General features: G+C 58.9%; 47 protein-coding genes, 1 tRNA gene and 1 pseudogene. 12 read left to right on the top strand and 37 right to left on the bottom strand.

The features are described from left to right. Positions 1–147 precede the first annotated feature (147 nt). Together ompA and LRL22_RS02760 are read right to left on the bottom strand one after the other, a co-directional pair. Positions 148–1,167: a porin OmpA gene (gene ompA / locus LRL22_RS02765; RefSeq protein WP_266134073.1), complete on the bottom strand. Its 1,020-nt coding sequence runs from the start codon at positions 1,165–1,167 to the stop codon at positions 148–150. Positions 1,168–1,475: 308 nt separating this feature from the next. After that, the gene (locus LRL22_RS02760; RefSeq protein WP_270904669.1) at positions 1,476–2,072 is read right to left on the bottom strand and encodes a hypothetical protein; all 597 of its coding nucleotides are present in this window, start codon (positions 2,070–2,072) and stop codon (positions 1,476–1,478) included. Between the two features lie 258 nt (positions 2,073–2,330). Between LRL22_RS02760 and LRL22_RS02755 the strand changes: the two genes are divergently transcribed. Together LRL22_RS02755 and LRL22_RS02750 are read left to right on the top strand one after the other, a co-directional pair. Further along, on the top strand, positions 2,331–2,597 hold the full coding sequence (locus LRL22_RS02755; RefSeq protein ID WP_005338367.1) for a helix-turn-helix domain-containing protein: 267 nt from the start codon (positions 2,331–2,333) through the stop codon (positions 2,595–2,597). 200 nt (positions 2,598–2,797) lie between these two features. Further along, positions 2,798–4,138, top strand: coding sequence for an APC family permease (locus tag LRL22_RS02750; RefSeq protein ID WP_270904668.1), 1,341 nt, complete (start codon positions 2,798–2,800; stop codon positions 4,136–4,138). 72 nt (positions 4,139–4,210) lie between these two features. Here LRL22_RS02750 and LRL22_RS02745 read toward each other — a convergent pair whose 3' ends face one another. Both LRL22_RS02745 and LRL22_RS02740 read right to left on the bottom strand, forming a co-directional pair. Beyond that, positions 4,211–5,086, bottom strand: coding sequence for a patatin-like phospholipase family protein (locus LRL22_RS02745; protein WP_058057806.1), 876 nt, complete (start codon positions 5,084–5,086; stop codon positions 4,211–4,213). 45 nt (positions 5,087–5,131) lie between these two features. After that, a complete protein-coding gene (locus LRL22_RS02740) occupies positions 5,132–6,670 on the bottom strand; it encodes a sensor domain-containing diguanylate cyclase (RefSeq protein ID WP_270904667.1) in 1,539 nt (512 codons plus the stop codon). Between the two features lie 197 nt (positions 6,671–6,867). On the opposite strand from LRL22_RS02740, the gene LRL22_RS02735 reads away from it, so the two are divergent. The 3 genes from LRL22_RS02735 to LRL22_RS02725 all read left to right on the top strand — a co-directional run bounded on the left by LRL22_RS02735 (position 6,868) and on the right by LRL22_RS02725 (position 13,608). Then, positions 6,868–7,917, top strand: coding sequence for an efflux RND transporter periplasmic adaptor subunit (locus LRL22_RS02735; RefSeq protein WP_162895393.1), 1,050 nt, complete (start codon positions 6,868–6,870; stop codon positions 7,915–7,917). Further along, a complete protein-coding gene (locus LRL22_RS02730; protein ID WP_270904666.1) occupies positions 7,917–11,033 on the top strand; it encodes an efflux RND transporter permease subunit in 3,117 nt (1,038 codons plus the stop codon). Before LRL22_RS02735 ends, LRL22_RS02730 begins: the two co-directional genes overlap by 1 nt. Before the next feature lie 211 nt (positions 11,034–11,244). Then, the gene (locus LRL22_RS02725) at positions 11,245–13,608 is read left to right on the top strand and encodes a YgiQ family radical SAM protein (protein ID WP_270904665.1); all 2,364 of its coding nucleotides are present in this window, start codon (positions 11,245–11,247) and stop codon (positions 13,606–13,608) included. Positions 13,609–13,748: 140 nt separating this feature from the next. Here the strand turns inward: LRL22_RS02725 and LRL22_RS02720 are convergent, their stop codons facing one another. The 7 genes from LRL22_RS02720 to LRL22_RS02695 form a co-directional block, all read right to left on the bottom strand. After that, the gene (locus tag LRL22_RS02720) at positions 13,749–15,440 is read right to left on the bottom strand and encodes a DUF2326 domain-containing protein (RefSeq protein ID WP_270904664.1); all 1,692 of its coding nucleotides are present in this window, start codon (positions 15,438–15,440) and stop codon (positions 13,749–13,751) included. Further along, a complete protein-coding gene (locus tag LRL22_RS20430; protein ID WP_407704821.1) occupies positions 15,427–15,609 on the bottom strand; it encodes an ABC-three component system middle component 6 in 183 nt (60 codons plus the stop codon). The genes LRL22_RS02720 and LRL22_RS20430 overlap by 14 nt, the downstream gene beginning before the upstream one ends. A gap of 34 nt (positions 15,610–15,643) precedes the next feature. Further along, complete coding sequence (locus tag LRL22_RS02715) at positions 15,644–16,231, bottom strand: hypothetical protein (RefSeq protein ID WP_270904663.1); 588 nt, start codon at positions 16,229–16,231, stop codon at positions 15,644–15,646. Between the two features lie 10 nt (positions 16,232–16,241). Beyond that, entirely contained in the window at positions 16,242–16,481 is a 240-nt protein-coding gene (locus LRL22_RS02710; RefSeq protein ID WP_270904662.1) for a hypothetical protein, read from the bottom strand. A gap of 401 nt (positions 16,482–16,882) precedes the next feature. After that, positions 16,883–18,382 (bottom strand): histidine-type phosphatase, encoded by a 1,500-nt coding sequence (locus tag LRL22_RS02705; RefSeq protein ID WP_270904661.1) that lies wholly within the window; start codon positions 18,380–18,382, stop codon positions 16,883–16,885. A 285-nt stretch (positions 18,383–18,667) separates the two neighbouring features. After that, on the bottom strand, positions 18,668–19,312 hold the full coding sequence (locus tag LRL22_RS02700; RefSeq protein WP_270904660.1) for a hypothetical protein: 645 nt from the start codon (positions 19,310–19,312) through the stop codon (positions 18,668–18,670). Positions 19,313–19,667: 355 nt separating this feature from the next. Continuing rightward, entirely contained in the window at positions 19,668–20,276 is a 609-nt protein-coding gene (locus tag LRL22_RS02695; RefSeq protein WP_005347588.1) for a short chain dehydrogenase, read from the bottom strand. A gap of 105 nt (positions 20,277–20,381) precedes the next feature. On the opposite strand from LRL22_RS02695, the gene LRL22_RS02690 reads away from it, so the two are divergent. Both LRL22_RS02690 and LRL22_RS02685 read left to right on the top strand, forming a co-directional pair. Further along, complete coding sequence (locus tag LRL22_RS02690) at positions 20,382–21,263, top strand: LysR family transcriptional regulator (protein WP_270904659.1); 882 nt, start codon at positions 20,382–20,384, stop codon at positions 21,261–21,263. Positions 21,264–21,391: 128 nt separating this feature from the next. Beyond that, complete coding sequence (locus tag LRL22_RS02685; protein WP_270904658.1) at positions 21,392–22,306, top strand: Gfo/Idh/MocA family protein; 915 nt, start codon at positions 21,392–21,394, stop codon at positions 22,304–22,306. A gap of 99 nt (positions 22,307–22,405) precedes the next feature. Here LRL22_RS02685 and LRL22_RS02680 read toward each other — a convergent pair whose 3' ends face one another. The 3 genes from LRL22_RS02680 to LRL22_RS02670 form a co-directional block, all read right to left on the bottom strand. Further along, positions 22,406–22,756: a TusE/DsrC/DsvC family sulfur relay protein gene (locus LRL22_RS02680; protein WP_019446869.1), complete on the bottom strand. Its 351-nt coding sequence runs from the start codon at positions 22,754–22,756 to the stop codon at positions 22,406–22,408. Positions 22,757–22,780: 24 nt separating this feature from the next. Then, complete coding sequence (yccS, locus tag LRL22_RS02675) at positions 22,781–24,934, bottom strand: YccS family putative transporter (protein ID WP_270904657.1); 2,154 nt, start codon at positions 24,932–24,934, stop codon at positions 22,781–22,783. A gap of 164 nt (positions 24,935–25,098) precedes the next feature. Continuing rightward, entirely contained in the window at positions 25,099–25,755 is a 657-nt protein-coding gene (locus LRL22_RS02670; protein ID WP_005338308.1) for a Bax inhibitor-1/YccA family protein, read from the bottom strand. A gap of 208 nt (positions 25,756–25,963) precedes the next feature. On the opposite strand from LRL22_RS02670, the gene LRL22_RS02665 reads away from it, so the two are divergent. Next, positions 25,964–26,051: transfer RNA gene (locus LRL22_RS02665), tRNA-Ser, on the top strand. Positions 26,052–26,190: 139 nt separating this feature from the next. Here LRL22_RS02665 and exeN read toward each other — a convergent pair. From exeN to LRL22_RS02575, 18 genes and pseudogenes are all read right to left on the bottom strand, one after another. Further along, positions 26,191–26,958, bottom strand: a complete 768-nt coding sequence (exeN, locus tag LRL22_RS02660; RefSeq protein ID WP_270904656.1) for a GspN family type II secretion system protein ExeN — start codon at positions 26,956–26,958, stop codon at positions 26,191–26,193. Then, complete coding sequence (exeM, locus tag LRL22_RS02655) at positions 26,955–27,446, bottom strand: GspM family type II secretion system protein ExeM (protein ID WP_005350039.1); 492 nt, start codon at positions 27,444–27,446, stop codon at positions 26,955–26,957. The genes exeN and exeM overlap by 4 nt, the downstream gene beginning before the upstream one ends. After that, positions 27,443–28,627: a GspL family type II secretion system protein ExeL gene (exeL, locus tag LRL22_RS02650; RefSeq protein WP_270904655.1), complete on the bottom strand. Its 1,185-nt coding sequence runs from the start codon at positions 28,625–28,627 to the stop codon at positions 27,443–27,445. Before exeL ends, exeM begins: the two co-directional genes overlap by 4 nt. Before the next feature lie 122 nt (positions 28,628–28,749). Continuing rightward, positions 28,750–29,751 carry a GspK family T2SS minor pseudopilin variant ExeK gene (exeK, locus tag LRL22_RS02645; RefSeq protein ID WP_081376090.1) on the bottom strand — a complete coding sequence of 334 codons (1,002 nt, stop codon included), beginning with the start codon at positions 29,749–29,751 and terminating at the stop codon, positions 28,750–28,752. Between the two features lie 112 nt (positions 29,752–29,863). Continuing rightward, positions 29,864–30,511: pseudogene (gene gspJ / locus LRL22_RS02640) on the bottom strand (type II secretion system minor pseudopilin GspJ); the annotation flags it as partial. Beyond that, on the bottom strand, positions 30,508–30,867 hold the full coding sequence (gene exeI, locus LRL22_RS02635; protein WP_270904654.1) for a GspI family T2SS minor pseudopilin variant ExeI: 360 nt from the start codon (positions 30,865–30,867) through the stop codon (positions 30,508–30,510). The pseudogene gspJ and the gene exeI, both read right to left, overlap by 4 nt. Beyond that, the gene (exeH, locus tag LRL22_RS02630; protein ID WP_270904653.1) at positions 30,864–31,436 is read right to left on the bottom strand and encodes a GspH family T2SS minor pseudopilin variant ExeH; all 573 of its coding nucleotides are present in this window, start codon (positions 31,434–31,436) and stop codon (positions 30,864–30,866) included. The genes exeI and exeH overlap by 4 nt, the downstream gene beginning before the upstream one ends. A 38-nt stretch (positions 31,437–31,474) precedes the next feature. Continuing rightward, positions 31,475–31,906 (bottom strand): GspG family T2SS major pseudopilin variant ExeG, encoded by a 432-nt coding sequence (exeG, locus tag LRL22_RS02625; RefSeq protein ID WP_005338297.1) that lies wholly within the window; start codon positions 31,904–31,906, stop codon positions 31,475–31,477. Between the two features lie 97 nt (positions 31,907–32,003). Further along, positions 32,004–33,224: a GspF family T2SS innner membrane protein variant ExeF gene (exeF, locus tag LRL22_RS02620; RefSeq protein ID WP_100646469.1), complete on the bottom strand. Its 1,221-nt coding sequence runs from the start codon at positions 33,222–33,224 to the stop codon at positions 32,004–32,006. A gap of 1 nt (position 33,225) precedes the next feature. Next, a complete protein-coding gene (exeE, locus tag LRL22_RS02615) occupies positions 33,226–34,731 on the bottom strand; it encodes a GspE family T2SS ATPase variant ExeE (protein ID WP_270904652.1) in 1,506 nt (501 codons plus the stop codon). Next, positions 34,731–36,770: a GspD family T2SS secretin variant ExeD gene (gene exeD, locus LRL22_RS02610; RefSeq protein ID WP_270904651.1), complete on the bottom strand. Its 2,040-nt coding sequence runs from the start codon at positions 36,768–36,770 to the stop codon at positions 34,731–34,733. Before exeD ends, exeE begins: the two co-directional genes overlap by 1 nt. Positions 36,771–36,791: 21 nt before the next feature. Beyond that, positions 36,792–37,625 carry a GspC family type II secretion system variant ExeC gene (gene exeC / locus LRL22_RS02605; protein ID WP_272546736.1) on the bottom strand — a complete coding sequence of 278 codons (834 nt, stop codon included), beginning with the start codon at positions 37,623–37,625 and terminating at the stop codon, positions 36,792–36,794. Positions 37,626–37,852: 227 nt separating this feature from the next. Beyond that, on the bottom strand, positions 37,853–38,548 hold the full coding sequence (exeB, locus tag LRL22_RS02600; protein ID WP_270904649.1) for a GspB family T2SS assembly factor variant ExeB: 696 nt from the start codon (positions 38,546–38,548) through the stop codon (positions 37,853–37,855). Continuing rightward, a complete protein-coding gene (locus LRL22_RS02595; protein ID WP_270904648.1) occupies positions 38,548–40,116 on the bottom strand; it encodes an ExeA family protein in 1,569 nt (522 codons plus the stop codon). Before LRL22_RS02595 ends, exeB begins: the two co-directional genes overlap by 1 nt. Positions 40,117–40,443: 327 nt before the next feature. Continuing rightward, on the bottom strand, positions 40,444–41,889 hold the full coding sequence (locus tag LRL22_RS02590) for an HD domain-containing phosphohydrolase (RefSeq protein ID WP_270904647.1): 1,446 nt from the start codon (positions 41,887–41,889) through the stop codon (positions 40,444–40,446). Between the two features lie 49 nt (positions 41,890–41,938). After that, positions 41,939–43,060, bottom strand: a complete 1,122-nt coding sequence (locus LRL22_RS02585) for a beta-ketoacyl-ACP synthase III (RefSeq protein ID WP_270904646.1) — start codon at positions 43,058–43,060, stop codon at positions 41,939–41,941. A 54-nt stretch (positions 43,061–43,114) separates the two neighbouring features. Further along, the gene (locus LRL22_RS02580) at positions 43,115–44,278 is read right to left on the bottom strand and encodes a vWA domain-containing protein (RefSeq protein WP_270904645.1); all 1,164 of its coding nucleotides are present in this window, start codon (positions 44,276–44,278) and stop codon (positions 43,115–43,117) included. A 3-nt stretch (positions 44,279–44,281) separates the two neighbouring features. Then, positions 44,282–45,124, bottom strand: coding sequence for an AAA family ATPase (locus LRL22_RS02575; protein WP_270904644.1), 843 nt, complete (start codon positions 45,122–45,124; stop codon positions 44,282–44,284). Positions 45,125–45,283: 159 nt separating this feature from the next. Here LRL22_RS02575 and cysK point away from each other — a divergent pair, with 159 nt between their 5' ends. From cysK to crr, 4 genes are all read left to right on the top strand, one after another. After that, positions 45,284–46,252, top strand: a complete 969-nt coding sequence (gene cysK, locus LRL22_RS02570) for a cysteine synthase A (RefSeq protein WP_005338267.1) — start codon at positions 45,284–45,286, stop codon at positions 46,250–46,252. A 440-nt stretch (positions 46,253–46,692) separates the two neighbouring features. Next, positions 46,693–46,950 (top strand): HPr family phosphocarrier protein, encoded by a 258-nt coding sequence (locus tag LRL22_RS02565; RefSeq protein ID WP_005338266.1) that lies wholly within the window; start codon positions 46,693–46,695, stop codon positions 46,948–46,950. A 46-nt stretch (positions 46,951–46,996) separates the two neighbouring features. Next, on the top strand, positions 46,997–48,724 hold the full coding sequence (gene ptsI, locus LRL22_RS02560; protein ID WP_005350061.1) for a phosphoenolpyruvate-protein phosphotransferase PtsI: 1,728 nt from the start codon (positions 46,997–46,999) through the stop codon (positions 48,722–48,724). Positions 48,725–48,766: 42 nt separating this feature from the next. Then, positions 48,767–49,276: a PTS glucose transporter subunit IIA gene (gene crr / locus LRL22_RS02555; RefSeq protein WP_005338264.1), complete on the top strand. Its 510-nt coding sequence runs from the start codon at positions 48,767–48,769 to the stop codon at positions 49,274–49,276. Positions 49,277–49,375: 99 nt separating this feature from the next. On the opposite strand, the gene LRL22_RS02550 is transcribed toward crr, so the two are convergent. The 5 genes from LRL22_RS02550 to LRL22_RS02530 all read right to left on the bottom strand — a co-directional run. Then, entirely contained in the window at positions 49,376–50,308 is a 933-nt protein-coding gene (locus LRL22_RS02550; RefSeq protein ID WP_270904643.1) for a GGDEF domain-containing protein, read from the bottom strand. A 339-nt stretch (positions 50,309–50,647) separates the two neighbouring features. Further along, entirely contained in the window at positions 50,648–52,678 is a 2,031-nt protein-coding gene (locus LRL22_RS02545) for a M13 family metallopeptidase (protein ID WP_270904642.1), read from the bottom strand. A 54-nt stretch (positions 52,679–52,732) separates the two neighbouring features. Next, positions 52,733–53,137 carry a hypothetical protein gene (locus LRL22_RS02540; protein ID WP_019446789.1) on the bottom strand — a complete coding sequence of 135 codons (405 nt, stop codon included), beginning with the start codon at positions 53,135–53,137 and terminating at the stop codon, positions 52,733–52,735. Positions 53,138–53,542: 405 nt separating this feature from the next. Further along, complete coding sequence (gene mscK / locus LRL22_RS02535) at positions 53,543–56,872, bottom strand: mechanosensitive channel MscK (protein ID WP_270904641.1); 3,330 nt, start codon at positions 56,870–56,872, stop codon at positions 53,543–53,545. A 150-nt stretch (positions 56,873–57,022) separates the two neighbouring features. Next, the coding region (locus LRL22_RS02530; protein ID WP_270904640.1) for a pyruvate kinase at positions 57,023–57,671 on the bottom strand (649 nt) is incomplete at its 5' end.

Here is a 57,671-nt window from a genome sequence, read left to right as displayed (position 1 = left end):
ATACCTTACAGGCGCAACTACTTTATGCTTTCGAGACGGGGCAGGCAAGGGCAGGGAGGCGGGAATGAGGGATGCAAGCGAGAACGAGACAAACAAAAAGGGATGCCGCAGCATCCCTTTCTTTTGCATTATTTAAACGAGGTCAGATTATTGCTGAACTTCTTGTACGCCAGATACGCGAACTTCTACGCGACGATCCGGAGCCAGGCAGGAGATCAGCTGAGCTTTAGCGGTTACGCCGTTGCACTTGGTGCCGGTAACCGGGTTGGCTTCGCCACGACCTTCGATGGCAACCTTGCTGGCAGCCATACCTTTGCTCACCAGGAAGTTGGCAACGGTACGGGCACGGGCTTCAGACAGCTTCTGGTTGTACGCGTCGGAACCGATACGGTCGGTGTAACCAACAACAACAGCGTTGCCATCTTTCGGCTGGAACTCAACGATCTGCTGGTACAGCGCATTCAGGGCTGCAACGCCTTCCGGCTTCAGAGTCTCTTTGCCAAAGGCAAACAGCACGTCTGAGTTCAGTGCGAAGTTCTTCTCTACAACTTGCGGAGCAGGAGCCGGTGCTTCTTCAACAACCGGGGCAGCTACCGGAGCTACGTAGGAAGTGCGGAACGGGTGGTATACCGCTTCCAGAGTAGCGATGCTCTGGTTGGCCTTGTAACGCTCACCGTTGGCGTGCAGGTCAGCCACGTCCCACATGTAGCGGTAACGAGCTTGCAGATCCAGCGCGTCATTTACCTTGTAGGTCACACCGGCGCCAGCCAGCGGGGAAACTTTAGTGTCGCTGGTACCCAGACCATCGGTGTGACCCCAGTAGGCGCCGCCTTCAGCGAACAGGGAGAAGTCGTTGCCAACCGGCATACGGGCGATACCGGACAGGGTGGCGCCCTGGCTCTCGTAACGGTTGCCGTCGGTGTTGCCACGACCGGTGTACTGGTAGCCCAGTTCGGTACCGAAGTTCTCGGTGAAGTTGTAACCCATGAAGGCGTTGGCGGCAGCCGCGTCTTCCTGGCCTACATTGGTGCTTTCCAGCTTGTTCAGGCCGTTGAAGTGAGTAGCACCGACACCGGCACCGAAGTAGATGTCGTCAGCGGCGTGAGCAGCGGTAGCACCCAGAGCAGCCATGGCGATGGCGATCATGGAAGGAGCCATTTTCATCATAAAAAAATCCTCGTTGAGATCGCACGTTATTCACGTGCTTCACACTTTGTAATTTATGTAAGCTGCAGGCTCCGCCGTACGGCTGGCGTCGAGTCTGGCAGATGACCCGGTATAACCGGGTTGCACACTCTCCTGGTGTGTCGAGTGCGCTGGCATGGCACGCAATGCGTGAGAAACCACTGCCAGGCAACTGATGTCATTCCGATGACGAGGCGCACTCTATGCCGATTTTAAAACATGATCAAGCTCACAAATGAGCCTTGTGGCAAATTGTGTCGTGCCCTTAACTGGCTGTTTATCCAGATTAATTAGTGATCCAGATAGGCCCTGTGCAGTTTCTTCTCCAGCTTCATATAGGCCTGAACCCAGTCGCTATGCGGGTTGGCAGGATTCGCTCTGGCGGCAAAGACCGCAAGGTAATCTGCCTGGGTTGCGCTCTGCAGCAAGGGGGTAAATGTCATCAAGAAATGTCGGGCCAGATAGGGGTCAAGGGGCCAGATGTTGAGGATGGCTCGTGCCACAGGCTGAACCGCGGCTGAACAGATGAAATGGCGGTGTCCCGCCTCCAGCCAGTCGGCCATCTCGCACATGCCCGATTCAGCTACCAGACCACCATCACCCGGGGCGCTTGCCAGCGCAATAGACTGGCCATTTACCGTGGTGAGCTCTTCATTGTTATGCAGGGCACCATCGTGGCTGCGCAAGGGTAGGTTATGCGATTCCTGTTCAAGAAACAGGCTGCAGCTCTCCGGCAGGGCGGCCAGCAGTTCGCTGGCGTGGCTGGACATCAAGGCCGGAAGCCAGAATGCCTCGGCGCGATATTGTTCACCTTGCAGGCGCTGTTGTGCCAGTTCTTCTGTGCTGGATACGGGGTGCAGGCGAGAGATAATGCCGGGAAACGCCATACTTATTCCTCTTAATGGGTATCCGGCGGATTATACGAGTTATTGGGGGGGCCACAATAAAGGTTTCTTTTCGAGACTGTTTACCTGAGGCGGCTGAGCGATTACCATCCCCCCTTGAAGGCAAGGGTTGTCGCCGAAAGGCGCTCATAAGATAGAGGCTCGACCATAACGAGTCCGAACAAAACTGATACACTTGACTACGAGTCGTCGCGAAAAATAAAAGGCGGAGTAAATCCGCCAAACGGAGTATGGAACATTATGAATTCAAATATCGTCACTGTTGGCAAGAAGATCCGTCAGATCCGTGAAGCGGTCGGTTTGAGCCGTCCGAAGTTTGCAGATTTGCTGGGTGTTCCTCCCACCACGCTGAAAAACTACGAGCTGGGTTACCGTGAAGTTGGGGGCGCCTTCCTGGTTGCCCTGGCGCACCACCCGGATCTGCACAAGTTCACCCTCTGGCTGCTGGCAGACAAGAAAGTCGCCGAAATCGGCCAGATTGGTCCGGACGATCTCGCCAAGGCGTGATCATAGATGTGAATAGAAATGCCGCCTTCGGGCGGTATTTTTTTTGGGTCGCCGATCGATATTTTGATCTAACACGCTTTGAATTATCCATGCAGGCCAACGAGAATAAGCGGCCCCGAAAAGTGGGCCCCTGGTGGTATCTGGCCACCCGAACACTATTACATTCAGGATGATATGAGCAATCGGTATGGAGTATGGGTATGAGCAGTAACGAGTTGGATAAACGCTATGGCCTGATGACTGCCATTGCGATGGTAGTCGGCGTGGTGATCGGCTCCGGTGTCTTCTTCAAGGCCGATGATGTACTGCGTCTGACTGGCGGCAATCTGGCCATTGCGCTGCTGGCATGGGCGCTGGGGGCATTTTCGATGATCTTCGGCGCGCTGGTGTTTGCCGAGTTTGCCCAGCGGATCGAAAAGTCCAACGGTATCGTCGATTATGCCGAAGCGGCATACGGCAAAATGTTTGGTTATCTGGTGGGGTGGTTCAAAGGCGTACTCTATTACGCCCCTCTTTCCGCCATCCTTGCCTGGGTCGCCGCTCTGTACACCATGATCTTGCTCGGCAGTGATAATCCGACCAACTCTGGTGCGACCTGGATACTGGCGGCTGTCTATATGACGGTCACCTATCTGATCAACTTCTATACCCCGGCCCTGGCGGGCAAGCTGCAAGTGGGCTCTACCCTGATCAAGTTGATCCCGCTGATCCTGGTTGCCATTGTGGGCACCATTTCAGGCTTGCTCAATGGTGTCACCGTGACCAACTTTGTGCAGGCAATGGATGGGATAGGAAGCACCGGAGGCACGCTGGCCACAGCCGTGGTTGCCACCGCCTTCGCTTACGAGGGATGGATTGCCGCAGTGACCATCAACAGCGAAATTCGCGATTCCAAGAAGAATCTGCCCAGAGCGCTGGTGATTGGCACCCTGATAGTCTTTGTGGTCTATGTCACCTATTTTCTGGGGATCGCCAGCGTCTTGCCGACGGACGAGATAGTGGCGCAAGGGGATAACGCGGTAAATCTCGCGACAACCAGCCTGTTTGGCGGGACTGCCTCGACCATTTTGACCGTGTTCGTGATTATCTCCTGCCTCGGCACCCTCAATGGTCTGGTATTGGCGACCATGCGCATTCCCTACTCGCTGGCGATCCGCAATCAGGGGCCAGCCCCCAAGTGGATGAGCCGTATCGAACCGCATCACCACATGCCAATCAACTCGGCCCTCGCAGCAGCGCTGTTGTCGGTGATCTACTCAGTGCTGTGGTACTGCAGCATCAACGAGACATTCGGTCGTTACATCGCCCTGGACGAGATGCCGATCGTGCTGATTTATGGCCTCTATCTGTTCCTCTATGTCTGGTACATGCGCACCTTTACCGAGTTGGGCTGGATAAAGCGGTTTGTGATCCCGACCTGTGCCACCCTGGGCGCGCTCATCATTCTGTATGGCGGTATCACCAATCCCAGTCTGGGGCTCTATCTACTGGTCTCTGTGGGGGTGATTCTGCTCGGGTTGCTCTTCTACCGTAAGGAGTGACCGGGTAAGTGAGTTGAAAAAAAAAGCGCCGAATGGCGCTTTTTTCATATGTAAACCGCAGCATACCGACAACTAACTGCCCAGCAACCCGAGGCGGCCCAGTTCATCCTTGAGCTGATCGAGATTGCGCTCGACGCAGGCTTCCCCCTCGTTGATGGCATCGCTGGCGCGATGAAAATCCATGATGGAGAAGCTGCCAAGGCGCGGGCAGAGCTGGATCTCCGGCGGGTCACCGGCCATCCGGGCACGGGTGATCCGCTCCTGCATGATGTTGATGGAGCCACTCATCACGCTCCACAGACCCGGTGTGGCTGGCGCGGTTTCACCGCGATTGAGCCACTGGCTGAGCAGGCCGCCGCTGCCGGGTTGATCCGGCTCGTCGGTCCAAGGTTGGTGCATATCGGTGTTGAGGTTGACCGCAATCACCACCTCGGCCCCCATGGCGCGGGCCAGTGAGATGGGCACCGGATTGACCACGGCGCCATCGACCAGCCAGCGGTCGTTGATCCGGGTCGGGGTGAGGATCCCCGGCATGCCGCAGGAGGCGCGCACCGACTGGCGCAGCGGGCCCTGTTGCAGCCAGATTTCGCGGCCGGTATCGAGCTCGGTGGCGATGCAGGCGAAGGGAATGGGCAGATTCTCGAGATCGGGATCCCCCAGATGGCTGGCGGCAAGGCCAAATACCTTTTCGCCGCGAAACAGCCCGCCGGAGAGGGCCGGGTCGAGCAGGCTGACCACCTGCAGGCGGGTAAAGCCGCGCACCCAGGTTTCCAGCCGATCCAGTTCTCCTGCGGCATAGGCGGCACCGACAAAGCTGCCGATGGAGCAGCCAGCGATCAAATCCGGTTTGATGCCGAGACGTTCAAGGGCGCGGATGACGCCGATATGGGCCCATCCTCTGGCGGCGCCGCTCCCGAGAGCGAGCCCTACGCGGGGTTTACGTGGCACGACAGTCCTCCAAAAAGGGGTTGAGGGGTCAGCTTACTCCGAGAGTCAGGAGGCGTCACCCTGCCATCTTTCGCTGCGGTTGCGACCGTTGGCCTTGGCCTGATAGAGCGCCACATCGGCGCGGCGTACCGCTTCGTGCAGGGGAAGGTTCTCCTGGTGGGGGAGATAGCCGAGGCTGATGGTGACCTCCAGCTCGGGCTCGATGGCGGCCCAGTCGTGATCTGCCACCGCCTTTCTCAGCCGCTCCGCCAGTTCGCCGATCTGTGCGGCGTTACTGCGGCTAATCAGCAGCAGAAACTCTTCACCCCCCCAGCGGATCAGGCGATCAGTGGGCCTAAGCTGCTGCTGGCAGATCTGCACCAGCCGGATCAGCACGATATCGCCGACGGCATGGCCGAAGTTGTCATTGACCCGTTTGAAGTGATCCGCATCGAACATCAGGATCCCCGCTTGCAACCGGGACAGATCGCCCGCCTGTTCCAGCAGCACCAGATAGTGGCGGTTGAAGGCGCCGGTGAGGGCATCGTGGCAGGAGAGGTAATTGAGCCGCTGGTTGAGGCGATGGGATCTCAGGTTAGAGAGGGCGGCCAGCAGCATAAAGAGAATGGCGAGCAGGGTCGGCGTGGACTGGCAGAGCATGGCCCACACCAGCGGCAGCAGGGTGACGTTGTGCACCAGTCGCAACGGGGTATCGGGGATTGCCATGGTCAGCTGCAATGCCCCTTGTTGCCACTGGTATTCGTCGGTCGGCTCGGGGTCTTGTGGCACCACGGGTTGGTGTGCGCTGCTGGCCAGCACCTGATGGTACTGATTGAGCAGCAGATACTCACCCAGCGCTGGTGCCAGTTGATTGAGCTGAGATTGCAAGCGTGAGAGCAGGATGTCCATGCTGATCATCCCTACCAGCGAGCCGTCCTTGTAGAGAGGCTGGGACATGGTGACCATGGTGCCCAGTCCGGCAAAATCTTCGTAGGGGCGGGAGAGAATGGTGTCCCGGCTTGGGTTGGGTGACATCAGCGCATCCTGCCAGTAGTGCTTGTCATAGATGCTGCGGGCAAAGCGAAACTGGCTGGAGGGGATCCAGGGATAGAGGTAGATAAAGTTGTCCACCCCGGTGAAGTAGGCCCAGGCGATCTCGCTGCCCAGGCGCTGGCTTGCGGTGGACAGCAAGGGGGAGAGGCTCAGGGCCAAATGAAGTTGCGCCTCCCGCGCACTGCCGGGGGGCGGCAGCGGGCCGTCACCGGTGAGGTTGCCCGCCAGTCCGGCTGGTAAATCCCCGGGGAGCTTGTCGAGGGCCAGCCCCTCTGGCAGTACCTCGATATGGCGATAGAGCTGGCGGGTGAGCACCGACTGGGGATCGCTGCGCAGTCGCTCTTCGGCCTGCCCGCGCATCGCCTCCAGAAACACTTCGGTCTGCTTGAACCGATCCCGCAGGTAGATTGCGCTGTTGAGGGTATCGCTCTGGTAGAGGCGTTCTATCTGTTTCAGGCTTTGCCGCAAGGTCAGACCAATCAGCAGGATGACCACGGCAAACAGGAGCCAGGTCAGGCGTGTGAGAAAGCGGTGGTCAGACATTTTGGGCATAGGCAGTCAGTCGGGTTGCGAAGGAAATTGTCGTTAGTGTATGCGATGTGGCGTGAAAACAAACGGCGCGACCTGAAACAGAGTGAGCTTATCCCGCTCTTGTTACGTTTTGTCACATTTATACATAGTCACGGCATAGTCTGGGGCTAAAATGGCCCCAATCTGGATTTACCCTCTCACTCTTCATGGACTGTTCGATGAAAATGCGTATCTGGCTCGGCTTGGGCCTTCTTCTAATCGTGGTTGCCGGCGTCTGGGCGCTGCGTCACAGCGAACCCGCCGCCAAAGCACCGACCAGACAGGTCAATATCCGCACTCAAACCGTCAAGCAGAGTCTGGCCGAGCCGACCCTCAAGCTGGTGGGCAAGCTGGCAGCCAATCGCTCCGTCATCATCAGCCCCGAAGTGACCGGTCGCATCGTCAAGATTGCGGTGCAATCTGGCCAGAGTGTGGCGAAGGGGGAGACCCTTATCGCGCTGGATGCGGGCAAGCAGCAGGCGGAGCTGGCCGAGCAGAGCGCCAGTCTGCGCGACGAGAACCGCAAGCTGAGTGATATGCGCAAGCTGGTGGCCCGTGGCGCCGTGACCCAATCCGAGCTGGAGGGGCAGGAGGCCACCGTGGCCCAGGTGCAGGCACGCCTCGATGCCGCCCGCTACGAGCTCTCCCTGCGTACCCTGCAGGCGCCCTTTGCCGGTACCGTGAGTCTGATTGACTTGAGTGAAGGGGCGCTGGTCAACAGCGGCGATACCCTGCTGCATCTCGATGAACTGGACAAACTGCGCCTCGATCTGGCGGTGCCGGAGCGTTACCTCTCCCTGCTGCGCCCGGGCATGGCGGTCACCGCCACCAGTACCGCCTGGCCGGATCAGCAATTCAGCGGCACCCTGACCACCCTCGACAGCCGCGTCTCCAACGATACCCAGAACATCAAGGCGCGGGTGATGATCCCCAATGGCAACGGCCAGTTGCGCCCGGGCATGCTGCTCAATGTCGAGCTGGCGCTGCCTGCCCAGCAGCTCACCCTGATCCCCGCCCAATCGGTGGAGTATGCCGGTGAGCAGCGCTTTGTTTACCGTCTCGAGGCCGATGGTCGGGTCAAGCGGGTGCCTGTGGTGCTCGGCGAGACCGAAGGGGAGACCGTCTGGGTCACCGAGGGGCTGAAAGTCGGCGATCGCATCGTGGTCGAGGGGCTGGTCAATCTGCGTGATGGGGTACAGGTGCGCGATCTGGCCGAGGTGAACGGCTGATGTGGCTCTCCGATATCTCAGTTCGCCGCCCGCTGGTGGCGGTGGTGCTCAGCGCCCTGCTCACCGTGTTTGGTCTGGTCGCGTTCAGCAAGTTGACGGTGCGGGAGATGCCGGATGTGCAGATCCCGTCGGTCTCCATCACCACCACCTATGAGGGGGCGGCCCCCTCGGTGATGGAGAGTCAGGTCACCAAGCCCATCGAGGATCAGCTCTCCGGCATCAGCGGCATCAAGAACATCAACTCCATGACCCGCAAGGGGCGCTCGATGATCACCGTCGAGTTCAAGCTCGGCTGGAACATGGTGGAGGGGATCTCCGATGTGCGCGATGCTCTTTCTCGCGCGCGGCCCCGGCTGCCTGATGATGTGGACGAGCCGCTGGTGACCAAGGACAGCGGCAACGGCGATGTGGCGATCTGGCTCAACTTCAGCAGCAGCCAGATGGATCGCACCGCCATGACCGACTACGCCAACCGGGTGCTGGTCGACCCCCTGAGTCTGGTGGATGGCGTGAGCGAAGTGGCGCTCTCCGGCGATCTCACCCAGGTGATGTATGTGCGGCTGCGCCCGGCCGACATGGCGGCCCGTGGCATCACGGTGAGCGATGTGGAAGAGGCCCTCAAGCGCGAGAACATCGAGCTGCCGGGTGGCGAGATCCGCAACAACTCCATGACCATGGCGGTGCAGATCGCCCGTCTCTACCACACAGCGGAAGATTTCCGGCAGCTGCAAGTCACCACAGCCGCCAACGGCCAGAGCGTCTATCTGGCCGATATCGCCGACGTGGAGGTGGGAGCCAAGAACGAAGACAGTGCCTATCAGCGCAACGGTAAAGAGAGTCTGGGTATCGGCATCGTCGCCCAGTCCACCGCCAACCCGCTGGCGGTGGCGCAGGGGATCGAGAAGAAACTCGGCGAGATGCAGCGCTTCCTGCCGGAGGGGGCCAAGCTCGAGGTGGATTACGACTCCACCATCTTTATCAAGCAGGCCATCGACGAGGTGTACGAGACCCTGGCCATCTGCGCCGTGCTGGTGGTGGCGGTGCTCTATCTGTTCCTCGGGCAGGGGCGCACCACCCTGATCCCGGCCATTACGGTGCCGGTATCGCTCATCTCTGCCTTTATCGGCGCCTGGTATTTCGGCTTTTCCATCAACCTCATTACCTTGCTGGCGCTGATCCTTGCCATCGGCTTGGTGGTGGATGACGCCATCGTGGTGGTGGAGAACATCCACCACCATCTGCAGCGGGGTGAACCGCCGCTGCTGGCCGCCTGGCACGGCACTCGCGAGGTGGGCTTTGCGGTCATCGCTACCACCGCCGTGCTGGTGATGGTGTTCGTCCCCATCGCCTTTATGGATGGCATGGTGGGGCGGCTCTTTACCGAGTTTGCGATATTGCTCTCGCTGGCGGTGCTCTGCTCCTCGCTGGTGGCGCTGACCCTGACCCCGGCCATGGGCTCCTGGCTGATGCGCCCGCTGGATAAACCGAATCGACTGACCGCCGGGCTCGATCGCGGGCTCGGCTGGCTGGAGGGGCACTATCGCCACCTGCTGGCGTGGGTGCTGCGTCGCTCCCGCTGGACGCCGCTGGTGCTGCTGCTCTGTCTGGGCGGTATCGGTGCCCTCTTTACCCAACTGCCGACCAGCCTTACCCCGACCGAGGATCGCGGCGTCATCTATGTCTTCGTCAAGGGGGCAGAGGGGACCAGCATCGAGCGGATGAAGCGCAACATGCAGCAGGTGGAGTCCGCCATCATGCCGATGCTGGGCAAAGGGGTGGTGCAGGCGCTGAGCTTCAGCACTCCCGCCTTTGGCCGTGGCGGCGATCAGACCGGTATGGTGATCATCCAGCTCACCGACTGGGCCGAGCGCGACGTCACTGCCACCGAGTTCTCCCGCTCGCTGGGTGCCAAGCTCTCCGGCATTCCCGATGTGATGATCCGCACCTTCCAGCCCGGCTTCCGGGGTGGCTCCACCGCACCGGTGCAGTTTGTGCTGCAGGGTAACGACTATGGCGAGCTCTACCAGCAAGGGTTGGCGCTGCAACAGGCGGCGCAGGGCAGCGGCCTGATGCTGAGCCCGGATCTCGACTACGCCGAGAAGACCCCCGAGCTGCAGGTGACCATCAATCGCGACAGCGCCAGCCAGCTCGGCATTCCGGTCTCCACCGTGGCCAACAGCTTGCAGACCCTGCTGGGCGGGGCGAGCAAGACCACTTATGTAGACAGGGGCGAGGAGTATGACGTCTACCTGCGCGGCAACCAGACCGAGTTCAACGGCATCTCGGATCTCGGTCGCATCTACCTGAAGGCCGCCAACGGCGAGATGGTCAGTCTCTCGACCCTGGCGACCGTCAAGCAGGTGGCGACCGCCAACCGCCTCAACCACTACCAGCGGCAAAAAGCGATCACCCTGACCGCCGATGTGCACCCCGACCACACCCTGGGTGAGGCCCTCGATTTCCTCGATGGCTGGGCCAACGCCAACCTGCCCACCGGCATGACGGTGGATTACGCCGGTGATTCCAAGGATTACCGCGACAATCAGGGGGAGATGGTGTTGGTCTTTGGCCTCGCCCTGCTGGTGGTCTATCTGGTGCTGGTGGCCCAGTTCGAGAGCACCCTGACCCCGGCGGTGGTGATGGTGACTGTGCCACTCGGCATCTTCGGTGGCCTGCTTGGCCTCTGGCTGACGGGGCAGGAGATGAGCATCTACAGCCAGATCGGGATGATCATGCTGATCGGCATGGTGACCAAGAACGGCATCCTCATCGTCGAGTTCATCAACCAGCTGCGCCAGCGGGGGGAAGGGTTCGAGGAGGCGATCATCGCAGGCTCGGTGCGCCGTCTGCGCCCAATCCTGATGACCTCGCTCACCGCCATTATCGGCGCGGTGCCGCTGATGCTCTCCATGGGGGCGGGCTACGAGAGCCGGATGGCGGTGGGAACCGTGGTCTTCTTCGGACTGTCGCTGGCAACCCTGGTTACCCTGCTGGTGGTGCCCGCCATCTACCATCTGATCGCCCGTCACGCTGGCATGACAGGGGCGCGGGATCAGCAGGTAGACGAAGCACTGGCCGCCAGGGGGGCAGGGGAGTCGCACCCTCCGGCGCCCTGATCAGCGCCTTGGCCTCAATCCTGGCCTGAACCCTGACCTGCGCGCTCAAGCGGGGGCCGGTTATCAGCCTCATCATCACAAGGGCGCCTGCGGGCGCCCTTGCTATTGCGGGCGGCGGCCTATTCCGCGGGATCTATAGGGACAAAAAGCCATCGCTCCCCTTGGCCGCAACCGGTATAATGCGCGACCCGAATTTTTCCAGGTGTTCAAAATGCAGCCGGTTACCAACCTTTTCTCCTATCCCCGCTATTGGGCCGAGTGCTACGGCACGGCGCCCTTCCTGCCCATGTCCCGCAAAGAGATGGACAAGCTCGGTTGGGACAGCTGCGACGTCATTCTGGTGACGGGTGATGCCTATGTGGATCACCCGAGCTTCGGCATGGCGGTCATCGGCCGGATGCTGGAGGCGCAGGGCTTTCGGGTCGGCATCATCGCCCAGCCGGACTGGTCATCGAAGGATGACTTTATGCGTCTGGGCAAACCGAACCTCTTCTTCGGGGTGACCGCGGGCAACATGGACTCCATGATCAACCGCTACACCTCCGATAAAAAGCTGCGCCACGACGACGCCTATACCCCGGGGGATGTGGGCGGCAAGCGGCCGGATCGCGCCACCCTGGTCTATACCCAGCGCTGCAAGGAGGCCTTCAAAGAGGTGCCGGTGGTTATCGGCGGCATCGAAGCTTCCCTGCGCCGCATCGCCCACTACGACTACTGGTCCGAGACCATACGCCGCTCCATCCTGCTCGATGCCAAGGCCGATATCCTCATCTACGGCAACGCCGAGCGGCCGCTGGTGGAAGTGGCCCACCGCATCGCAGCGGGGGAGAGCATCGACACCATGCAGGATATTCGCGGCACCGCCGTTATCCGCAAGGAGCCGCTGCCGGGCTGGAAAGGGGTGGATTCGAGCAAGCTCGACCAGATTGGCCGCATCGATCCCATCATGAACCCCTATATGGAAGGGGCCCCATGCTCGGATGATGCCACCGACGCGGCTCCTGCCGCGCAGGAAGCCCAACCCGTGCTGGTGCAGCCGGCCAAGCCCAAGCCGTGGGAAAAAACCTATGTGAAGCTGCCGGCGTTCGAGCGGGTGAAAGAGGACAAGGTGCTCTACGCCCACGCCTCGCGCATTCTGCACCACGAGACCAACCCCGGCTGTGCCCGCGCCCTGTCGCAGGCTCACGGCGATCGCATCGTCTGGGTCAACCCGCCCGCCTTCCCGCTGGAAACCGAGGAGATGGACGGCGTCTTCGGCCTGCCCTACCAGCGGGTGCCGCACCCGGCCTATGGCAACGAGAAGATCCCCGCCTTCGAGATGATCAAGACCTCGGTCAACATCATGCGCGGCTGCTTTGGCGGCTGCTCCTTCTGCTCCATCACCGAGCACGAAGGGCGCATTATCCAGAGCCGCTCGGAAGAGTCGATCCTCAAAGAAATTGAAGATATCCGCGACAAGGTGCCGGGCTTTACCGGCGTCATCTCGGATCTCGGTGGCCCCACCGCCAACATGTACAAGCTGCGCTGCAAGAGCCCCAAGGCCGAGCAGACCTGCCGTCGCGCCTCCTGTGTCTGGCCCACCATCTGCCCGCACATGGACACCGACCACAGCCCGACCATCAACCTCTATCGCAAGGCGCGCGACCTCAAGGGGATCAAGAAGATCCTCATCGCCTCCGGCGTGCGTTACGACATCGCGGTGGAAGATCCCCGCTATATCAAGGAGCTGGCCAAGTACCACGTCGGCGGCTACCTCAAGATCGCGCCGGAACACACCGAGGAGGGGCCGCTCTCCAAGATGATGAAACCGGGCATGGGCAGTTACTACCAGTTCAAGGAGCTGTTCGACAAATACTCCAAAGAGGCGGGCAAGCAGCAGTACCTGATCCCCTACTTTATCTCCGCCCACCCGGGCACCACGGATGAAGACATGATCAATCTGGCGCTCTGGGTCAAAGAGAACCGCTTCAAGCTCGATCAGGTGCAGAACTTCTACCCATCGCCGCTCGCCAACGCCACCACCATGTATTACACGGAGAAAAACCCGTTAAACAAGGTGAGCCGCACCGGTGGCGATGTGTTTGTCGCCAAGGGCGAGCGCCGTCGCCGCCTGCACAAGGCGCTGCTGCGCTACCACGACCCCGCTGGCTGGCCGATGATCCGCGAAGCCCTGCTCGCCATGGGCAAGGGCCATCTGATTGGCAATGGCCCGGGTTGTCTGGTGCCGCCGGAAGGCCGCAACGAGCGTGCCGCCACTGGCAAGGGGATGAAACCGGCCCTGACCCGTCACAGCAACATCAGTCACCAGCGTGGCAATGGCACAGGCAACAAGCCGACCGGCGGCAAACCGGTGGGGTCCCAGCTGCACAAAGGCGCGGCTAATGGCAAAGCGGCCGCACAAGGCGAAGGCAAGAATGCTGGCCAGAATGCGGGTAAAAGCAAACCTGCCGGAAAACCCGCCCATAAGAGTAAAACCCCGACCCGCGCGGGCTCTGCCAAGCCGGGTGCCAAACCCGCCGCTCAAGGTGGCAAGCCTGCGGCTAAAGGAAATGGTGCCAAGCGACCGGCGCGGTAAGTTTTTCTGGTTGGAAAGCGATAGAAATAAAAAAGGCGACCAGATGGTCGCCTTTTTATTTATGAAAATATCTTCTGTAAAAATTATAACAAAAGCATCATGCAGATGATTTATTAATTATGATGTAACCAGTTATCAATTTACACACGGAAAAACTTTTCATCCTCATTTAGTGATAAAACTATCTTATCAGAATACATACTATAAACGTCGTCAGGTATTTTGTCTGATAGCATTGATAAAACTTGTTGGCCTGGAAGCTTATTTGCTTCTTCGAATATGTCTTTAATTTGTTTTATATCTATATCTTCGATGCTGTCATGAAAAACAAAAGTCGGTCTTTTAATTTTTAATTCATTTACTGCATGTATATAAGCAAAGTCAAAAGCAATAACCTCAGCCTTTTTTTTCCCCCCTTCAGGGTTTGTTGCTGAGTTGTTTAGTTTGATTGAGCAGATTCCAGTATCTCTATTGAAATCGAGTTCTATATCGTACTCTTCATCATGTAAATTCTTTGTTATTAATTTGAGGTGTTCATTAAATTTCTTTTCAAATAAATAAACAGTGTCGATTTCTCTAGAAATTGAATCAAGAATGTTTTGTAAGTTACTTTCTGATTCCAGTAGGTCAGACTTTGCTTTTGACTGTTGCTCAATCAGTCCTTCTAATTTACCTAGTTCGACCTTAAGTTCACCAAGTTTTTTAAGGTTTTTTGTCACATGATCCAGACTTTCTTTTGACCTCATATCAGAAAATACTTGTAATTTATCTTTTCTTAATAAGTTAAGCTCTGCTTGGAGTCCATCAAATTCCTCCTGTAATCTTGGTATATCAATAGTAAGGAATAATTTTTTCTTATCAACCAGGTTATTGTGAAAGAGAATTACGTCCTCTAACTCTCGTAATGCACCATCAATCGCTATACCTGAGAAGTTATATATAGCTTTAAGTTGACTTATTAAATACCCATTGTTATCCTTTGATAATAGTTCAATAGTATCATTAATATTGTCTATCTTTCTTTGTGTAGATAACAATTCCTCTGTAAATAAATCTTCTTTAGCTTGTAAGTCAGAGAGTCTTTCTATCGGATTGGAGTACTCTGATGAATATTCAAATTTTAGTAAGTTTTTTTCTAAATCTATAGCGTCAGCTTTGTATCGCTTTATCTTACTATCAGGTTTTTGTTCTTTTACTATTGCATTTATAGCCAAAGAATTTCTTTTACGACGTGCAACTAAGTTTGTGGCATCTCTTTTCTCTGTGAGAAGTGCAGTATTATTAAACCCAAAAAGATACAAAAAGAGTTCGCTATAGTCTTTGCTTCCTGCTCTTCTATCAAGAAACTTGGTTGTACTTAACATTCGATGACTATCGTTTCTGATGAATTTTGGTGCAATGGCACGAACAGATGGTCTTCGGGTGGAAATGTTGAAAAATTTACTCTGTAGGAAAATCTCATATTCTTTTTCATCAACAGAAGTACCATTAATCCAGTAGGCTGAATCTAAAATAGTATTGGTGCATAAATTACGTGATATTTGGTTTAATTTGTTTTCGTAATCGAAGAAATTAAGCGAAGCAATAACAATGTTATTTTTAAATAGTGACTCTATCTCTTTATTTGGCTTTCTGAACTCTTCATCTATATATATATTTGATAGGTTGCCTAACATTAAGAAATCTATCACGCGTGATAACGTGGATTTCCCAACACTATTACCAGTTCTACCAGAGTTTGGTTTGTTGGTTACAAGGTTTAATCCTGAGTGGAATTTGATTGACCTTATCAACTCATTGTTTATTTTTATATCAAGGCTATCTAGTCTCATTTATGAAAACCCCTACGCCATCAAAGTCAATCGCTTTAATTAAAAAAAGCCAATCTAACGTTAGTATTATATGGTCAGTTGATACGGATAACTCTGAAGAACCCTCAATTAAAATTTCATCCAGAGTTAGACTATTTCTCTTTAGTATCTCTAAAATTTTTGCACCCATACTTACAATGTTTATTTCTGGGTCACACCCACGTCTAGGAATCATAAGTAGGATTCTCCATAATTATACATTCAATAAAGGCATGAGCGACAACTACGTTAACGCCCAACTCAATATGCTCTTTATATTCTGGAGTGTTTTTTGATTCGAAAGCAGTATTTTTTAGATTTTGAATTATAAATTCCAAAATAAAATCTGAGTTTTCTCTTACCTTTACGATATCTATATCGCAAGATAAATAATCTATATTGACAGCATCTAAAGCTAGGTAATATAAATCATTCAAATTCTGAAGGATAGTATCTTTTCCAAAAGGAATTAAGGCATCAATGTCTACATATGCTTCTTCTATTTTTGATGAGTGATCTAGATACTGCTTTATAATATGACTTTTAGACTTCAGATTATTATAATCAATTTTTGTCATAGTTTCAGAAGATGGGCGTCTTCTAACAGGGCTGAAAGTAAAAGGCTTGTTAGCTAATGTTCTCAATAGCTCATTTATGGCAGAACCTATTTTATATTCTGGGGAATCACCAATGTGTAAGTTACCAGCTACTCTTTCAACATTAACGGTCTTGTGAGTAGTAGATGTGTGATTTCTTTCATTATCCATAGCCAATGTGCAATCCCTACATTTTTATATTCATGCCACCAGAATTATTTTGGGTGTATATGTTTGTTTGACCACTCTGATTGACAATGTCTTGACTATGATCTGTTACAGTGCTGACGGTCAAATTTTGAATTTCTGCTTTTAATTGTTTATTTTGTTTGCTTTTCATAATTGCAAATACTGTACTTCCTACAGTACATATCCATGAAATAACAACACCGACATCTGATTTAACGAATAAAATAAATTGTTCCATTATCTTTCCTTAAAAATTGCTGAAAAATTTGGTATATATTGTGAATATGTTATCGAATATGAGTTGAATAATAATTTTTTAACTATAAAGTTGTCTGAGCTTGACAAAAATACGCTACCGCCCGTGGATTACAGCTTCCAATATGCTCCCTTGACCCGCGCTGGCAGTAACCCATCGCAGTTCAACAGGTTCTGGATGGCTATGGTAAGCCAAACGAAACTGCCGAGGCGAGCCTTAAAATGACTTAACTATCAGAAATTAATCGTTTTTTGAACTGGATCAGCAAATGGAGCCGGAAGGCGGCTTTATAGCCATATCCCGCTTTGGCCAGCAGGGAAGGGAGTGAATTGGGGCGACCTGCTGGTCGCCCCTGGTGATTGCTATATCCGGCTCGCGAAGGGTTAGCCGTTATAGCCGTAGCAGCGTTTGAGCTCCTCGAAGTCGTAGTAGTGGCTGCCGCTCTGGTAGGGCTGGCAGCCGGTTTTAAAGGCGATCTCCTTTTCGTTATAGAGCATCTTGACCAGCACTTGCCGCTGCCCGTTCTGGTAGATATCCCACTGAATATTGGCGGTATAGGGGGAGACCCAGCCGCCGCGCCACTCGTTGTTCTGCTGGCTGAACAGCTGATCCGGGCTGGCTCCCTGACGGCTCCCTTCCAGCTTCATCAGGGCGGCGAGGGGGATAATGGCTTCGGCATGGGCAAAGCGCAGGGTGGCCCGTCGGCTCTGCTCGCCTTCCACTACCTGACGTTGCACCTCGCCAAACAGGCCGTCGAGCAGCGGCTGGGCAATGGCGTAGGGGGCGCTCTGGTTGGCAAAGCTCGGCCCCTTCTCGTAGAAATCTTCCGCATCGGAGAGGTAGGAGAACCAGGCAGACTCCTCCGGGGTCAGGAACTGCTCCAGCGCCCAGGGCTCGCTGCCCTGTGCCTGCGCTTCGCGGATCATGCCGGGGCCGATGATAAAGAGGTTGTAGAGCATCAGGGCCGCATCCACTTCGTCGCGCACATAGGTCATGCCGCCATCTTCCGGGTTGACGGCGACAAACTCGACGCCGCCCGCCAGATAGTCGACAAAGCCCTTGCTGTAGATACGCTCCAGCATGCTGCGGGCCATCTCTTTGGTCTTGTTCAGGTTTTTAAGCTGATCCAGTGCCCTGGCCAGCTCGGGGGCCGGGGCGATTGCGGCATCTTCGTCGCCGATAAAGCGCTGGTAGCTCTCATAGGCGGGCAGGTAGCGGGCGTAATCCCCCTCGGGCGTGGTCTTGTGGAAGTAGAGCTCGAACTTGTTGACCAGCTTTTTGTCGATCTTCGAGGGGTCATCCTGCGTGAGGTAGCACTGCGCCGAGTCGCTGACATAGCTCACGCCGCGCTTGAGGCTCTCCATAAAGTAGAAGGCGCTTTCGTTGGCCCTGTCTTTGCCCGAGGTGACCACCTTGATGCAGTGGGGCTCGCTGCTGTTGAGCAGGGTCGGCAGCCGCGCCGCCAGCCGGGTAGCGAGGTTGGCGTGCTCCTCCTTGCCCAGCGCCGAGAGCAGGCCATAGCCCAGTTTCTGGTTGGCGGCCGTCACCAGATCGACCTTGCCTCCCAGCCCCTGCCCGAGGGTGGTGAGCGCCCCCTGACGCTGCGCCTCTTCCCATACCAGCTTGGTCAGCACGTCATATTTCGGGCTGGAGAGGGAGCGCGAGCCGTGGCGCGCCACCATCTCGGTAAAGACCGGGCTGAACCCCTGAGGCGCTGGCTCGTAGCTCTCCGCCTGCTGCTGCGGGCTGTAGACCGCTTTGGTGCTGTATTGGTAGGCGGTTTTGCCCTGGCTGTCGGCAGATGATTCGTTCTCTGACTGGCAGCCGCCAAGCAAGACCAGCGAGACGGCCAAAGCCACATAAGAAGAGCGCGGGAAAGTCATGATGTTCCTTATCTATCCATATGAAAAATAAGTGAAAAACTCTATGGCTTGAAAATGACCGCGGGATGTCAGCCAGATGACAGGCTGATGACTTCTAATAAAGCAGTAAGCAAGGGGAGGGGTAGAGGATGACTATAGGGAGGGCAATAGAGGCTCAACCAACCACTGCGCCTGTCACGGCTGAGTGGTCAGTGAGCGCGTTTGGGATGGGGGCTTATTGTCTTACCTCCTGCCCCGCCATCTTGATCCAAGGGGGGCAATTAAAGGTTGCCAATTAAGGGTTGCTCAATACCACGCCAATAAGGCATCGAACATGCGGGTATGGGTCACTTGCAGGTTTGCCGCTTTGGTAGAAATGGCTGCGCTATAGAGCTGGACGCCGGGTTCGTTATGACTCTGCACCAGATAGTTTTTATGGCTACAGGTCCCGTAGAGGGAGAGGCTTTTTCTCGCGCAGTGGCCGAGAAATAGCGCGGCGCCAAGGCCGATCATCAGGCCACATATATCCAGCAGATTGATATCCATCAGATTGACGGCGTGCAGGGCAAATTGTGCCTCGGCTTGCTGCGCGAGTTCATAGAGTGACACGGCAAACATGGCGCCGCAGAGCAGCAGTTTGAGGCGGGCGAGGCTGGTGAGTTTGGTCTGCATCACGTCCGGCGAGACAAAGTAGAGGTTCTCCAGATGTCGTCTCTGCTCTTTGATAAGGATCCCGCGCACATTGACATCAACCTCGACCTGGGTTGATTCGCGATAGACCAGCCCCTGTTTTTCCCACTCGTCCGCCAGCATGGCAACCAGCACCGGATAGACGACAATGGCCAGGCCGCAATAGATCGGCAGCGCATGATATCCGCTCGATATCAGCCCAACTGACAATATTGCGAATATATAGGGCGACAAGGCTTTGAGTGCAATTGATGATTTCATCGTTATACATCCATAAATAACGCGTTTTATAAGTGCCGATAGCGCACAGGCAATAGTGGCCGCGCCAATAAGCTGCGGCCAAACAGGGCGTTGGTCAGCGGTAATTCATTTCGGCAAATGGCCTGAAATAGTCCCTTTGCTCGGTAACAGGGAGAAGAGCGCCATAGTAAGCCAAACGAGGCCACTCTGACAGTGACCCGGATGACATAAATCTGTGTGCCGCCGTCGAAATGAAATCATATTTTGTCGCTACTCCGGTTCCTCTATGCAAAAAGCCCCGAGAGCAGAACTTTCGGGGAAGAGGAAAAACATCGACAAGGAATTACAAAGGCATTGGGGTCACACCTGAAGCGGATCAGGCATCGACATAGAGCACCTGACCGCTAATAAAGCCATCGACGGAGCGCTCAAACGCCTTGCCGACCAGGGCGCCCGGCACCGGCTGGAAGCCTGGCATCATCTCGCCATATACGTCCCACGCCTCTTCCAGTACGGTCGGGTTGACCACATTGATGCGAATGCCGCGGGGCAGCTCGTGGGCCACGCACTGGACAAAGGTGTCGATGGCGCCGCTGGTGGTGGCATCGGCAATCGCCAGCGGGATCGGCTTGATATTGAGGATGCCGGAGATCAGGGTGAAGGAGCCCCCCTGATTGATGTAGTTGAGGCCGATATTGACCAGATTTATCTGCCCCATCAGCTTGCTCTGGATGGTGGTTTGCCACTGCTCGTCGCTCATCTCGCCAAAGGGGGCGTATTCGCAAAATCCAGCGGTATTGACCACCGCATCGAAGGAGCCCACGTTTTGGTAGAGCCGCTCGATGGACTCTCTGCTGGTGATATCCACCTGAAAATCACACCCCTCGCCGGAGCGGCTGGCGGTAATGACCTTGTGCTTGCCCAGACCACTGAGGGCGGCTTGCCCCATTTTCCCCTGAGCACCAATCAGAATGACAGTTTTCATCGTTAACCTCGCTTTGCTGGAAGAGCTGCAAGGTTAGAGAGCCACTGATACAATGTAAATCATGGGTAATTTGTATATGATACAACTGAAATTGGTGGGGTAAGGGTGGAGAGGATCGATATCAGGCAGATGCGGGTGCTGGTGCTGCTGGTGAGATACAAGAGTGTGTCGCGGGTGGCCGAGCTGCTGGAGATCTCCCAGCAGGGGGTGAGCAGCCATCTGAAAAAGCTGCGCGATCTCTTTCCCGCCGAGCTTTTTATCCGCCAGAGCGCCGGATTGCAGCCGACCGACTACGCCTGCGAGCTGGCCGACAAGTTCGAGCAGATCCTGGCCGATATCGACGGGGTCTTTGTGGCTGCTCCCTTCGATCCCGTCAGCAGCCAGCGCACCTTCAGGGTGATGGCGAACGAATATGCCCAGCTCGCCATTATCCCAAGGCTGTCGAGCGCCCTGCGCAGTCAGGCGCCCTCCATCCGGCTCGATGTGGTGGACTTTCAGACCGAAAATCATCTGGACGCGCTGGCCAGCGGCGAGGTCGATCTGGTGATTGGCTTTGATGCCTATCTCGACCCGGGGTTGCTGCGCGCCACCCTGCGCCGGGATCACTACTGCTGCGTGCTGCGCCGCGACTCCCGATATCTTCCGGACAAGGCCCCGCAGGATCTGGCGGCCATCCCCTTTGTGCAGTTTGCCAACAGCGTCGGCAATTTCGAAGGGCAGATGAGCCCGCAGCAGATTGCCAGCGCGGCGGTGGCGACGCTCCCCTGTTACACCTCGCTGCAAGCCTTTATGTCGGTCAATGACGTGGCGGCCTGCATTCCGTCGGCCATCGCTGCCCTCGGCGATTTTCGCGTGCTGGAGTTGGCCGGGGCGCCGCAGCCGTTCGAGGTGGTGGTCGGCAGACACCGCAAAAGCCAGGGCAATCTCGCCATCGAGTGGCTGGCCGAGGTGATCAAGTCGGTCTGCGATCTTGCCATGCCCGGATAACGCTACCGTTTGCAGAGAGCGGCCGCCACCAGCCAGCGCGCTAACGGCAGGCTGGATCTGCGGGACAAATCCTGCGATGGTGCGGGCAGTTATCCGCTTGTCCCTTTATCGAGTGAAAAGGAGTTGAGATGCGCATTGCCATGATTGGTCTGGGGGATATCGCCCAAAAAGCCTATCTGCCGCTGCTGACGAGCGACGAGCGGGTCACCCCGCTGCTCTGCACCCGGAGTCCATCGGTGCTGGAGAAGCTCGCCCGCCAGTATCGGGTCGCCGAGTGCTTTACCGATGTGGCGGCCATGCTGGCCAGCTGTCCCGATGCCGTGATGATCCACGCCGCCACCGCCGTTCACCGCGAGCTGGCCGAGCAGTGCCTGCGTGCGGGGATCCCCACCTTTGTCGACAAGCCCCTGTGCGACAATCTGGCTGAGGCAGAAGCGCTGGCCAACCTCGCCATCGCGCAAGATTGCGCCCTCTTTACCGGCTTTAACCGCCGCTATCTGCCCGCCATGGTCGAGGCGCGGGCCCAGCCGCTCACCGAGCTCAACTGGCAAAAGCACCGCTTCGCCCTGCCGGGCAAGGCGCGGGATTTTATGTTCGACGACTTTATCCATGTACTCGACAGCCTCTGCTTCTATGGCGGCGTGCCGGACGGCGACTTGCATGCGGTATTGCGACCGGATGCGAAGGACCACAGCCTGTTGGCCGGGGTAAGCGTCAGCTGGCAGAGCGGCGATCGTGCCATCAGCGGCAGCATGAACCGCAGTGCCGGGATCACCGAGGAGCGCATCGATGCCTACGGCGACAACCTCTCCCTGCACCTTGAGAACTGCACTCGCGGCAGCATTGCCCGTGACAAGCAGGCGCAGATGCTTAGCCCCAGCGACTGGCAGCCGGTGCTGGCCCAGCGCGGCTTTGCCGCCATGCTGGCGCACTGGTATCAACAGATTGAAATCGGCAAAGCGGATAGCGAGCTGATTACCTCCTACCTGCACGGCCACCGGATAGCGGAGCAGCTGGTGGCGCTGGCTGACAAGCGGGGATAAGGCTGGCTGGAAGTCTGAGAGATATGAATACGAGGTGCGCGAAGGTAGCGCACCAAACACAACGGGGGCCCCCGTTGTTATGGGATGAGATGCATGGGATCAGATGCACTTCACCGGTTTGGGCAGGCCGCCAATCTTGGTCGCCTGCTTGGCGGGCCCTTCCGGGAACAGCTTGTAGAGATAGCGGCTGTTGCCCTTCTCGGGGCCGTACTGCTTCTCCATCGCCTTGACCAGCGCGCGGATGGCGGGGGAGGTGTTGAACTCCAGATAGAAGGCGCGCACAAAGCGCACCACTTCCCAGTGCGGCTCCTCAAGCGTGATCCCCTCCTGCGCAGCCAGCACCAGTGCCAGCTCCTCGCTCCAGTCGTTGCTGTTGAGCAGGTAGCCCTTGGCATCGGTCTCGATGAGTTGGCCGTTGAATTCCAGCTGATGTTTTTCGGACGCAGACATGGGGGCTCCTCGCTAATGGGGCTATCAGGATTGGGCGGGCATGGTAGCGCCTTGATCCCCGGTGAGCAACCGGCTCTCGTTGGCCAGATGCAGCAGCTGATCCGCCAGCTCGCTGATCAGGTTGAGCTGCTGGGTCAGCATCAGCTGCTCCTCGCTGCTATCTGCGCTAATGATGGGGCACTGACCCCCGATGGAGCTGGAGGGGTTGCCCGCCAGATGACCGGCGGCCTGCTCCAGGGTGTGGCAGATGTGGTGGCGTACCTCATCCAGCCCGCTGATGGCCTCCAGCTTGTCGCGATGGGCTCCCAGCGCCGAGATGTAGGAGAGCAGGGCGTGGTTGCGCCAGGTGAGGGTAAAGCAGAGATCGAGGAAGCGGCGGCGCTTTTGCGGCTCCACCAGCATGCTCTGCCAGGCGGTGGCCAGTTCGCTGTCCGCCAGATGGGCGCTCTTGCGCGCCACCCGATAGTCGATGGACTCGTCGCGCTGCTGCTTGAGGCTCGCCAGCACCGCCGAGAGGTAGCGGGCGTTGGCCGAGAGTGAATTGGCGATCAGCGTCGGCAGCCGTTTGTACTGCCAGTCAGGCCAGAGCCAGGCCACCAGCCCGTAGGAGATCAGGCAGCCGAGCAGGGTATCGAGCAGCCGCGGCCCCAGAATGGCAAAGCCGATGCCATCGAGCAGGTTGAACGCCATCAGCACGTAGAGGGTGATAAAGCAGACCGCGGCGCTGTAGTTGTTGCGCACCTGGGTAAAGAAGAGGAAGGCGGCCAGCCCCATCACTACCAGCTGAACGTGCAGCTCGGGGAAGATCCAGAGCACCGGAATGCCCACCAGAATACCCGCGAAGGTGCCGAGCATCCGTTGCACCAGTCGGCGGCGGGTGGCGCTGTAGCTGGGCTGGCAGACAAACAGTACGGTCAGCAAAATCCAGTAGCCCTTTTCCAGATCGAAGGCTTGCAGTATGCCGTAGCCGATCACCAGCCCCAAGGATAGGCGCAGCGCGTGGCGAAACACCATGGAGTGCAAGGTGAGGTGCTGCTTGAGCTGGGCCAGCAGCGGCAGGCGGGGCGGCCGCGCCAGCGCGGGCAGCTCCTGCTCTGGCTGCTCGGGGTTTTGCAGCACTTCGGCGCTGCCGAGCAGCTGGTTGATGCTGGCCAGATTGCGGCGCAGGAACTTCATCGGCGTCAGCAGGGTTTTCGGGTAGTGCTGCTTGAGATTGGTGAACTCCAGCTGATCGCCGAGGGCCTCCAGCGTCCAGTGGATGCGCTTGTTATGGGCGTAGGGCTTGTGGACCAGAATGGCGTAACCGAGCCGCTGGCACGCTTCGGAGAGTTGCAGGAACACCTCCTGAAATCCTTCCAGTACGATGCCCTGCTTGAGCTCAGCTTCCAGTCGGCTATAGGGGTAGTGGCTGGAGGTGGCGCGCTCGTGTATTTCCAGCGCCAGCAGGTAGAGGCGCAGCAGGCTGGCCAGCTCGGGGCTCGCCGGATGGCGGCGGCTCAGGCGGGCGTTGAGGGCCGATTTGGTGAGGGTCAGCGCGCTCACCAGATTGATGTTGAGCTGGGCCAGATTGTGGCGAATGGCCTGGGCGCCGTGCTCGTCCGCCGGGAAGAAGCGGGATTTTTCCAGCAGGTAGCGGCCAAGGGCGAAGTAGCTCTGGGCCAGCTGCTCGTGCAGGGTCTTGTAGGGCAGCAGCCAGAGCCAGATAAACGAGACCAGCCCGTACCAGAGGGCGCCAGCGCCGAGGGCCAGCGGCTGGTAGAAGAGATCCGGCGCCTTGGCGGCCCCCAGCATGGTGTAGATGGCGATCAGCAGCGAGCCGAAGCTGATGGTGGCGTAGCGGGCGCCGAGCGCCCCCACCATCACGAAGATAAAGGTGGAGCTGGCGAGCCCAATGGCAAACAGCCAGGGGGTGGGGTAGAGATACTGCACGCACAGGGACGCAAACATGAAGCAGATGAGCGTCATGGCGAGGTTTTTAAGGCGTCCCCACAGGCTGTCGTCGGTTTCGGCGATGGCGCCCGCCACTACCCCTAGGGAGAGCAGCACGGTGAGCTGGATATTGCCGGTGGCCAGGGTGAAGGCGAGCAGACCGAGAATGGCCAGCAGCACCTTGAGTGCGAAGTAGATGTGACTATCGGTCAGCAGTCGGCGCAGCAGGCCAGAGAGATCCATCGGCATGAAACAGGAACAACCCTTGAACGAAACGAGGGCAGGATGTTACCCCGCCAAGCGCGAAGTGGCCCTGATCCAAATCAGGGCCACTTCGCTTCATATCCTTGATTTACAACTTATCCTGACAGAAACAGGAGCCAATAAAAACCCCGCCGAAGCGGGGTTTTTGATTAGTTGCGGTTGCCGCCAAGCAGGCTCAGCAGGCTCAGGAAGATGTTGTAGATGGAGACATACAGGGTGACGGTGGCAGAGATGTAGTTGGTCTCGCCGCCGCGCACGATCTGCTGGGTAGTCAGCAGGATGGCACCGGAGGAGAAGAGCATGAACATGGCGGACAGAGCCAGGCTCAGGGCGCTCATCTGCAGGAAGATGTTGGCAATCATGGCCACCAGCAGTACCCAGAAACCGACGAACAGCATGCCGCCGATGAAAGAGAGGTCACGCTTGGTGGTCAGGGCATAGGCCGACAGACCGAAGAAGGTGAGCGCGGTGCCGCCAAGGGCGGTCATCACGATCTCGCCACCACCATTGTTCATGTACATGTTGATGATGGGGCCCAGGCTATAGCCCAGCAGACCGGTCAGGGCGAAGGTGAAGACCAGCCCCATGCCGTTGTTGCGATTCTTCTCGGTCAGGAACATCAGACCGTAGACGCCGATCAGGAACACGGCCCAGTGCAGCGGCGGCATGTTCATCACGGTAGCGACCCCCGCCACCACGGCAGAGAAGCCCAGAGTGAGGGAGAGCAGCATATAGGTGTTACGCAGCACCTTGTTGGTATCGCGTACGGCACTTTGGGTGCCAGTGTAGATAGAACGGGTATCCATCTTGGGTGTCCTCTTGATGTCCGGGTGAGACGGCGAGCAGCCGCCTCGTGATCGCTGTTTGTTACTGCATGTTTACGCATTGTATGTAGAACAAATAGGGATGACGAGGAACAATTTCAAGCCACCTGCCATTTTGCTCCCGCACACTATCCCACAGGAAATATGTATTGCATATGAACAAGGGCTTAGCGTAGTATGCACGCCGTTCGGAGGGGTGGCAGAGCGGCTGAATGCACCGGTCTTGAAAACCGGCGATGGGCGACCATCCGTGGGTTCAAATCCCACCTCCTCCGCCATATTCAAAGAGAAAGCCCAAGCGGTCACCCGCTTGGGCTTTTTTTGTATCTGCGGTATCTGGTATTTCAACTGACTCGTCACATGGACGATAAAAATGGCTCGGGTTGTCCCTGAGCCATTTTCACCTTGAATGATGGCTTAGATCCGCCCCTGATAGCGAAGGGGGAAGCGGCCCTGACTGTCGGGCTGGCCGAGGAAGGGGAGTCCTTGCTGCATCTGCGGTGGCAGTTCTGGGCCCGGCTTCAGGGTGCCCTGGAACAGGTATTGGCCGTTGGGTTGCAGCTCGAGGCGACCCATGGTCTGTACCGCATCCGAGCCCTGCTTGAGTTCGGCCACCAGTTTGGAGTCGAGGCAGGTGAGTTTCAGCTCGGGGTCGGCCAGATCCAGCTTGCCCGCAGGGGTATCGGCGCTGGCGTTGTACCAGTCGAGGTTGCCGTAGAGGTTGTCACACCAGGGGTTGCCCTGGGCAAATTGCTCCACTTTGAGCTGTAGCTGGCCGCTGACGGTGATCGGGATCGGCAGGCGCATCGGCAACCGGCTCAGCAACCAGGAGGCGGGGGCGTTGAGGGTCAGATCCCGGCCGAAGGCGGCGCCATTCCAGCCGACAACGCCCTGACCATTGAGGCCGTTGCGATCGCCAAAGCGTATGGCCACTTCGGGGGCTAAGCGCAGCAGCGACCAGCCGTTGAGATCCCAGCGCAGCTGGTTCACCGATTCGCTGGCATATTGCAGTCGGGCAATCTGGCCACTCCAGAGGGTGCCGCTCACCCCTTCCAGTTTCAGCAGATTGGCAACGTTGGCAGGCAGCGGCAGATGGCGAGCCACCAGTGCCGCGGGCAGGGTGGCCAGCAGGAAGAGCAGATAGGCGGCCAGAAACAGGCTGGCAATCAGGATGCGTTTTTTCATTGTGGACGACTCAACTGCAAACGTCTGACCTTGACCAGACCCGGGGCCAGATCCTCGCGGGCGATCTCGATGATTTGAACCTGAATTCCGTGCTGCTCCACCAGCGTGGAGAGCCAGAGCAGCAAGTCATCGAACTGGACAGTGTCGATCCACACTTGCAGCTCCTGCGCCTGGGGTTGCAGCCTGGCAATCTTGATCTTGTGGTTGAAGGCGGTGCGGTTGACCACCCCTTCCAGGGTGCCGCTGGTATCGATCTGGCGACCCGAGCCCCCCTGCATAGCCAGCACCTCTTCACCCTTCTCCTTGAGCCAGGCGAGGGTCTGCTGCTGGTTCTGCACCTGCCGCTCCCGCTCCGCGATGCGGTTGGCGATGGGCTGCCAGACGCTCCAGTAGAAGAGGCCGACCAGCAACAGAACGCCGCCTGCGGCCACCAGCCGCTGTTCCCGTGCGGTGATGCCGTGCCACCAGCTCTGCAATTTTTCCATCATGATGATTTACCCTTGAGCACCAGTGCGCCCTCTACCTTGCCCTCGGTGCTGCGCACCTCGCCTTGCTGTACCTCGAATTGCTTGCCGGCCAGCTCGCGGAACCGCTCGATCTCGGCAAAGCCGGGGGCGGTCACCTGCAGCCGCAGCTCGCGGCGACTGGCATCAAAGCGCATCACCTGCGGTTTCAGACCGGGGACTTCGGCAAAGGTGGGGGCCAGCTCGGTGAGCATCAGCAGCACGCCGTTTTGCGGGGCTTGTCCCATCTGTTGCAGATGCTGGTTCATTTGGCTGCGCACGTTCACGATGCGGCTCTCACCCGGGAAGATACGGGTATAGACGGCGCGGATCTCCGCTTTCAGCGCCTTGTCCTGCTCGGTGAGCTGATAGAGCTGCACCCCGCGCTGGCCGAGGGCCACCAGCAGCAACAAGCCTGCGGTGATGGCTACCTTGCGCCACTGCAACCAATAGCGGGCATATTCGGTCTGCGGCCGGTAGGGGCCGGTCAGCAGGTTGGCCCGGCAGGTGAGTGCCCCTTTGGCCAGCAGCAGCATGGGCAGCTCGGGCTCCGCCGCCTGCCAGTTGGCGGCGGCAATGGCGGGCACCGGGGTGTGGGTGTGGATGGTGACCGGCTCGACTTCGGTTGCCAGCAAGATGGCCAGCAGTGGTTCGTCGGCGACGATCCCCTGACAGGGGCCCTGGCGTACCAGCCACTCGCTGCCGAGTTGCAGCGCAGACCAGCCATCAGCGGCCTGTGGCAGCGCCAGCACATCGGGCAGCAGTTGCAGGCTTTTGAGGCCAGCGGCATCGAGCCAGCCGAGCCACTCGCCCATCTTCTGCCGATCCACCGCCATCAGGTCGACCTGTTGCCCTTCGTGGGCCAGCACCACCAGATGGAGCTCGTCCACATCGGAGGCGATCTGCTCCTCCAGCAGGTAGGGGAGGGCCGCCGCCGACTGGCGGTTGTAGCGACCCGGCAGGGTGACGCGCCGGAAGATCAGATCGCTGCCCGGCACTAGCGTGACTACGGGGCGGCCACCGGCCCGCTCCTGCAGCTCGCCCAGGGCATCGGCCGAAGGTAGGGTGCCGGAGGCGATGATCTCCTGCTCCTGACCGGACCAGACCAGCCAGGCCACGGGTTGTTGTTTATTGGTCCCCAGTCGGATGACCAGACTTTCGCTCACGCATCTCTCTCCTGCGATACCGGTTTGCAAAGGGCGTTGTGCGCCCTGGCAACCGGTGCGCAGCCCGCAGGCTGCATCCAACATCTCTCGTACCCGCGGGCGAGGGCCCGCAGATGCGCTGTTTATTCGGCGCCACTACTGAGGCGGCGCAACATCACCAGTTTATTGTCCTTGCCCCGCTGGAACAGGGTTTCGAGCCAGGCCCGGTTGTCGCCGACCTCGGCCACGACTCGGGCTTCGAAGAAGTCGCTCTTGACCACCAGCGCCTCTTTCAGCCCTTTCACCGCATCGACCGGAGCGAGCATGTCTGTCATCAGCTTGCTCTCTTTCCACCCCTTCTGTGGCCGCTCGTTCAGTACTCGCTTGGCGTCATCCAGCCCGATAGTACCCAGATAGAGGGCGACCAGCAGCTCGGGGCGCTGGGGGGCAAGGGTATTAATATTGATCTTCAACTTGTCGTTGGGCAGGGTGCAGACATAGGGGGCCAGTTTGGCATAGACCCGGGCAGTCACCCCGCGCACCGCCCTCAGCTCATCCTTGCCCAGCATCCACTGGTTGGCGGTCAGATAGGGTGGCTTGAGCCCCTCGTAATAGGCGTCCTCGGCGCCAAGGCTGGAGACCAGCACCGTATCCTTGTCAGTCCAGTCACGGATGGCATCGGTGAGCTGGGCCGCCTCGTAATCATCCATCGCCAGCTGTTTGAGCAGTTCGCGAAACACCTGCACCGGATAGGGCTGCTGCGCCAGCTCCTCGCCGCTCCCCGCCTTGGAGGCCACGCTCAGGCTGTTGAGGTTGAAGCAGGATTGCAGGTCGGTCACCTCGCCCTTGAGCTGGCCATCATCCACCGGAAACACAGTGTTCTTGCGGGCCCAGTTCTGGCTGAGGTTGACCACCTCGGGGTTGTCCTTGAAATCCTGTGTCAGCACCTTGCTCACCAGCGCTTCCGCCGAGAGGGCATACCACCACGCCTGTTTGCCGGTGGTGATATTGGCGGTGCGGCGCAGCTCAAGCTGCAGGCGGCCGCTCATATTGCTGGCGATGATCACCATCACCGAGAGGATCAGCAGCACCACCAGCAGCGCCATGCCGCGCTGGTGACCGGGGGCGGCGAGATTAGCCCGCATTGGCGCCCCCTCCGTTCTGGCTGTCACCATTACCGCCATTGGTATTGCCGTTGCCGCCGTTGTTCCCGTTATTGCTGTTGTTGCCGCCCCCCTGGTCGGGGTTGCTGCTCTGGCTGTTCTCTTCGGCGCGTTGGCCGCCGGCGCCAATCAGGAACTGACGGCGAATGGTGCCGTAATCTTCCAGATCCAGCTCCACTGCCAGCCCGTGGGGCAGCACGCTGCGCTGGGTCCACTCCTCTTTCCAGTTGCCCTTGTCGAAGAAGTAGAGGCGAAACGCCGTGACCCCCGCCAGCACCGGCTGGATGCGCGGCTCGGTGCCGATCACCGGATCCGGATAGAGGTAGCTCAGGCGCTCCAGTTTCTGATCCTTGAGGCGCCAGCCGACCCGCTGCAGATGGGAGCGGGGCAGCATGCCGTCCGGGTTGAGCCAGCCGCTGCGCATAAAGGCCATGCCCCAGTCATCGCTCTGCTGGCCGAACCGGGAAGCCGCCAGCAGCACCTTGTTGTTCTCCCCCTCGATGCGACCGCTGCGCGGCACCATCTGGGTGATATCTCGCTCCAGCAGGGTGAAGGCGAGCTGCAATTCGTTGAGGCGAGCCTCCTTGCGTTTGGCCACCTCGTCGCTGGTGAGCACCCCCTGCAGCACCTGATAGGCGCCCATGCTGAGAGTGGCGAAGATGGCGATCGCCACCAGCATTTCGAGCAGGGTGAAACCGGCGTGACGGACGGGGCGAGGCGTGCGGGCGGATAGCTGGGTCATCGGCTGATATAGGTCCGCATCATGGCGACCGGGCTCTCGGCCTTGGCCTCGGTACGCACTTCCATATCGAGCGCCCTGAAGTTGTTGTCGGCGGTGGCGACGCCGCGATAGCGCCAGTACCAGGTGCTGCCCGCCATCTGCTCATCCCCTTCCACCCAACTGTCGCCGGGCCACTTGTTCTCGAGCTTCTGTTGCACCAGCTGGTTCTCTACCACCCAGGTGGCGAGTGTCTTCTGCTCCAGATAGTTGAGGGCCGAGAGGTGTTCGCTGGCGGTTTTCATTACCGCCAGACCCGCGATGGCAAAGACGGCCAGTGCGACCATGACTTCGAGTAGTGTCATGCCGCGGGCGTTCATTCGCTCACCTCTTCATCTTCATCGCCGGTGAGCAGGGTGAGGCGGCCGAACTCGTCTCCTTTGACGATACGGGTGTAGCGGGCATCCTCATCCTGCTGGGTGAAGGTGAGCACGAACGGGCTCAGCTCGCCGCCCGGGAAAATAAGCAACTGTGGCGTGCGCTCCTTCTCGTCGCGCTTCTGTTCGGTTTTCTCGTCGGGATCCGGCTGCCAGCCAAAGCCTTCCAGCTCCAGTGCCAGCGTCATGTTCTCGGCCAGTTGCACCGGCCCAAGTTGCTTGTCGCCAGTCAGGGCCAGCCACTTGCGATCCTTGGCCTGACGCTGCATAAACTGCCAGCCGTTATCCTCGATGCGAATGCCTACCAGCCGACCATCCATCACCGCATACTCCTGCGCCAGCTGCAGCGTCGCCATCAGACGACGCGCCTGCTTGTCCAGGTCCCGATCTCCTCTGGCGCCTCCCATGCTGAGAGTGACGGCGGTGGCCACCAGCCCCATCAGCATGGCGACCAACAACACTTCCAGCAGAGTAAAGCCGGATTGGCGATGAAAGGAGAGAGACCGCTTCATGCAGTCAGCTCACAAGGAGTGCGGTGGCGGCACATCACTTATTGGAAATCCTTAAGGTTCCAGTTGCCGATGTCGTCATCGGTACCGGCTTCGCCATCCAGACCCATGGAGAAGATGTCGATCTTGCCGAACTGGCCCGGGCTCAGCAGCTGGTACGGGTTGCCCCAGGGATCTTGCGGCAGGCGCTTGATGTAGCCGCCATCGCGGTAGCTGCGCGGTGCCGGATCGATAGAAGGCTTGGTCACCAGCGCGTCCAGACCCTGTTCGGTGGTCGGGTAGCGGTTGTTGTCCAGCTTGTACATGTCGAGGGCGTTTTCCAGCGCCACGATATCTGAGACCGCTTTCTGCTGGTCAGCTTTCTCCTTGTTGCCCATCAGGTTGGGCACCACCAGACTGGCCAGAATGCCGAGGATCACGATGACCACCATGACTTCCAGCAGGGTAAAACCGGATTGACGACGTTTGTTCATGAGTTGCTCCGTAACGAATGAGATGGGATGGCCCATCAGAGAGTGATCACTGGGTGGGTTCGGCGGGCCGCCAGCGGCGCCACCGAACACCGGAAACTTACATATTCACCATGTTGTTGAGCTCGAGGATCGGCTGCAGGATCGACATCACGATAAACAGCACCACCCCGGCCATGGAGACCACCAGCATGGGTTCGAACACCCCGAGGGCGATATTGACTTGGGATTCAAACTCCCGATCCTGGTTGTCCGCCGCCCGCTCCAGCATGCTGTCGAGCTCGCCGCTCTGCTCGCCGGAGGCGATCATGTGCAGCATCATGGGCGGGAAAATCTTGGTCTCGGTCAGCGACTTGCGCAGACTGGTCCCCTCGCGCACCCGCTCGGCAGCCTCGAGAATGCGCATTCTGGCAAAGTCGTTGGAGAGCACTTCGCCGGAGATCTTCATCCCCTCCAGCAGGGGCACCGCACTGGCGTTGAGGATGCTTAAAGTACGGGCGAAACGGGCGGTGTTGAGGCCGCGGCTGACCCGGCCAATCACCGGCAGGCCGAGCAGCACCTGATGCCAGCGTCGGCGACGTTTTTCATCGGTGAGCCACCAGCGCCAGACAAAGCTGGCGATAAAGAGCAGCAGCAGAAACCAGAGGCCGTAGGCCTGCATCAGTTCGCTGGTACCGATGAGAAAGCGGGTGGTGCCCGGCAACTGCTGGCCCATGTGTTCAAACTGGGCCACCACCTTGGGCACCACGGCGGTGAGCAGGATCGAGATAACCCCGATGGCGACACAGGTGAGCACGATGGGGTAGATCATCGCCTGCAGCAGCTTGGTGCGCATATGCTGGCGCTGCTCGGTGTAGTCGGCGAGGCGGTTGAGCACTTTTTCCAGATGGCCCGATTTTTCACCGGCCGCCACCATGGAGCGAAACAGCTGGTCGAATACATGGGGAAAGGCCCCCAGCGAGTCGGCCAGCGAATAACCTTCCACCACCTTGCTGCGCACGGTCGCCACCAGAGAGCGCAAGTGGGCTTTTTCGCACTGCTCGGCTACCGCTTTGAGCGCCTCTTCGATGGTGAGACCGGCGCCCACCAGAGTGGCCAGCTGGCGAGTGATCAGAGCCAGCTCGGCAGTGCTGGCACCGCGCCGAAACAGGGCGAAGCGGGTCGCTTCCCGTTTCGCCTTCTCGGTGGTCTCGTTCACCTCGAGGGGAGTGAGCCCCTGCTCGCGCAGCAACTGGCGTACCTGACGGGCGGAATCCCCCTCCATCACGCCGCTCTTGCTGCGCCCCTTGTTGTCGAGGGCCTTGTATTCGAATGCCGCCATCTCAATCTTCCCGGGTCACGCGCAGCACCTCTTCGAGACTGGTCTGCCCCTTGAGGACCTTGTCGATGCCGTCACGGCGGATGCTGGGGGTGTGGCCGCGGATCAGCCGCTCGATGGCGAGCTCGCCGCTGGCACTGTGAATGGCTTCACGCACCGCTTCATCGATCACCACCAGCTCGTGGATGCCGGTCCGGCCACGGTAGCCGGTGTGGTTGCACAACTCGCAGCCGACCGGGCGCCACACCTGCTGATCGGGGGCAAGCTCGATGCCCATGGCGAGGCGCTCTTGCTCGGTAATGGGGCGCGGGGCGCGGCAATCGGGGCAGAGGGTGCGCACCAGTCGCTGGGCCAGTACCGCCAAGAGCGACGAGGAGAGCAGGAAGGGCTCGATCCCCATGTCCCGCATCCGGGTGATGGCGCCGATGGCGGTGTTGGTGTGCAGGGTCGACATCACCAGGTGACCGGTCAGCGATGCCTGCACCGCAATCTGGGCGGTCTCGAGGTCACGAATTTCCCCCACCATCACCACATCCGGATCCTGACGCAGGATGGCGCGCAGGCCGCGGGCGAAGGTCATGTCCACCTTGGTGTTGACCTGGGTCTGGCCCACCCCTTCGAGGTCGTATTCGATAGGGTCTTCCACCGTCAGGATGTTTCGATCCCGCGAGTTGATTTCTGACAGCGCCGCATAGAGGGTGGTGGATTTACCGGAACCGGTCGGGCCGGTGACCAGAATAATGCCGTGGGGCTTGCGAATAAGCTCGCTGATGATGGTGCGGTTGGCCGCGGTCATCCCCAGCTGCTTGAGCTCGAGGCGCACGTTGTTCTTGTCCAAGAGACGCAATACCACCCGCTCGCCGTAGCTGGACGGCATGGTGGAGACCCGCACGTCGACGGCGCGACCGCCGATACGCAACGAGATACGGCCATCCTGCGGTACCCGCTTCTCGGCGATATCCATTCGCGACATCACCTTGATCCGGGAGACCAGAAGTGATGCCAGCTTGCGATGGGGGCGAAGTATCTCCCGCAGTACCCCATCGATGCGGAAGCGGATAACCAGTGCCCGCTCGAAGGTCTCGATATGGATATCGGAGGCCTCTTCCTTGATCGCCTCACTCAGCATGGCGTTGATGAGGCGAATGATGGGGGCGTCGTCGTCGGCATCCAGCAGATCTTCGCTCTGGGGCAGCTCTTCGGCCAGGGCGAAGAAGTCCATCTCGTTGCCGAGATCTTCCATCAGCTGGCGCGCTTCGGAGGAGTCGCGCTGATAGTGGGCCATCAGCAGCTCTTCGAAGGCCTCGTTGTCGAGCTGCTCCACCGCGAAGCTGCAACCCGCGACCCGCCGCACCTCCAGCAGGGCGTGCGGGGTGACGCCGGGGCGGCACTGCAGCACGGGGGCGCCGTCCCGCTCAATCAGGATCACACCGAAGTTGCGGGCAAAGACAAAGGGGAGCTCGGGCAGTGGCGCAGGCCCGACGCTTCCATCCAGATGGTAGGCACTCATCAGGGCTTACTCTGCACAAACGGGGTGGTGGTCTCGATAGTGTTCTGCTGTCTGCTCCGCATCTCGTTGATCTGCTTCTGGATCTCTTTTTGCAGCTCGGGCGACACCATCACATCCTGGCCATAGGCAGGCAATACCTGACGTTTGGGCGAGGTGAGATAGCCCTCCTGGGCAGCCGCATCCAGCTGTTCGGCGCGGAACAGGGAGTATTTGTTGCTGGAGACACCGGTATAGACGTCCGCATCGCGCAAGATGGTCGGCCGGATAAAGACCATCAGGTTGCGCTTGGAGGTGGTGTTGGAGGTGGAGCGGAACAGATAGCCCAGCACCGGGATATCGCCCAGCAAGGGCACCTTGGAGACCTGCTCCTTGGTCTCCTCATTCATCAAACCGCCCAGCACCACGGTTTCGCCGCTTTTGACCAACACCGCGTTCTTGACGGTACGGGTATCGAAAGTGGGGCCAAGGTTGGCGGTACCGGTCGCCTGGGTCTGGGCGACGCTGGAGACCTCCTGCTCGATATTGAGCAGCACCGAATCCCCTTCGTTGATCTGCGGGGTCACCACCAGCTTGGTGCCCACCGTCTTGCGCTCGATGGTGTTGAACACCTGATCGCTGGTGGTGGAGCTTTGCGAACCGCTCTGGACCGGGACCTCCTGACCGACGTTGAAGGAGGCCTCCTTGTTATCCATGGTGACGATACTCGGGGTGGAGAGAATATCGTTCTTGGTATTGGAGGCCAGCGCCGTGGCCAGCATGGCCCAGTCGCCGTGATAGAAACCGGCGGCCATGCCGTTGAACTCTTTCAGCAGACCGGCAGCGGTGTCGGTCTTGCCATTCTGGTAATCCTTGCCCGCCGCAATGGCGCTGCCGAGGGGCAGACCTGAGTTGGTGAACTGGGTGCCGCCGCCGTTGGCATTGCCCCACTGGACGCCGAGGCTGAGGCCGTCGCCATCCTGCATCTCGACGATGATCGCCTCCACCAGCACCTGGGCGCGGCGGATATCGAGCTTGGCCACCACCTGCTCCAGTTCGGACATCACGTCCGGCTGGGCGGTGATGACCAGCGCATTGGTGGTCTCGTCGGCGGAGATGGCCAGCTTGCCTCCGCCGATGCTGGCGCCACCTGTGGTTGCGCCGCCGCCCTTCTTGTCGGCCTCGATGCTGGAGCTGACGCCTTTGAGCACCTCGACCATGTCTTTGGCCTTGCCATATTTGAGGTAGAAGACCCGGGTGTTGCCCTGGCTTTGTAGGTCGCGGTCGAGCTGGCGCACCATCTGGATGATGCGGGCGCGCGCTTTCGGCTCACCACTCACCACCACAGAGTTGGTGCGCTCGTCGGCCACCACCTTGGGGGAGAGCAGCAGGGAAGCGGTGCCACCCTGGGGGTTGCCATCCTTGTTGAGGTTGGTCACCAGCCGCACCATTTCACCTGCCGAGGCGAACTTGAGCTTGATGATGTCTACATCCTGATCGCCTGCGCGGTCGACCCGGTTCACCACCTCCACCAAGCGGTTGACCACAGCGGCGCGCCCGGTGATCAGCAGCACGTTGGAGGGCTCGTAGTGCACCACGTTGCCACCGCCGGCGTTGTCGTTGAGCTGGCGCAGCAGTGGTGCCAGTTCACGGACCGAGACGTTGCGCACCGGCACGACCCGGGTCACCATCTCGTCGCCCATGCCCGGGTTGCTGCCATCCACCACCGGAATGGCGGAGGTCTTGGCATCCCGCGAGCGCAGCACCTTGAGTACCCCGTTGTCCATCGGCACCACGGCAAAGCCGTAGACGTCGAGCACGCTCAGGAAGAACTGGTAGTACTGCTCCTCATTGAGCAGGTCGTAGCTGCGAACGTTGATCTTGCCGCGCACCGAGGGCTCGATGATGATGGTCTTGTTGAGGTTCTTGCCCACCGTGTTGATGAACTCTTCGATATCGGCGTTCTTGAAACTGGCAGAGTATTCGGTGGCCCAGGCTGAGCCCGCCATCATCAGTGCCGCTGCGATAGTGGCCAGACGCCAGCTTTTCCCTTTAGTGGTCATTATTGGTACGACTCCAAATCATTATTCTGACAAGCGCACATAGATGTCGAACTGTTCGCCCTGTCGCTCGACGGTCACTGTCATTTCCGTTGCGCCAGCCATCTGCTGCATCGCCTGCATGGCTTGCATGTTGTCCCGTAAATCCAGCCCGTTGATGCTGATGGCCAGGTCATTGGCCTGCAGCCCGCTCTGGTTGAAAAACTCAGGATTGCTGCCCGGATTGAGGCGATAGCCGGTCATGCGGCCATCCACCTGAACCGGTGAAATATTGAGGTAATCGGTGATCTTGCCCGGATCGGCCATCAGCTCGCTGCGCAGGGAGCCAAGGGGGGCGGTGTTGGTCTGCGGCAGTGGCTTGCCATACTCCTCGCCATCCAGCATCAGGGTCTCGTCGCGGCCATCCCGCTCGATGATCACCCGATCCGGATAGACCTGCCGGATCCGCGCCTGGGTGCCGTCAATCATGTCACCGACCCCGTAGGAGTTCTGGATGCCGGACATGGCGATGATGGCGATGGATTTGGCGGGATCCGAGCTGGCCAGCACCCCGTTGAGCTGGGCATTGAGCTGGGTACGCGGCGCATTAGCGGCCACGGCGGCTTTGGCTTGCGCCTTGGGGATCGCCTTGCCAAAAAGTGCCAGTCGGCTCACCTCGCCCAGTTCAAGGCGCGGGTTGCTCAGGCCGTTGGCCGCCACGGCGGAGGGTTGCCACGGTTGGCTGGTTTGCGGGCTTGCCAGGGTGAGCAGACGCCAGGTGAGGGCGGCGCTCTGCTGGGCCAGCATGATCAGCAGTGCCAGAAAGGCCACCTGGGTGACTCTGGTCATGGGAAGCCGCCGGCACTGGGCCAGCAGCATGGTCAAGATGTCATCCCTGAATCGTAGCGTCATATTAATCAACAAATTCCAGGCTCTGGGGCGGCTGCGTATTGTGTACGGCGGAGTGCTGTGACACAACGGGTCGGGGCGCGCCAAACCGTAAAAATGGACATTTCATCACACCGTAAAGCTTTGAATGCTCACAAAAGTGTCACTCAGGTGAGGTGCATCCTGCTTGCCAGCAAACATCAGGGTACGGTGCGTACTCATCCTCGCCAATCCTGCAGCGCCTTGAGGGTCACGCTCTGTCCGGCGACCTGCAGCACTATGTATTGCTGGTCGATGGTAGCGAGCACGACCCCCGGGGCGATTTCGCTCCCCTCCCGGTATTCCCGGCCATTGAGCACTACGGCGCGCTTGGCGGGGTTGGAGGAGAACACATGAGAGCCATAGCTCAGCTGAGGTACCTGCTGGCGCACCGATTGGGGTGCCGAGCCCAGCGCCATCAACTGGGCCGGTTGCACGTTGTTCTGGCCGGTGGTGTGTGACGTCTCCTGCAATGGGGTTTCATTGAGGGCTTTCATCAGCTGCTCGGCCAGACTCAGCGTGGGGGTATTCCCCTGACTGGTTCCTTCGTTTTTGGCCACTGCTCTGGGTTGGACCACCGGCTCCGGCAGGGGTGGGGGTAGTGGACGGGTCACCATCGCCTTGGGTTCGACCCGCACGAAGGGCGGGGTGATCACCTCTTTCACCTCCACCTTCTCCTCGATGGGGCGCAGGTGGATCAGATGCCAGCCATAGTTGGCGCCCGCCCCCAGCAACAGGGCCAGGGGGGCCAGCAGCCAGCCGATGCGGCGTGGGCTGCGCTCCTCTTCCCGGGGCATGGGCAAGCCCATGGCCGGAATATGGGCGGAGAGTTGTGGTTGCTGCGCACGGCGCAGCGCCTTGAGCAGGGTAGACATCAGGAGGCCTCCTCCAGTCTGGGCATGGGTTCACCGGAGAGGGCGTTGAGACGCAGCAGGGTGTTGCTGCCCGCGATGCCATCAGGGGTGAGCCCCTGATCCCGCTGGAACTGCTGCAGCTTGTTCTTGAGCTCGCCATCGAAACGGCGCACCTTGCGCTCGGGTTGTTGCAGCGCACGGCTCAGGGCATTGTCGAGCCACTGGATCTGGGTCTGACCGGCATTGCTGGCGATCAGGCTGACGCCCCCTTTCGGCATGCGCCAGAGCAGGGTGTAGCTGCCGCCCCAGTTGTCGCTGAGCCACTGGCGATCCACCTGCCAGCTCTGGTCACCTATCATCAGGCTGGCCTTGTTCGGCCCCAGATTGACCAGGGTCGCATAGTAGAGGCCGCCAGTCTGGTCAGTGAGAGTGATCATGGCTGGGTACTGCAGGGCGCGCAGCTCGTCAAGGCTTGCCTCTCCCTCCTGACAGCGCAGACCGGCACGGGGCGCGTTGTCGCAGGTTGCTTCGAACGGTTCCGGTTCATACCCCCAGACCCGATAGAGATTCTGCATGGCGCTGTCGGGGGCGATGGCCTGATTGATCGCCTCGGTCAGCTGCTCCTGCTGCTCGGCAGTCTCGTCGATGGTGACCGGCACCTCGACCTTGACTACCGGACGGGTGGGGAACACGCCGAAAAATTGCCAGCCCCACCAGCCTGCGGCCACCAGCAGGGCGCCCGCCAGCGTCACCATCAGACCGGAGGCCCAGCTCCCTTCGTCCCGAACGCCATTGACCTCGAAGGCGGCCTGGCTGATATCGCTGTGGACAATCTTGTAGCTGCCACGGGCGAAAGCGGCGATCAGGGCGCGGTCACAGATGAGGTTGATGAAACGGGGGATGCCGCCACTCAGGCGATGAAGCGTCTTGATGGCGCGCGGGGTGAAGATGGGTTGTACGCAGCCTGCAACTTGCAGCCGGAAGCGGACGTAGGCATCCACATCGCTGTGAGAGAGCGGCAGCAGGTGATAGCGGGCGGTAATGCGTTGGGCCAGCTGACGCAGCAGGGGCTGGCGCAGCATCTGTTGCAGCTCGGGCTGACCGATCAGCACTACTTGCAGCAGTTTTCGTTCGTCGGTTTCGAGGTTGGTGAGCAGACGCAGCTGCTCCAGTACGCCGGGCAGCAGGTGCTGCGCCTCATCCACCAGTACCACGCTGCGCTTGCCTGCCGCCAGGTTGGCCAGCAGGTGATCGCGAATAAGGTCGAACAGCCGCTTGATCCCGGCATCTTCGGGATAGGGGAGTTGAAACTCGTCGCAGATGGCGGCCAGCAGATCCCGTTCGGTCAGGGAGGGGTTGAGGATATAGGCGATCTCGGTCTCGGCGGGGAGCTGTTGCAGCAGGCAGCGGGAGACGGTGGTTTTGCCGGTGCCCACTTCGCCGGTCAGCAGCACAAAGCCGCCGCCATCCTGCAATCCATAGTTGAGATGAGCAAGGGCTTCGCCGTGGCGCTCGCTCATATAGAGGTACTTGGGATTGGGCGAGATGGAAAACGGGTGTTCCGAGAGGCCGAAGAACTGTGTGTACATGAGGGTATTCTTTTGTAGCCGGCGACAGATGAAAAATGTCTCCGGATGATAGCAAACCTCGCTTTCATTGGAAGCCATCATTGGCGCCGGAGGGCAAATTGCGGCCTTTTCCTGCCATCTTGTGATCCCGGTTGCGTCATTGGCACGACTCCGGATCACAAAATGACAAAAAACAGCTGTAAATAAAGGGAAATATCAATATGTGCGCGGCGTGGCAAAGGCCGTCAGCATGGCGCTGAGTCGGCCATGGTCAGACCTGTTTGTGTACAATTTATGACGCCGGTTGCCCTGTCAGCCATCAGAGCAAGCTGGTCAGCATGTACTTGCTCAGTGGTGATCCTGAAACTGCGCGGCAATCTCCCTGAACTGCGCTTCGCAGGCGAGAAACGCCGCGACAATGTCGGGATCAAAATGGCTGCCGCTCCCCTTCACGATGATCTCCTTCGCTTCCTCATGGCTGAAAGCAGGTTTGTAGACTCGTTTCGAGATGAGTGCATCGTAGACATCTGCTACCGCCATCAAACGCCCGGAGAGGGGAATGTCCTCACCCGCCAGCCCTGCCGGATAGCCGCTGCCATCCCACTTTTCGTGATGGGTGAGGGAGATCTCCCGGGCCAGCCGCAGGAAGGAGTTCGAGCCCAGCTGCGCCTCGGCACTCGCCAGCGCGTCGGCTCCGATCTGCGGGTGGCGCTTCATGATGGCGAACTCCTCGTCGGTTAGCTTGCCCGGCTTGAGCAGGATTGCGTCGGGAATGCCCACCTTGCCCACATCGTGCAGCGGGGCCGATTTGAACAGCAGATCGATGGTGGCGTCATCGAGCGGATAGCGATCCCAGTCGCTGCGACTGAGGTATTGCGCCAGCGCCTTGACGTAGTGCTGGGTGCGAATGATATGGGCGCCGGTCTCGTTGTCCCGGGTCTCCGCCAGCGAGGCTAGGCCGAGGATAGCCACGTCGCGGGTCAGGTTGAGCTCGTCGCTGCGGGATTTCAGCTCGCCGATCATCTGATTGGTGCTGGCGGCGATAAGGCCAAACTCGTCATCCCGGGTGACCGGCACCCGGGCGTCGAAGTCACCGCACTGCACTCTGGCCATGGTGCTGGTCTGCTGGCGCAGGGATAGGCCGAGATTGCGACCATAACCGTGGATGATGAGGGCGAGATAACAGAAGGTCACCGTCATTACGAAGGCGATCTCCCACAGGATGTAGTGCTGGGCATCGACCCTCGGCAGGCTGCGCTCCACCGTCACCAGCCACTCCAGATCCTTGTTGAACAGCAAGAAGAAGACGCCCCCCAGCAGGGTGAGGGTCGCCAGGGTAAAGAGGGTGAACTTGCGTGGCATCGGCATGGCCAGCGGGTGGCTCAGTGTCAGGCTCTGCTCGGCTTGCCGTGTTCTGGCCCGATGCCAGTCTCGCTCCAGAGTCAGGTCGGCCGCTACCAAAAAGCCGAGGGTGGTCATCCCCAGCAGCACCTTGAGGTGACTCTCCAGCGGAAAGTCGTGGGCCAGCGCGTTGTAGCCCGACAGCAGCAGTGCTCCCAGCAGGTAGAAACCGACCTCCAGTCCAAACCCGTCCAGCCCGTTGCGCGGCAGGGGCCGCCTTGAGAGCAGCCAATTGCGCACGGCGAACATGATGGCGAAGGTCACCAGGGTTGGCCCCAGCAACTGGGGCAGGGTGAGACTCTCGAGAAACGGGCAAACCTGCCAGCCATAGAGACAAAAGAGTGACAGGGTTACCCCGTAGTGCAGGGCGCAGCGCCCCGTGATCCTCTGCATATTCCCACCCATGTTGCTGGTTATTGTTATGTCGGCGGGAGGCCCGCCATTACAAGCGCCGCAGCAGCAGGCTACCGATGGAGTAGCCTGCGCCAAAGGAGCACAGTACGCCGCGAGCCCCCGCAGGAAGGTCGCGATTGTACAGATGAAACGCGATGATGGAACCCGCCGAGCTGGTATTACCATAGCTATCAAGAATGACCGGCGCCTCCTGCTGGCTGGCATCGTGGCCCAGCAGCTTGCGACCGATGAACTGGTTCATGGTGAGGTTGGCCTGATGGAGCCAGAGCCGGTTCAGGCTCTCGGCGGGCCAGCCCTGCTCATCGAGCTGGTTGGCTATCTGGTGGCACACCAGCGGTAACACCTCCTTGAACACCTTGCGCCCCTGCTGGCGAAACAGCTTGTCGTCGCTGTAGCGGGTGCGCGGGCTCAGCCGGTTCAGAAAGCCGAAGTTGTTGCGGATGTTGTTGGAGTACTGGGTCACCAGCTTGCTGGCCACCAGTTGCCACGGATTGGCCACCTTGCAATCGGCCTCCCGCTCCAGCAGCACCGCGGTGCAGGCATCACCGAAGATAAAGTGGCTATCGCGATCGCGAAAATTGAGGTGCCCCGAGCAGATCTCCGGATTGACCACCAACGCCACGTTGGCTGTGCCTGCCGCCAGCATGTCGGCGGCTGTCTTGATGCCGAAGGTGGCAGACGAGCAGGCCACGTTCATATCAAAGGCCATGCCGCTCGCCCCCAGATAGTGCTGCAGCTCGATGGCCAGCGCTGGGTAGGGGCGCGGCATGTTGGAGGCGGCGACGATCACCAGATCGATCTCGCCGGGCTCGCGACCGGCGGCGATCAGCGCCTGCTCGGCGGCGGCCACCGCCATCTCCACCATGATGGAGGGTATCTCATCGGGCCGCTCCGCCAGCAGCGGCTGCATGATATCGGGGTTGAGCACCCCCTCGCGGCTCACCAGATAACGGCTCTTGATGCCGGAGGCCTTCTCGATGAACTCGCAGCTGGAGTGCTGCTTGGCGGGGAGCTGGCCGGCGTCGATGGCAGAGGCGTTCTCCTCGTTGTAGAGATCCACATACTGGTTGAAGGCAGCCACCAGCTCTTCATTGCTGACGGCAAAGGGTGGGGTATAGAGGCCTGAGCCACTGATCACGATAGAGGTCATCTTTGCTCCTCGCCGGGTGCGTTCCCGGCTTGTCGGTTTATAGGGTAGAGAGGGTTACAGCTGGTCGATCGCCGCAGCGAGACCCGCCAGGGTCAGCGGGTGCATTCGCCCGCCAACCACGTCATTCATCAGCTTGATGGAGGGATGCCAGAGCCACTCCCGGCGCGGGGTGGGGTTGATCCACACCAGTTTGGGAAAGTGCTGCTGCAAGCGGGTAAGCCACACCTGACCCGACTCTTCGTTCCACTGCTCGACACTGCCGCCTGGCCAGGTGATCTCGTAGGGGCCCATGGTGGCATCCCCCACCAGGATCACCCGGTAGTCGCTGCCGTAGGTGCGCAGCAGGCGCAGGGTATCGAACCGCTCCTCAAAGCGGCGCTCGTTATCCTTCCAGACGAAGTCGTAGAGGCAGTTGTGAAAATAGAAGTACTCCAGATGCTTGAACTCGTGGCGCAGGGCGGAGAAGAGGCGCTGCACCTCGGCCACGTGGGCATCCATGGAGCCTCCCACATCGAAGAAAACCAACAGCTTCACCCCGTTGTGGCGCTCGGGTCGCAGCTTCACATCGAGCCAGCCCTGGCGGGCAGAACTTTTTATGGTGTCGTCGAGATCCAGCTCGTCGGGATTGCCTCTGCGCACCCAACGCCTGAGTTTGCGCAGCGCCAGCTGGATGGCGCGCTGGCCAAGCGGTGAGTCATCGCTGAAGTTGCGATAGTGACGGGCCTCCCACACCTTGGCCGCCTTGCCGTGCTGCCCCTCTCCACCCATGCGCACCCCCTCGGGGTGAAAACCGCCGTGGCCAAACGGGCTGCTGCCACCAGTCCCCACCCACTTGTTGCCGCCGGCGTGGCGCTCTTTCTGCTCGCGTAATCGCTGGTTAAGGGTTTCAATCAGCTTGTCGAGTCCGCCAAGGGATTTGAGCAGCGCCTTCTCCTCTGGGCTCAACAGCCGTTCGAACTCCTTGCGCAGCCACTCCTCGGGCAGGCTCTCCGGCAGCAGGGGAATCGCTTCCAGCCCCTCATAGTATTCGGCGAAGGCGCGATCGAAGCGATCGTAGTGGGCCTCGTCTTTTACCAGCAGGCAGCGGGAGAGCTGGTAGAGCTCGTCCATATCGACAGCGACCAGCCGGGCAGCCAGTGCGGCGTGCAAGTCCAGCAGCTCACGCAGGCTGCACGGCAGCTTGTGGCGGCGCAGGTGGGTAAAAAAGTCGATCAGCATGGGTCAGCTGCCGCGCCGGGCCAGAAAGGCGAGCTTCTCGAAGAGATGCAGATCCTGCTCGGTCTTGAGCAGGGCGCCATATAGCGCGGGCACCAGCTTGCCGGGCTCGCGGGCACGCATCGCCTCGGGGGCGATATCGTCGGCCAAGAGCAGGCGGATCCAGTCCAGCAGCTCCGAGGTGGAGGGTTTCTTGCGCAGCCCTTCTACCTCGCGCAGCTCGAAGAAGAGATCCATTGCCTCGCCAAGCAGGCTCTCCTTGAGGTCGGGGTAGTGGAGTTTGACGATGGCCTGCATCTCGGCCTTGTCGGGGAAGCGGATGTAGTGGAAGAAACAGCGGCGCAGGAAGGCATCCGGCAGATCTTTTTCGTTGTTGGAGGTGATGATGACCACCGGCCGCTGGCGCGCCTTGACTCGCTCGCCGGTCTCGTAGACGTCGAACTCCATCCGATCCAGCTCCAGCAGCAGATCGTTGGGGAATTCGATGTCGGCCTTGTCGATCTCGTCGATCAGCAGCACAGGTCGCTGCTCGGCGCTAAAAGCCTGCCACAGCTTGCCTTGACGAATGTAGTGGCTGATATCGGCCACTCTGGGATCGCCGAGCTGTGAGTCGCGCAGCCGGGCCACCGCATCATATTCGTAGAGTCCCTGCTGGGCCTTGGTGGTGGACTTGATATGCCAGGCAATGAGATCGGTGCCGAGATGGTCGGCGACCGCTTCTGCCAGCACCGTTTTGCCGGTGCCTGGCTCCCCTTTTATCAGCAGCGGTTTTTCGAGGGTGATGGCGGCATTGACCGCCATCTTCAATGCATCGGAGGCGAGATACTGTCTGCTTCCTGAAAATCCCATAACGTCGGTTCCTTTGACGATTGGCGCCCAGAGTCAGGGGCCAGAGAGAATAAGATCTATATGTTGTAATACCATATGGTTATAACGAATAGTCACTTCTCATTCAGAAACCACAGGGTAATCTTGTTTCATCGTCGTAACAAACACAGGGATAGCACCATGAGCAAAATTTTTGAGGACAACAGCCAGACTATCGGTCACACCCCGCTGGTTCGTCTCAACCGTGTTACCAAAGGCCGCGTGCTGGCCAAGATCGAGAGCCGCAACCCCAGCTTCAGCGTCAAGTGCCGGATCGGCGCCAACCTGATCTGGGATGCCGAGAAGCGTGGCATCCTGACCAAGGGTAAGGAGATCATCGAGCCCACCAGCGGCAACACGGGTATTGCTCTGGCATTTGTTGCGGCTGCTCGCGGCTATCCCATTACCCTGACCATGCCGGCAACCATGAGTCTGGAGCGCCGCAAGCTGCTCAAGGCGCTCGGTGCCAATTTGGTGCTGACCGAAGGGCCGCTCGGCATGAAGGGGGCCATTGCCAAGGCCAACGAGATCCTCGAATCCGAGCCGGGCAAGTATGTGTTGCTGCAACAGTTTGAAAACCCGGCCAACCCGGAGATCCACGAAAAGACCACCGGCCCCGAGATTTGGGATGCCACTGACGGTGAGGTGGATGTGTTCGTGGCCGGGGTCGGTACCGGTGGCACCATTACCGGGGTCTCCCGCTATCTGAAGCAGACGAAAGGCAAGGCGGTGGTCTCTGTCGCGGTCGAACCGGCCGAGTCGCCGGTCATCAGCCAGAAGCTGGCTGGGGAAGAGATCAAACCGGGCCCCCACAAGATCCAGGGGATCGGCGCCGGCTTTATCCCGGGCAACCTGGACCTCTCCCTCATCGATCGGGTGGAGAAGGTGACCAGTGACGAAGCCATCGAGATGGCTCGCCGCCTGATGGAGGAGGAGGGGATCCTGGCCGGTATCAGCTCCGGTGCTGCGGTGGTGGCTGCCAGCCGTCTGGCCGAGCTGCCGGAATTTGCGGGCAAAACCATTGTGGTCATCCTGCCGAGTGCGGCGGAACGTTACCTCTCCAGCGCCCTGTTTGCCGGGGTGTTCAGCGAGCAGGAACTGCAGCAATAACTGATCGGAATCTTTCAAAACAGCGGCGCTCCCAGGAGCGCCGCTTCTTTATGGGCTAGACTCAACCCCTGTTAGTGTCACTTGATCCTTATTTTTTGGGGTAAAATAACAAGTTCCGGAGTGAGAAAAAAAGCAGACATTCCGCTCTAAATCTCATATCCTGTGCGGCGTCACGCGGTGTTTGCTGGCTGGGTATCACAAAGTAACAAAGTGTTATTTTTCGTTATAAAATAATTTCAGGCCAGTCCTGATGCGGCTTGTAGCCCAATAACTGAAAATTGCCAACCAGCGCGCCGATTACTGCACAGAAACTTGACCTGGATTAAACCATTGCGGGTCTGCTTTCGTTACTTTACAACATATCCATACTGACACGGTGGGTCAGGTTGCTTCAAAAACGACCAACCCACCAAAAAATATCAATAATATGGGGTGAAACCATGTACGAGAAGTCTGTTGTTATTACTGCTGAAAACGGCCTGCACACCCGTCCGGCAGCTCAGTTCGTGAAAGAAGCCAAAGAATTCCAAAGCGAGATCACTGTGGTCTCCGGTGGCAAGTCCGCCAGCGCCAAGAGCCTGTTCAAGCTGCAGACCCTGGGCCTGACCAAGGGTACCAACGTAACTATCCAGGCTGACGGCCCGGATGCTCAGCAAGCTGTTGAGAAGCTGGTTGCCCTGATGGACGAGCTGGAGTAATCCAGCTTTAGATTCCTCCCCCACAGTCGTTTTAATAGGAAGGATTATGATATCTGGCATTCTTGCGTCCCCCGGTATCGCATTCGGTAAGGCGCTTCTTCTTAAAGAAGATGAAATCGTTATCAATCAGGGCAAAATCTCTGCTGACCAGATTGATGCCGAGATCAACCGTTTCCTCGAAGCTCGTACCAAATCAGCTGCCCAGCTGGAAGCCATCAAAGAGATGGCCGGTCGCACCTTCGGTGAGGAAAAAGAGGCCATCTTCGAAGGCCACATCATGCTGCTCGAAGATGAGGAGCTGGAAGGGGATATCAAATCCTTCATCAAAGACAACAAGGCTTCCGCTGACAAAGCCATCTATGAGGTGATCGAACAGTACGCCAAGATGATGGCCGAGCTGGATGATCCTTATCTGCGCGAACGCGCTACCGACTTCCGTGACATCGGTACCCGTCTGGTCAAGAACGTACTGGGCATCGCCGTTGTCAACCTGAGCACCATCGACGAAGAGGTGATCCTGGTCGCCAAAGACCTGACCCCGTCTGAAACTGCTCAGATCAACCTGAAATATGTGCTGGGTTTCGTCACCGACATCGGTGGCCGTACCTCTCACACCTCCATCATGGCCCGCTCTCTTGAGCTGCCGGCCGTGGTAGGCACCAACGACATCACCGAGCGCGTCAAGAACGGTGATATGCTGGTGCTGGATGCGATCAACAACCAGATCATCATCAATCCGACCGCTGAACAGCTGACCGAAGCCAAGAAGTTCCAGGCTCAGTTCCAGGCCGAGAAAGATGAGCTGGCCAAGCTGAAAGATCTGCCTGCCATCACGCTGGATGGTCACCAGGTCGAAGTGTGCGCCAACATCGGTACCGTCAAGGATACCGAAGGTGCCATCCGCAATGGCGCCGAAGGCGTGGGTCTGTACCGTACCGAGTTCCTGTTTATGGACCGTGACGCGCTGCCGACCGAAGAAGAGCAGTTCAAAGCCTACAAAGAAGTGGCCGAAGCGATGCCGGATCAGCCGATCATCGTGCGTACCATGGACATTGGCGGCGACAAAGAGCTGCCATACATGAATTTCCCGAAAGAGATGAACCCCTTCCTGGGCTGGCGTGCCGTGCGTATTTTCTTCGACCGCGAAGACATCATGCACGCTCAGCTGCGGGCCATTCTGCGCGCCTCTGCCTTCGGCAAATTGCGCATCATGTTCCCGATGATCATCTCTGTCGAAGAGTTCCGTAGCCTGAAAGCTACCGTAGAGACGCTGAAAGCCGAATTGCGTGCCGAAGGCAAAGCCTTTGATGAATCCATCGAAGTGGGTATCATGATCGAGACCCCGGCCGCTGCCGTGATGGCTCATCATCTGGCCAAGGAAGTGGATTTCTTCAGTATCGGTACCAACGACCTGACCCAGTACACCCTGGCTGTCGATCGTGGTAACGAGATGATCTCCGCCATGTACAACCCGCTGTCACCCTCCGTCCTGACCCTGATCAAGATGGTTATCGATGCGTCCCACGCCGAAGGCAAGTGGACCGGTATGTGTGGTGAACTGGCTGGTGACGAGCGCGCTACCCTGCTGCTGCTGGGTATGGGTCTGGATGAGTTCTCCATGAGCGCCATCTCTGTACCGCGTATCAAGAAGCTTATCCGCAACACCAACTTCGAAGATGTGAAGGCAATGGCTGATCAAGCACTGAGCTTTGCCACCGCCGCTGAAATCGAAGCATGCGTAGATAACTTTATTAAGCAGAAGGCAGTCTGCTAAGATCGGCTGCAAACAGCGACAAATCATCTCTAGGAGCTTTATATGGGTCTGTTTGATAAACTGAAGAAACTGGTTTCCGACGATAGCTCTGACACCGGCGGCATCGAAATCTTTGCTCCGCTGTCTGGCGAAATCGTGCCGATCGAAGATGTGCCTGACGTTGTCTTCGCCGAGAAGATCGTTGGTGACGGTATCGCCATCAAGCCGGCTGGCAACAAGATGGTTGCTCCGTGCGATGGTACCATCGGCAAGATTTTCGAGACCAACCATGCGTTCTCTCTGGAATCCGACTCCGGTATCGAGCTGTTCGTTCACTTCGGTATCGACACCGTTGAACTGAAAGGCGAAGGCTTCAAGCGTATCGCTCAGGAAGGTCAACAGGTCAAGCGCGGCGACACCATCATCGAGTTCGATCTGGCCGTTCTGGAGGCGAAAGCCAAGTCTACCCTGACTCCGGTTGTCATCTCCAACATGGACGAGATCAAAGAGCTGATCAAAATGACTGGTGCCGTGACTGTGGGCGAGACCCCGGTTATCCGTATCAAGAAGTAATGCCCGGCTGGCTTCACGCCAGTTGCGCAGTAAAAAACCGAAGCCTTGTGCTTCGGTTTTTTTATGACCGCGAGTCGGCTTCCCTTTCTGGTGATCCCTCTATTCTGTCGAGATGACAACCCGGTTACGGCCCTGATCCTTGGCCTGATAAAGGGCCCGGTCTGCCATCATCAGCAGATAGTCGATGCTCTCCTGCCCCTTCATGCTGGCACACCCCAGACTGATGGTGAGGGATAGCTGCTTCCCCTGCCATGGCAATCGGGTAGTACTGACATGCTGGCGCAGCTGTTCGGCGCGCCGTGCCGCCTGTTCAATATCGCAACCAGGCAGGATCAGCAGGAACTCCTCCCCGCCCCAACGGGCCAGACTCTCCCCCGGCAACAGCTGGCCAGCCATGGCGTGGGCGACGGCGCAGAGCGCGGCATCACCCGCAGGGTGGCCGTAGCGGTCATTGACCTGCTTGAAATGGTCGATATCTCCCAACACCACCGAGAGGGGCTCACCCTGCAACCAAAGGCTCTGCAGCTGTTGCTGGGCGCCGCGCCGGTTGGTCAGTTCGGTGAGCGGATCGGTGCAGGAGAGGCGGCTCACCTCTTCCACCATACACTGCAGGTCGTGGATATCGCGAAAAGTGACGATATGGCCATCCGGGATGGCATCGGCACCCAGCTGAGCAGTGACGATAAACCAGCGCGACTGACCGCTCTTGCAGCGGATCAGCGCAGGCATCTCGGCGACCTCCAGCCCTTGCGACAAGCTCTGTTCTACCTGGGAGTGCCAGGAGTCGATGATGGTGCGGCGATACCCTTCATCCGGGTAGGCGACCTGAAACCAGGAGGCCATGTCCGGCAGATCGTCAAGGTTGTAGCCCAGTTGCTCAATGAAGGCCTTATTCAGGAAGCGGTGGCGCCGCTGCGGGATCATGTCGGGTGAGCTGCCATCGTGACGGGCAATGGATTCGGACACCAGAATAGGCAGCGGGATCACATCGAAGGAGCGAAACAGGATCTGTTGCAGTTCTCGGTCATTCATAGGAAAAGCGGCTCCACGATGCATCTTTTACATGCTTTACCATAGGTCAGACCTGTTTGGTGGTAAACCGATTTATAGCGGTTCCGCCGCCGGTTTTTCAGCCAATGGCAAAGGCGAAAAAACGGTGGAGTTGTTTGCCGTGGCCGTATCGGGTGAAAGCTGGGCAGGCCGGGGAGAAGGGGCAGAGCAAAAGGGTCAAAAAAACCCACATGGTCAGGCACATGTGGGTCTGGAAAAACCAGGCAGGGTAAAACAGACACTCCCTATGTCGGTCATCTTCAGCTCAGGTGGAGGTGGTCCATCTGCTGGAGCTTTTCGGGCCAGGGCCCCTGCTGGTGGTCACCAAATCTTCACGCGCTCGGAAGGTGGCAGATAGAGCTTGTCTCCCGGCTTGATGGCAAAGGCGCTATAGAAGGCCGGCATATTGACGACGACGCCGTTGACCCGGTACTCCAGCGGCGAGTGGGGATCTGTCTTGAGCAGAACGGCCGCGAGCTCGGGCCGGTACTTCCCTTTCCACACCTGTGCCCAGCCGATAAAGAATCGCTGCTCGCCGGTAAAGCCATCGAGCACCGCTGGCAGGCGGTTGCCCAGGGCGAGCTGGTACGCCTTGTGGGCGGTGGTCAGGCCACCGAGATCGCCGATGTTCTCGCCAAGGGTCAGCTGGCCATTGACATGCTCTCCCTTGATGGGCTCGAAACGGTCGTACTGTTTCGCCAGTTTTTGCGCTCTGGCGGTGAACTCCTTGAGATCGGCCGGAGCCCACCAGTTGTGCAAGGCACCGTTGCCATCGAATTTGGCCCCCTGATCATCGAAACCATGGCTCAACTCGTGACCGATGACCGCGCCGATGGCGCCATAGTTGACCGCATCATCCGCCTTCAGATCGAAGTAGGGCGGTTGCAGTATGGCTGCCGGGAAGACAATCTCGTTGTTGTTCGGGTTGTAGTAGGCGTTCACCGTCTGCGGATTGTCGAACCACTCCTCCCGATCCACCGGTTGATGGAGGCGGGCAAGGTGCTCGTTGTAACGCACCGTGGCCGCGCGCTGGGCATTGCCGACCAGATCATCGGGACGGATCTCGATTGCGCTGTAATCCTGCCACTGGTCGGGATAGCCGATCTTGACCCGTACCTTCTCCAGTTTCGCCAGCGCCTGCTGTTTGGTCGGGGCAGACATCCAGTCGAGCCCGCCGATCTCCTGGCGATAGGCGGCGATCAGATTGCGCACCATGGTTGCCATCTGTGCCTTGGCTTCGGCCGGGAAGTAGCGCTCCACGTAGAGTTTGCCCACCGCCTGACCCAGATAGTCGTCCAGCACCTCCATGGCTTGCTTCCAGGGCTCCCGCTGCCGGGGGATGCCGCTCAGGGTCGTACCGTAGAAAGCGAAGTGCAGGGCATTGCTCTGGCTGTCGAGATAGGGCGCATAAGTACGTAGCAGATGGAACAGGCAGTAGGATTGCCACTGCGCGATGCTGGTCTCCTGCATCACGGCGGTCAGCTTCTCCAGATAGTCCGGCTCACTGACGATGATCTCCGTTTCCCCGGCGATACCGGCCTCTGCCAGGTAGCGTTGCCAATCCAATGTGGGCAGCAACTGACTGAGGCGGGCGATGGGCAGTTTGTTGTAGGTGAGGTTGTCATCCCGCCGCTTGACTCTGTCCCACTGCAGGCTGGCGAGCCGGGTCTCCAGCGCCAGAATGCGATGGGCCTGTTCGCTCGCCCCCTCGACGCCGGCATGGTTGAGCAGGGCGGTAATGAACTGCTCGTAGCTGGCCCGCAGAGCCTTACTGGCGGCATCTGCTTTCAGGTAGTAGTCCCGATCCGGCAGACCGAGACCGGATTGCTGCAGGTAGATCCCGTAGCTGTCAGGCTGCTTCTTGTCGGCCATGAACCCGATACCAAAGGGAGCGCCGCCCCCCAGCTTGCTGACCCGGGCAAAGTAGGTGGCTAGCGAGGCGCCATCATGGATGGCCATGATCTCGTCGCGCAGTGGCTGAATGGGGGTCAGCCCTTTGGCATCCCGTCCGGCCTGATCCAGATAGCTGGCGTAGAGATCGGCGATCTGTTGGCGAGGGGTTCCGGCCTGTTGCGGGCGCTTAAGCAGCTCCTCCAGCAACACCTTGCGATCCTCCAGCGACTTGTCCGCCAGCAGATTGCCGATGGTCTGCCTCGGCAGGTCATCTGGTATCCGGGTCTGGGCCAGCCAGTTGCCGTTGACGTGGCGAAACAGATCGTCCGCCGCGCGCACGCTGTTATCCATGCTGGCCAGATCCACCCCGGAGTGGCCGCTGGCGGCACCGGCGCATGGGGCCAGGCCAAGCAGGGCCAGCGCAATGAGGCTGGCGATCATGCTGCGTTGCTGTTTCATCGTGTGTGTCCTGTATGGGGGGCCAGTAGTGAATTGGCTGTAACCGCTGGTCAATCAGCTGCGAACGACCGAGAGGAAGCGACCGTCGTGATTGAAGGTGCAGGTAAAGTCGACCGCATCATCGTCGGTCTCGTACTGGCCATAGACCTTGTATCTGTGGCCACTCTCTTCTGCCGACTCGGTGGTGATATCGCGCGGGGAGACATGGAATTTGCTGGCTGCTTCCCCCGAGCAGTAACGGGGCATCTTGCTGGTGGCCATATGCTGGTCATCGCTATCGTCATGCTGGCCATCATGCTCGTGTTTGTTATCGCTGTGCTTTTTCCCGGCGTAATAGCCAGCTGCGCCGATGGCACCCAGCGCAGCTGCACCTATCAGGACTTTCTTGGTATCCATATTCTGGCAGCCGCTCAATGCCAGACTGGCGGCCAACCCCATTACCATCAAGGAGTGTTTCATCTCTCGGATCCTTTCAATTATCAAATGAGCAAGTCGGTGTCAGCCGGACGGTGGTCACAGTGCCCGGCGCTGGAATGGCGCCACTTTGCAATGGTCAGGATGAAGAGGACACTCAAATAAAATTAAAAAAAGTTATAAAAATCCGGGAGCCGGAGCGAGCGCAGTATGGGGGGCGCGGTGAGGGGAGAAGGGCGCAGGTTTCATCCATGCGGTAAGTAGTGGTGTAGGGCAAGTGTTTGTTTTTAGACTTTTATTTCTCTTTATATTTTATCAATAGTGGTGGCTGCTTGTTGTGCGGCGGCCAGCCATGCTGGCGGTGGATAGCCGTCTCTATCTTCAACTGGGCATAAAAAAGCCGCTCACCTGGGCGAGCGGCTGTTGCCAACAGATTCATGCAGTTCGCTATCAGGCTGGCTGCTTGCCATCTTCCGCGGGAGGTGGCAGAGCGGCGGAGTTGGACTCCACCTTCTGCTCTTCGCCCTGCATGTTCTTGATGTAGACATCCATCTGGTTGAAGGCGATCTCGATGCCGTTCTCGCGGAACAGCTGGTCGATCTTGCGGTTCAACTCGTCCACCGCCGGGTTGCGGTCTCCCAGTTCGCTCACGAAGAAGCGCAGTTCGTGATCCAGAGTGCTGGCACCAAAGGTGAGGAAGTAGACGATGGGGGCCGGATCTTTCAGCACGCGGCTGTTTTCGTCGGCCGCCTGTTTGAGCAGGGTGCGGGTCAGTTCAAGATCCGAGCCATACGCCACGCCCACCCGTACGATCACCCGGGTGACGGTGTCACTCAGCGACCAGTTGATGAGCCGTTCGGTCATCAACTGCTGGTTGGGGATGATCACCTCTTTGCGGTCGAAGTCGGTCAGGGTGGTGGCGCGAATGCGGATCCGCGAGACGGTACCGGAGAAGGAGCCGATGGTGACGGTGTCACCGATCCGCACCGGACGCTCGAACAGGATGATGATGCCGGAGACGAAGTTGGAGAGGATCTCCTTCATGCCGAAACCGATACCGACTGACAGACCACCCGCTACCCACTGCAGCTTGTCCCACTGCACGCCCATCATGGAGAGAGCGGTGAGGGAGCCAAAGCCGATCAGCACGTAGTTGAGCATGGTGGTGATGGCGTAGGCGGTCCCCTGAGCCAGGTTGAGCTTGGAGAGCACCAGCACCTCCAGCAAGCCCGGCAGGTTGCGCGCCAGTGACCAGGCACCGCCGAGCAGCAGGAAGCCGATCAGCACGTCACTCAGGCTGATGGGGAAGAGCACGGCGTTGGCGCCGGTGCCTTCACTGCGGTGCCACAGCACCATACTGTCGAGGTAGGAGAAGACCGCGACCAGATCGGACCAGAGCCAGTAGAAGGCGACGCCGAAGATCAGCATCAGCACGGTACGGGTCAGACGCAGGGACTGCTGGCTGACATCCTCCAGATCCATGGGCTGCTCTTCGATGGACTCGCCACCTTCCGCATCTTCCGAAGATTTGTGCTCACGCTTGGCCACCGCACGGCGGTAGGCCAGACGACGTGCTGCCAGCTCCAGACCACGCAGGGCGGTGCGGTAGACCAGGCTCCAGATGATGATGAGGTAGAAGGATTCGATCAGGCGACCGGTCAGCTTCAGCGCGGTGTAGTAGTAACCGAGCATCGCCAGCACGATCAGCGCCACCGGTGCCAGCGCCAGGGCAATGGCAATCAGCGACTTCTGCATGCTCGCCTCGCCCTTGATGCGGGCGCGGGAGATGGGGAACACCAGATAGGCGGCCAGCCCCAGCAGGGTCAGGGTCATGGCCTGACCGATCACGTCGTTGCCCAGGGTGGAGGGTTCAACCACCGCCTTGGTCGCGAGCATGATGAGCGGCAGCAGTGGCAACCAGATGTAGCGCATGCTGTTGCGCTTGGCCTGCAGCTCCGCTTTCGGGATCCGGAAGTGGGTTTCGGCGATGCCGCCCGGGCGCATCACCGCCAGATAGACGCTGAACACCAGATAACCGAGGGCGAGGTTCAGGGTGATCTGGAACATTAGCTTGGGACTGAGCAGACCGCAGTAGGTGAGCAGCAGACCGCCAGCCAGAATGAACATGCTGCCCGGCAGGCGTTGCAGCACGGTATAGAGCAGGGCGCGCGGGGTGTGCCACTGGCTGTCCTGACGGAAACGGCCAAGGTCCTTGGTGATCTTCTTCTCGCGCTCAACCAGCGCCGGACGTTTCCAGACCAGCAGGCCGCCGATCAGCAGCAGCGGGAAGGCGAGCAGGGAGATCCCCAAGAGCTCTTCGCGCCAGCGTTTCCAGTCCGGTTTCAATACCCAGTCGGAGGCCTGTTTGTAGGCCTGGGCGGGCCAGCTGATAAACCACTTGCTGTCGATGGGCTTGTTGCTGCTTACCCAGAAGATGTGTTGCTGCAGGGTAAATTCGATAGAGGCATAGACCCGCGCCAGCTGCTGCTGGGTCAGCTGCAGGCTGATGGCGTTGGTAAGCTGGCTGTCGAGCTGGCGGTTGAGCTGATCGAGCAGATTGATGCGGGTGTCGAGCAGCTTGGCAAGGCTCTCCTTGTCCTCCTCGCTGACCGGATCCTTGCTGCCGGCGATCAGATTGTCCAGATAGAGGTTCTTCTGGAACAGCTGGTCACGCTGCTGGCTCAGTTCAAACTGGGCCAGATGCAGATCGGCGATCTGCTCTTCCAGGTTTTTGACGGCGATGGTGGGCGCCGCTTCCAACTGCTGGTAGAGCTGATAGAGGATGCGTGACAGCAGCAGATTGCCCTTGAGCATCTGCACCTGTTCATTGAGGTTGCGCTCGGTCTGGATGCCGCGCTCCAGCCAGCTCTTGGCTTGCAGGTTTTTCTGTACCAGCGAGTTGAGGCTGGTAGTGGCACCGATCAGCTGCTGGCTGAGCTGGTGGTTGAGCTCCTGCTCTTTTTGCACCAGCGGGCTGTCTTCGGTCGCCACCAGTTCACCGGTCTGCTCGGCGGTTTTTTCGGTGTCGCCGAGGCGCTTGGCGCTGCTCTGATCCTGCAACAGCTGCAGTTTCTGCTCTTCGCTGGCGAGACGGGCACTCTGGTAGTCGCGCTGCTTGATCGCCAGATCCTGCATGCTGGTACGGTTATCCAGCTCCTTTTGCAGGTGGGCCAGTTGCAGGTCGAGCAGGGCCAGTTCGGCACCGAGCTTCATCTTCTCGGCGCTGGAGACGCTTTCACCTGCGTTGAGGCGGGTACGGATCTCCTGACTGCGCTGGTAGGCACGGCTCATGCTGGCCTGGGCCCGCTCCGGCAGGGTCTGCAAGCTGGTGAGCTGGCTGCCGATGGCGCCGAGGGCCTCCTGGGCCGCCTGCATGTTGGCCAGCACTTCCGGCTGACGGCTGTCGAGCTCTGCCAGACTCATGCTGGCGTATTCGCTCTTGATCTGCTCGGCACTCTTGCCCTTGGTCAGGGCATCGAGCTTGGCACTGATCTCTCTGAGCTCGGTGGGCAGGTTGCGGATCCGCTGGGCCTGGGTCTTGGCCTTCGCCTCTTCCTTGTCGATGCTGTCGAGCAGTCCGAGGGTTTCGGTCAGCAACTTCTGATCCGCTTGCTGACTGACGGTCAGGGTCTCTGATTTACCCAGACCATCCAGCGCTCGCTGAACTGCGTTGCGAGAGGGGACATCTTGCGCCATGGCTTGCGGCACGCAGAGGCTGGCGAGGAGACAGAGCAGCGGCAATAGGGTGGCCGAGACTCTTTTAAAACGTATTGAGGGCATATAACTTCCGGGTTATTACGCGATATTCGGGAGATTTCCCGCATAGATTAAATTCGCGTGGATTCTAACACCGGGCTTGTCAGGTAAGCAGGGGGGAGGGACAAAAAAAACGGCGCCCGCAGGCGCCGTTTTCAACTCGTTCAGCTCTGATTAAAGAACGTGAACAGAAGCGGTGTTGGTGGTGCCGCTCGGTACCAGAGCACCGGAGACCATCACAACCACGTCACCTTTCAGACCCATGCCGATTTCCAGCGCGGCTTCTTTACCGATGCGATAGAAATCGTCGGTAGAGGCGATGCTGTCAACCACGTGAGCAACCACACCCTTGGTCAGAACCAGCTGGGCAGCAGTTTTCTTGTTGGTGGTGATCGCCAGGATCCAGGCTTTCGGGAAGTACTTGCGAATGGCCTTGGCAGATTTGCCGCCTTCGGTAGCGACCACGATCAGCGGGGCGTCCAGCTTCTCGGAGGTCTCTACGGCGCCTTTACATACGGCTTCGGTGATGCGCAGCTTGTTGCTGTCGTTGGCAGCAGACAGGTTGGACGGCATCACGGCATCGGTACGCTCGCAGATGGTGGCCATGATGGTCACGGCTTCCAGCGGGTACTTACCCTTGGCGGATTCACCGGACAGCATGACTGCGTCGGTACCGTCCAGGATGGCGTTGGCCACGTCACCAGCTTCGGCGCGGGTCGGACGCGGGTTCTTGATCATGGAGTCCAGCATCTGGGTGGCAGTGATAACCACTTTGCGGGCTTTGTTGCACTTGGCGATGATCATCTTCTGGGCGAAGATAACT

The organism is Aeromonas sp. PI_26 (genome assembly GCF_027854445.1).
Taxonomy (GTDB): domain Bacteria; phylum Pseudomonadota; class Gammaproteobacteria; order Enterobacterales; family Aeromonadaceae; genus Aeromonas; species Aeromonas veronii.
The sequence above is the reverse complement of the archived record's forward strand: the minus strand, read 5'-3'. Positions and strand labels throughout refer to the sequence as shown.

What these genes read in the sequence shown, in the direction of transcription:
- ompA (WP_266134073.1), bottom strand. Translation starts at nt 1,167, where the DNA reads ATGATGAAAATGGCTCCTTCCATGATCGCCATCGCCATGGCTGCTCTG.
- LRL22_RS02760 (WP_270904669.1), bottom strand. Translation starts at nt 2,072, where the DNA reads ATGGCGTTTCCCGGCATTATCTCTCGCCTGCACCCCGTATCCAGCACA.
- LRL22_RS02755 (WP_005338367.1), top strand. Translation starts at nt 2,331, where the DNA reads ATGAATTCAAATATCGTCACTGTTGGCAAGAAGATCCGTCAGATCCGT.
- LRL22_RS02750 (WP_270904668.1), top strand. Translation starts at nt 2,798, where the DNA reads ATGAGCAGTAACGAGTTGGATAAACGCTATGGCCTGATGACTGCCATT.
- LRL22_RS02740 (WP_270904667.1), bottom strand. Translation starts at nt 6,670, where the DNA reads ATGCCCAAAATGTCTGACCACCGCTTTCTCACACGCCTGACCTGGCTC.
- LRL22_RS02735 (WP_162895393.1), top strand. Translation starts at nt 6,868, where the DNA reads ATGAAAATGCGTATCTGGCTCGGCTTGGGCCTTCTTCTAATCGTGGTT.
- LRL22_RS02730 (WP_270904666.1), top strand. Translation starts at nt 7,917, where the DNA reads ATGTGGCTCTCCGATATCTCAGTTCGCCGCCCGCTGGTGGCGGTGGTG.
- LRL22_RS02725 (WP_270904665.1), top strand. Translation starts at nt 11,245, where the DNA reads ATGCAGCCGGTTACCAACCTTTTCTCCTATCCCCGCTATTGGGCCGAG.
- LRL22_RS02720 (WP_270904664.1), bottom strand. Translation starts at nt 15,440, where the DNA reads ATGAGACTAGATAGCCTTGATATAAAAATAAACAATGAGTTGATAAGG.
- LRL22_RS20430 (WP_407704821.1), bottom strand. Translation starts at nt 15,609, where the DNA reads ATGGGTGCAAAAATTTTAGAGATACTAAAGAGAAATAGTCTAACTCTG.
- LRL22_RS02710 (WP_270904662.1), bottom strand. Translation starts at nt 16,481, where the DNA reads ATGGAACAATTTATTTTATTCGTTAAATCAGATGTCGGTGTTGTTATT.
- LRL22_RS02705 (WP_270904661.1), bottom strand. Translation starts at nt 18,382, where the DNA reads ATGACTTTCCCGCGCTCTTCTTATGTGGCTTTGGCCGTCTCGCTGGTC.
- LRL22_RS02700 (WP_270904660.1), bottom strand. Translation starts at nt 19,312, where the DNA reads ATGAAATCATCAATTGCACTCAAAGCCTTGTCGCCCTATATATTCGCA.
- LRL22_RS02695 (WP_005347588.1), bottom strand. Translation starts at nt 20,276, where the DNA reads ATGAAAACTGTCATTCTGATTGGTGCTCAGGGGAAAATGGGGCAAGCC.
- LRL22_RS02685 (WP_270904658.1), top strand. Translation starts at nt 21,392, where the DNA reads ATGCGCATTGCCATGATTGGTCTGGGGGATATCGCCCAAAAAGCCTAT.
- LRL22_RS02680 (WP_019446869.1), bottom strand. Translation starts at nt 22,756, where the DNA reads ATGTCTGCGTCCGAAAAACATCAGCTGGAATTCAACGGCCAACTCATC.
- yccS (WP_270904657.1), bottom strand. Translation starts at nt 24,934, where the DNA reads ATGCCGATGGATCTCTCTGGCCTGCTGCGCCGACTGCTGACCGATAGT.
- LRL22_RS02670 (WP_005338308.1), bottom strand. Translation starts at nt 25,755, where the DNA reads ATGGATACCCGTTCTATCTACACTGGCACCCAAAGTGCCGTACGCGAT.
- exeN (WP_270904656.1), bottom strand. Translation starts at nt 26,958, where the DNA reads ATGAAAAAACGCATCCTGATTGCCAGCCTGTTTCTGGCCGCCTATCTG.
- exeM (WP_005350039.1), bottom strand. Translation starts at nt 27,446, where the DNA reads ATGATGGAAAAATTGCAGAGCTGGTGGCACGGCATCACCGCACGGGAA.
- exeK (WP_081376090.1), bottom strand. Translation starts at nt 29,751, where the DNA reads ATGCGGGCTAATCTCGCCGCCCCCGGTCACCAGCGCGGCATGGCGCTG.
- exeI (WP_270904654.1), bottom strand. Translation starts at nt 30,867, where the DNA reads ATGAACGCCCGCGGCATGACACTACTCGAAGTCATGGTCGCACTGGCC.
- exeH (WP_270904653.1), bottom strand. Translation starts at nt 31,436, where the DNA reads ATGAAGCGGTCTCTCTCCTTTCATCGCCAATCCGGCTTTACTCTGCTG.
- exeG (WP_005338297.1), bottom strand. Translation starts at nt 31,906, where the DNA reads ATGAACAAACGTCGTCAATCCGGTTTTACCCTGCTGGAAGTCATGGTG.
- exeF (WP_100646469.1), bottom strand. Translation starts at nt 33,224, where the DNA reads ATGGCGGCATTCGAATACAAGGCCCTCGACAACAAGGGGCGCAGCAAG.
- exeE (WP_270904652.1), bottom strand. Translation starts at nt 34,731, where the DNA reads ATGAGTGCCTACCATCTGGATGGAAGCGTCGGGCCTGCGCCACTGCCC.
- exeD (WP_270904651.1), bottom strand. Translation starts at nt 36,770, where the DNA reads ATGACCACTAAAGGGAAAAGCTGGCGTCTGGCCACTATCGCAGCGGCA.
- exeC (WP_272546736.1), bottom strand. Translation starts at nt 37,625, where the DNA reads ATGCTGCTGGCCCAGTGCCGGCGGCTTCCCATGACCAGAGTCACCCAG.
- exeB (WP_270904649.1), bottom strand. Translation starts at nt 38,548, where the DNA reads ATGTCTACCCTGCTCAAGGCGCTGCGCCGTGCGCAGCAACCACAACTC.
- LRL22_RS02595 (WP_270904648.1), bottom strand. Translation starts at nt 40,116, where the DNA reads ATGTACACACAGTTCTTCGGCCTCTCGGAACACCCGTTTTCCATCTCG.
- LRL22_RS02590 (WP_270904647.1), bottom strand. Translation starts at nt 41,889, where the DNA reads ATGCAGAGGATCACGGGGCGCTGCGCCCTGCACTACGGGGTAACCCTG.
- LRL22_RS02585 (WP_270904646.1), bottom strand. Translation starts at nt 43,060, where the DNA reads ATGACCTCTATCGTGATCAGTGGCTCAGGCCTCTATACCCCACCCTTT.
- LRL22_RS02580 (WP_270904645.1), bottom strand. Translation starts at nt 44,278, where the DNA reads ATGCTGATCGACTTTTTTACCCACCTGCGCCGCCACAAGCTGCCGTGC.
- LRL22_RS02575 (WP_270904644.1), bottom strand. Translation starts at nt 45,124, where the DNA reads ATGGGATTTTCAGGAAGCAGACAGTATCTCGCCTCCGATGCATTGAAG.
- cysK (WP_005338267.1), top strand. Translation starts at nt 45,284, where the DNA reads ATGAGCAAAATTTTTGAGGACAACAGCCAGACTATCGGTCACACCCCG.
- LRL22_RS02565 (WP_005338266.1), top strand. Translation starts at nt 46,693, where the DNA reads ATGTACGAGAAGTCTGTTGTTATTACTGCTGAAAACGGCCTGCACACC.
- ptsI (WP_005350061.1), top strand. Translation starts at nt 46,997, where the DNA reads ATGATATCTGGCATTCTTGCGTCCCCCGGTATCGCATTCGGTAAGGCG.
- crr (WP_005338264.1), top strand. Translation starts at nt 48,767, where the DNA reads ATGGGTCTGTTTGATAAACTGAAGAAACTGGTTTCCGACGATAGCTCT.
- LRL22_RS02550 (WP_270904643.1), bottom strand. Translation starts at nt 50,308, where the DNA reads ATGAATGACCGAGAACTGCAACAGATCCTGTTTCGCTCCTTCGATGTG.
- LRL22_RS02545 (WP_270904642.1), bottom strand. Translation starts at nt 52,678, where the DNA reads ATGAAACAGCAACGCAGCATGATCGCCAGCCTCATTGCGCTGGCCCTG.
- LRL22_RS02540 (WP_019446789.1), bottom strand. Translation starts at nt 53,137, where the DNA reads ATGAAACACTCCTTGATGGTAATGGGGTTGGCCGCCAGTCTGGCATTG.
- mscK (WP_270904641.1), bottom strand. Translation starts at nt 56,872, where the DNA reads ATGCCCTCAATACGTTTTAAAAGAGTCTCGGCCACCCTATTGCCGCTG.